At 71.2% G+C, this 53,093-nt stretch carries 60 protein-coding genes and 1 pseudogene (2 of these 61 only partly in view); 27 read left to right on the top strand and 34 right to left on the bottom strand.

Translation table 11 applies throughout. The features are described 5' to 3' along the window. Nucleotides 1–177: the beginning of a GNAT family N-acetyltransferase gene (locus AB9M23_RS15885; RefSeq protein WP_372425542.1), read on the bottom strand. 972 nt of this gene lie to the left of the window's left edge; only the first 177 of its 1,149 coding nucleotides appear in the window; its start codon is at nt 175–177; its stop codon lies beyond the left edge, outside the window. A gap of 184 nt (nt 178–361) precedes the next feature. On the opposite strand from AB9M23_RS15885, the gene hisI reads away from it, so the two are divergent. Both hisI and AB9M23_RS15875 read left to right on the top strand, forming a co-directional pair. Next, nucleotides 362–778: a phosphoribosyl-AMP cyclohydrolase gene (gene hisI, locus AB9M23_RS15880; RefSeq protein WP_372425541.1), complete on the top strand. Its 417-nt coding sequence runs from the start codon at nt 362–364 to the stop codon at nt 776–778. Nucleotides 779–903: 125 nt separating this feature from the next. Next, entirely contained in the window at nt 904–2,034 is a 1,131-nt protein-coding gene (locus AB9M23_RS15875) for a patatin-like phospholipase family protein (RefSeq protein ID WP_372425540.1), read from the top strand. Nucleotides 2,035–2,040: 6 nt separating this feature from the next. Here the strand turns inward: AB9M23_RS15875 and AB9M23_RS15870 are convergent, their stop codons facing one another. Both AB9M23_RS15870 and AB9M23_RS15865 read right to left on the bottom strand, forming a co-directional pair. After that, nucleotides 2,041–2,340 (bottom strand): hypothetical protein, encoded by a 300-nt coding sequence (locus tag AB9M23_RS15870; protein ID WP_372425539.1) that lies wholly within the window; start codon nt 2,338–2,340, stop codon nt 2,041–2,043. A gap of 57 nt (nt 2,341–2,397) precedes the next feature. Then, the gene (locus tag AB9M23_RS15865; protein ID WP_372425538.1) at nt 2,398–2,913 is read right to left on the bottom strand and encodes a methyltransferase family protein; all 516 of its coding nucleotides are present in this window, start codon (nt 2,911–2,913) and stop codon (nt 2,398–2,400) included. A gap of 157 nt (nt 2,914–3,070) precedes the next feature. Between AB9M23_RS15865 and AB9M23_RS15860 the strand changes: the two genes are divergently transcribed. Beyond that, on the top strand, nt 3,071–4,255 hold the full coding sequence (locus AB9M23_RS15860) for a pyridoxal phosphate-dependent aminotransferase (RefSeq protein WP_372425537.1): 1,185 nt from the start codon (nt 3,071–3,073) through the stop codon (nt 4,253–4,255). On the opposite strand, the gene AB9M23_RS15855 is transcribed toward AB9M23_RS15860, so the two are convergent. Next, nucleotides 4,252–5,043, bottom strand: a complete 792-nt coding sequence (locus AB9M23_RS15855; RefSeq protein ID WP_372425536.1) for a hypothetical protein — start codon at nt 5,041–5,043, stop codon at nt 4,252–4,254. The genes AB9M23_RS15860 and AB9M23_RS15855 overlap by 4 nt on opposite strands. Nucleotides 5,044–5,204: 161 nt before the next feature. Here AB9M23_RS15855 and AB9M23_RS15850 point away from each other — a divergent pair, with 161 nt between their 5' ends. Continuing rightward, nucleotides 5,205–5,969 carry a nucleotidyltransferase family protein gene (locus tag AB9M23_RS15850; protein ID WP_372425535.1) on the top strand — a complete coding sequence of 255 codons (765 nt, stop codon included), beginning with the start codon at nt 5,205–5,207 and terminating at the stop codon, nt 5,967–5,969. A gap of 9 nt (nt 5,970–5,978) precedes the next feature. On the opposite strand, the gene AB9M23_RS15845 is transcribed toward AB9M23_RS15850, so the two are convergent. Next, nucleotides 5,979–6,320, bottom strand: a complete 342-nt coding sequence (locus AB9M23_RS15845; protein ID WP_372425534.1) for a hypothetical protein — start codon at nt 6,318–6,320, stop codon at nt 5,979–5,981. Between the two features lie 174 nt (nt 6,321–6,494). Here AB9M23_RS15845 and xth point away from each other — a divergent pair, with 174 nt between their 5' ends. Then, on the top strand, nt 6,495–7,277 hold the full coding sequence (gene xth, locus AB9M23_RS15840; RefSeq protein WP_372425533.1) for an exodeoxyribonuclease III: 783 nt from the start codon (nt 6,495–6,497) through the stop codon (nt 7,275–7,277). Nucleotides 7,278–7,320: 43 nt separating this feature from the next. On the opposite strand, the gene AB9M23_RS15835 is transcribed toward xth, so the two are convergent. Beyond that, the gene (locus AB9M23_RS15835; protein ID WP_372425532.1) at nt 7,321–8,538 is read right to left on the bottom strand and encodes a hypothetical protein; all 1,218 of its coding nucleotides are present in this window, start codon (nt 8,536–8,538) and stop codon (nt 7,321–7,323) included. A 113-nt stretch (nt 8,539–8,651) separates the two neighbouring features. On the opposite strand from AB9M23_RS15835, the pseudogene AB9M23_RS15830 reads away from it, so the two are divergent. Further along, a pseudogene (locus tag AB9M23_RS15830) lies at nt 8,652–8,741 on the top strand (GTP-binding protein); the annotation flags it as partial. Between the two features lie 123 nt (nt 8,742–8,864). On the opposite strand, the gene AB9M23_RS15825 reads toward AB9M23_RS15830, so the two are convergent. From AB9M23_RS15825 to AB9M23_RS15780, 10 genes are all read right to left on the bottom strand, one after another. Then, nucleotides 8,865–9,233 (bottom strand): TfoX/Sxy family protein, encoded by a 369-nt coding sequence (locus AB9M23_RS15825; RefSeq protein ID WP_372425531.1) that lies wholly within the window; start codon nt 9,231–9,233, stop codon nt 8,865–8,867. A gap of 16 nt (nt 9,234–9,249) precedes the next feature. Then, nucleotides 9,250–9,639, bottom strand: a complete 390-nt coding sequence (gene sufA, locus AB9M23_RS15820) for a Fe-S cluster assembly scaffold SufA (RefSeq protein ID WP_372425530.1) — start codon at nt 9,637–9,639, stop codon at nt 9,250–9,252. A 109-nt stretch (nt 9,640–9,748) separates the two neighbouring features. Continuing rightward, the gene (locus AB9M23_RS15815; protein ID WP_372425529.1) at nt 9,749–9,901 is read right to left on the bottom strand and encodes a hypothetical protein; all 153 of its coding nucleotides are present in this window, start codon (nt 9,899–9,901) and stop codon (nt 9,749–9,751) included. 192 nt (nt 9,902–10,093) lie between these two features. Next, nucleotides 10,094–10,423, bottom strand: a complete 330-nt coding sequence (locus tag AB9M23_RS15810; protein WP_372425528.1) for a hypothetical protein — start codon at nt 10,421–10,423, stop codon at nt 10,094–10,096. Nucleotides 10,424–10,527: 104 nt separating this feature from the next. Further along, a complete protein-coding gene (locus AB9M23_RS15805; RefSeq protein ID WP_372425527.1) occupies nt 10,528–10,929 on the bottom strand; it encodes an SUF system Fe-S cluster assembly protein in 402 nt (133 codons plus the stop codon). 17 nt (nt 10,930–10,946) lie between these two features. Next, entirely contained in the window at nt 10,947–12,200 is a 1,254-nt protein-coding gene (locus AB9M23_RS15800; protein ID WP_372425526.1) for an aminotransferase class V-fold PLP-dependent enzyme, read from the bottom strand. A gap of 53 nt (nt 12,201–12,253) precedes the next feature. Then, a complete protein-coding gene (gene sufD / locus AB9M23_RS15795; protein ID WP_372425525.1) occupies nt 12,254–13,558 on the bottom strand; it encodes a Fe-S cluster assembly protein SufD in 1,305 nt (434 codons plus the stop codon). Continuing rightward, nucleotides 13,558–14,310: a Fe-S cluster assembly ATPase SufC gene (sufC, locus tag AB9M23_RS15790; RefSeq protein ID WP_372425524.1), complete on the bottom strand. Its 753-nt coding sequence runs from the start codon at nt 14,308–14,310 to the stop codon at nt 13,558–13,560. The genes sufD and sufC overlap by 1 nt, the downstream gene beginning before the upstream one ends. Before the next feature lie 112 nt (nt 14,311–14,422). Next, nucleotides 14,423–15,895 (bottom strand): Fe-S cluster assembly protein SufB, encoded by a 1,473-nt coding sequence (gene sufB / locus AB9M23_RS15785; RefSeq protein WP_372425523.1) that lies wholly within the window; start codon nt 15,893–15,895, stop codon nt 14,423–14,425. A gap of 62 nt (nt 15,896–15,957) precedes the next feature. After that, the gene (locus tag AB9M23_RS15780; RefSeq protein ID WP_372425522.1) at nt 15,958–17,124 is read right to left on the bottom strand and encodes a cysteine desulfurase family protein; all 1,167 of its coding nucleotides are present in this window, start codon (nt 17,122–17,124) and stop codon (nt 15,958–15,960) included. 327 nt (nt 17,125–17,451) lie between these two features. Between AB9M23_RS15780 and AB9M23_RS15775 the strand changes: the two genes are divergently transcribed. Further along, on the top strand, nt 17,452–18,210 hold the full coding sequence (locus AB9M23_RS15775) for an alpha/beta hydrolase (protein ID WP_372425521.1): 759 nt from the start codon (nt 17,452–17,454) through the stop codon (nt 18,208–18,210). A gap of 13 nt (nt 18,211–18,223) precedes the next feature. Here AB9M23_RS15775 and AB9M23_RS15770 read toward each other — a convergent pair whose 3' ends face one another. Then, a complete protein-coding gene (locus tag AB9M23_RS15770; protein WP_372425520.1) occupies nt 18,224–18,754 on the bottom strand; it encodes a VOC family protein in 531 nt (176 codons plus the stop codon). Between the two features lie 150 nt (nt 18,755–18,904). On the opposite strand from AB9M23_RS15770, the gene AB9M23_RS15765 reads away from it, so the two are divergent. From AB9M23_RS15765 to AB9M23_RS15750, 4 genes are all read left to right on the top strand, one after another. Beyond that, nucleotides 18,905–19,639: an HAD hydrolase-like protein gene (locus AB9M23_RS15765; RefSeq protein WP_372425519.1), complete on the top strand. Its 735-nt coding sequence runs from the start codon at nt 18,905–18,907 to the stop codon at nt 19,637–19,639. Nucleotides 19,640–19,706: 67 nt separating this feature from the next. After that, nucleotides 19,707–20,024: a calcium-binding protein gene (locus AB9M23_RS15760; protein WP_372425518.1), complete on the top strand. Its 318-nt coding sequence runs from the start codon at nt 19,707–19,709 to the stop codon at nt 20,022–20,024. Nucleotides 20,025–20,176: 152 nt separating this feature from the next. Beyond that, a complete protein-coding gene (guaA, locus tag AB9M23_RS15755) occupies nt 20,177–21,778 on the top strand; it encodes a glutamine-hydrolyzing GMP synthase (protein ID WP_372425517.1) in 1,602 nt (533 codons plus the stop codon). 124 nt (nt 21,779–21,902) lie between these two features. Further along, on the top strand, nt 21,903–24,194 hold the full coding sequence (locus AB9M23_RS15750) for an AAA family ATPase (protein ID WP_372425516.1): 2,292 nt from the start codon (nt 21,903–21,905) through the stop codon (nt 24,192–24,194). Nucleotides 24,195–24,242: 48 nt separating this feature from the next. Here the strand turns inward: AB9M23_RS15750 and AB9M23_RS15745 are convergent, their stop codons facing one another. The 4 genes from AB9M23_RS15745 to AB9M23_RS15730 all read right to left on the bottom strand — a co-directional run bounded on the left by AB9M23_RS15745 (nt 24,243) and on the right by AB9M23_RS15730 (nt 25,343). Then, entirely contained in the window at nt 24,243–24,413 is a 171-nt protein-coding gene (locus AB9M23_RS15745; protein ID WP_372425515.1) for a ribbon-helix-helix protein, CopG family, read from the bottom strand. Continuing rightward, nucleotides 24,410–24,826 (bottom strand): type II toxin-antitoxin system VapC family toxin, encoded by a 417-nt coding sequence (locus tag AB9M23_RS15740; protein ID WP_372425514.1) that lies wholly within the window; start codon nt 24,824–24,826, stop codon nt 24,410–24,412. Before AB9M23_RS15740 ends, AB9M23_RS15745 begins: the two co-directional genes overlap by 4 nt. Then, entirely contained in the window at nt 24,823–25,077 is a 255-nt protein-coding gene (locus AB9M23_RS15735; RefSeq protein ID WP_372425513.1) for a FitA-like ribbon-helix-helix domain-containing protein, read from the bottom strand. The genes AB9M23_RS15740 and AB9M23_RS15735 overlap by 4 nt, the downstream gene beginning before the upstream one ends. Nucleotides 25,078–25,187: 110 nt before the next feature. Further along, nucleotides 25,188–25,343 carry a ribbon-helix-helix protein, CopG family gene (locus AB9M23_RS15730; RefSeq protein ID WP_372425512.1) on the bottom strand — a complete coding sequence of 52 codons (156 nt, stop codon included), beginning with the start codon at nt 25,341–25,343 and terminating at the stop codon, nt 25,188–25,190. A 352-nt stretch (nt 25,344–25,695) separates the two neighbouring features. Between AB9M23_RS15730 and AB9M23_RS15725 the strand changes: the two genes are divergently transcribed. Then, complete coding sequence (locus tag AB9M23_RS15725; RefSeq protein WP_372425511.1) at nt 25,696–27,327, top strand: SWIM zinc finger family protein; 1,632 nt, start codon at nt 25,696–25,698, stop codon at nt 27,325–27,327. Between the two features lie 43 nt (nt 27,328–27,370). Here the strand turns inward: AB9M23_RS15725 and AB9M23_RS15720 are convergent, their stop codons facing one another. After that, complete coding sequence (locus AB9M23_RS15720; protein ID WP_372425510.1) at nt 27,371–28,369, bottom strand: P1 family peptidase; 999 nt, start codon at nt 28,367–28,369, stop codon at nt 27,371–27,373. A gap of 144 nt (nt 28,370–28,513) precedes the next feature. Here AB9M23_RS15720 and AB9M23_RS15715 point away from each other — a divergent pair, with 144 nt between their 5' ends. After that, entirely contained in the window at nt 28,514–29,242 is a 729-nt protein-coding gene (locus AB9M23_RS15715; RefSeq protein WP_372425509.1) for a cytochrome c biogenesis CcdA family protein, read from the top strand. A 33-nt stretch (nt 29,243–29,275) separates the two neighbouring features. On the opposite strand, the gene AB9M23_RS15710 is transcribed toward AB9M23_RS15715, so the two are convergent. From AB9M23_RS15710 to yidD, 4 genes are all read right to left on the bottom strand, one after another. After that, complete coding sequence (locus tag AB9M23_RS15710; RefSeq protein WP_372425508.1) at nt 29,276–29,902, bottom strand: PilZ domain-containing protein; 627 nt, start codon at nt 29,900–29,902, stop codon at nt 29,276–29,278. A gap of 119 nt (nt 29,903–30,021) precedes the next feature. Beyond that, nucleotides 30,022–30,615: a PAS domain-containing protein gene (locus AB9M23_RS15705; protein WP_372425507.1), complete on the bottom strand. Its 594-nt coding sequence runs from the start codon at nt 30,613–30,615 to the stop codon at nt 30,022–30,024. Nucleotides 30,616–31,012: 397 nt separating this feature from the next. After that, on the bottom strand, nt 31,013–33,037 hold the full coding sequence (gene thrS, locus AB9M23_RS15700) for a threonine--tRNA ligase (protein ID WP_372425506.1): 2,025 nt from the start codon (nt 33,035–33,037) through the stop codon (nt 31,013–31,015). A 67-nt stretch (nt 33,038–33,104) separates the two neighbouring features. Next, nucleotides 33,105–33,491, bottom strand: coding sequence for a membrane protein insertion efficiency factor YidD (gene yidD / locus AB9M23_RS15695; protein ID WP_372425505.1), 387 nt, complete (start codon nt 33,489–33,491; stop codon nt 33,105–33,107). A 227-nt stretch (nt 33,492–33,718) separates the two neighbouring features. Here yidD and AB9M23_RS15690 point away from each other — a divergent pair, with 227 nt between their 5' ends. The 3 genes from AB9M23_RS15690 to AB9M23_RS15680 all read left to right on the top strand — a co-directional run bounded on the left by AB9M23_RS15690 (nt 33,719) and on the right by AB9M23_RS15680 (nt 36,619). Further along, a complete protein-coding gene (locus tag AB9M23_RS15690) occupies nt 33,719–34,285 on the top strand; it encodes an SH3 domain-containing protein (RefSeq protein WP_372425504.1) in 567 nt (188 codons plus the stop codon). 96 nt (nt 34,286–34,381) lie between these two features. Next, a complete protein-coding gene (locus tag AB9M23_RS15685) occupies nt 34,382–35,071 on the top strand; it encodes a TIGR02281 family clan AA aspartic protease (RefSeq protein ID WP_372425503.1) in 690 nt (229 codons plus the stop codon). A 225-nt stretch (nt 35,072–35,296) separates the two neighbouring features. Further along, nucleotides 35,297–36,619, top strand: a complete 1,323-nt coding sequence (locus tag AB9M23_RS15680; RefSeq protein ID WP_372425502.1) for a replication-associated recombination protein A — start codon at nt 35,297–35,299, stop codon at nt 36,617–36,619. On the opposite strand, the gene ruvX is transcribed toward AB9M23_RS15680, so the two are convergent. Beyond that, complete coding sequence (gene ruvX / locus AB9M23_RS15675) at nt 36,616–37,131, bottom strand: Holliday junction resolvase RuvX (protein ID WP_372425501.1); 516 nt, start codon at nt 37,129–37,131, stop codon at nt 36,616–36,618. The two genes, AB9M23_RS15680 and ruvX, sit on opposite strands and share 4 nt — an antisense overlap. Nucleotides 37,132–37,236: 105 nt before the next feature. On the opposite strand from ruvX, the gene AB9M23_RS15670 reads away from it, so the two are divergent. The 3 genes from AB9M23_RS15670 to AB9M23_RS15660 all read left to right on the top strand — a co-directional run bounded on the left by AB9M23_RS15670 (nt 37,237) and on the right by AB9M23_RS15660 (nt 38,941). Further along, nucleotides 37,237–37,944: a metal-dependent hydrolase gene (locus tag AB9M23_RS15670; protein WP_372425500.1), complete on the top strand. Its 708-nt coding sequence runs from the start codon at nt 37,237–37,239 to the stop codon at nt 37,942–37,944. Between the two features lie 99 nt (nt 37,945–38,043). Further along, complete coding sequence (locus AB9M23_RS15665) at nt 38,044–38,469, top strand: hypothetical protein (RefSeq protein WP_372425499.1); 426 nt, start codon at nt 38,044–38,046, stop codon at nt 38,467–38,469. 88 nt (nt 38,470–38,557) lie between these two features. After that, nucleotides 38,558–38,941 carry a VOC family protein gene (locus tag AB9M23_RS15660; RefSeq protein WP_372425498.1) on the top strand — a complete coding sequence of 128 codons (384 nt, stop codon included), beginning with the start codon at nt 38,558–38,560 and terminating at the stop codon, nt 38,939–38,941. Nucleotides 38,942–38,947: 6 nt separating this feature from the next. Here AB9M23_RS15660 and AB9M23_RS15655 read toward each other — a convergent pair whose 3' ends face one another. Next, nucleotides 38,948–39,574, bottom strand: coding sequence for a helix-turn-helix domain-containing protein (locus tag AB9M23_RS15655; protein ID WP_372425497.1), 627 nt, complete (start codon nt 39,572–39,574; stop codon nt 38,948–38,950). 87 nt (nt 39,575–39,661) lie between these two features. On the opposite strand from AB9M23_RS15655, the gene gatC reads away from it, so the two are divergent. The 4 genes from gatC to AB9M23_RS15635 all read left to right on the top strand — a co-directional run bounded on the left by gatC (nt 39,662) and on the right by AB9M23_RS15635 (nt 42,310). Continuing rightward, nucleotides 39,662–39,949 (top strand): Asp-tRNA(Asn)/Glu-tRNA(Gln) amidotransferase subunit GatC, encoded by a 288-nt coding sequence (gene gatC, locus AB9M23_RS15650; RefSeq protein WP_372425496.1) that lies wholly within the window; start codon nt 39,662–39,664, stop codon nt 39,947–39,949. Nucleotides 39,950–39,993: 44 nt separating this feature from the next. Beyond that, a complete protein-coding gene (gatA, locus tag AB9M23_RS15645; protein WP_372425495.1) occupies nt 39,994–41,475 on the top strand; it encodes an Asp-tRNA(Asn)/Glu-tRNA(Gln) amidotransferase subunit GatA in 1,482 nt (493 codons plus the stop codon). Continuing rightward, nucleotides 41,472–41,948, top strand: a complete 477-nt coding sequence (locus tag AB9M23_RS15640; protein ID WP_372425494.1) for a phosphatidylglycerophosphatase A — start codon at nt 41,472–41,474, stop codon at nt 41,946–41,948. The genes gatA and AB9M23_RS15640 overlap by 4 nt, the downstream gene beginning before the upstream one ends. Nucleotides 41,949–42,016: 68 nt before the next feature. After that, complete coding sequence (locus AB9M23_RS15635; RefSeq protein ID WP_372425493.1) at nt 42,017–42,310, top strand: hypothetical protein; 294 nt, start codon at nt 42,017–42,019, stop codon at nt 42,308–42,310. 69 nt (nt 42,311–42,379) lie between these two features. Here the strand turns inward: AB9M23_RS15635 and AB9M23_RS15630 are convergent, their stop codons facing one another. After that, nucleotides 42,380–43,678, bottom strand: a complete 1,299-nt coding sequence (locus AB9M23_RS15630) for a PQQ-dependent sugar dehydrogenase (RefSeq protein ID WP_372425492.1) — start codon at nt 43,676–43,678, stop codon at nt 42,380–42,382. A 525-nt stretch (nt 43,679–44,203) separates the two neighbouring features. Further along, complete coding sequence (locus AB9M23_RS15625; protein WP_372425491.1) at nt 44,204–44,518, bottom strand: hypothetical protein; 315 nt, start codon at nt 44,516–44,518, stop codon at nt 44,204–44,206. A gap of 313 nt (nt 44,519–44,831) precedes the next feature. On the opposite strand from AB9M23_RS15625, the gene AB9M23_RS15620 reads away from it, so the two are divergent. The 3 genes from AB9M23_RS15620 to AB9M23_RS15610 all read left to right on the top strand — a co-directional run bounded on the left by AB9M23_RS15620 (nt 44,832) and on the right by AB9M23_RS15610 (nt 47,744). Further along, complete coding sequence (locus AB9M23_RS15620) at nt 44,832–46,655, top strand: sensor histidine kinase (RefSeq protein WP_372425490.1); 1,824 nt, start codon at nt 44,832–44,834, stop codon at nt 46,653–46,655. Between the two features lie 49 nt (nt 46,656–46,704). Continuing rightward, nucleotides 46,705–47,334, top strand: a complete 630-nt coding sequence (locus AB9M23_RS15615; protein WP_372425489.1) for a peptidoglycan-binding domain-containing protein — start codon at nt 46,705–46,707, stop codon at nt 47,332–47,334. 62 nt (nt 47,335–47,396) lie between these two features. Beyond that, nucleotides 47,397–47,744 (top strand): DUF1491 family protein, encoded by a 348-nt coding sequence (locus AB9M23_RS15610; protein ID WP_372425488.1) that lies wholly within the window; start codon nt 47,397–47,399, stop codon nt 47,742–47,744. Nucleotides 47,745–47,809: 65 nt separating this feature from the next. Here the strand turns inward: AB9M23_RS15610 and AB9M23_RS15605 are convergent, their stop codons facing one another. The 4 genes from AB9M23_RS15605 to AB9M23_RS15590 all read right to left on the bottom strand — a co-directional run bounded on the left by AB9M23_RS15605 (nt 47,810) and on the right by AB9M23_RS15590 (nt 52,477). Beyond that, nucleotides 47,810–49,225 (bottom strand): PRC-barrel domain-containing protein, encoded by a 1,416-nt coding sequence (locus AB9M23_RS15605; protein WP_372425487.1) that lies wholly within the window; start codon nt 49,223–49,225, stop codon nt 47,810–47,812. Between the two features lie 185 nt (nt 49,226–49,410). Beyond that, nucleotides 49,411–50,553: a DUF2336 domain-containing protein gene (locus AB9M23_RS15600; RefSeq protein WP_372425486.1), complete on the bottom strand. Its 1,143-nt coding sequence runs from the start codon at nt 50,551–50,553 to the stop codon at nt 49,411–49,413. Nucleotides 50,554–50,612: 59 nt separating this feature from the next. Further along, nucleotides 50,613–51,773 carry a tRNA epoxyqueuosine(34) reductase QueG gene (queG, locus tag AB9M23_RS15595; RefSeq protein WP_372425567.1) on the bottom strand — a complete coding sequence of 387 codons (1,161 nt, stop codon included), beginning with the start codon at nt 51,771–51,773 and terminating at the stop codon, nt 50,613–50,615. 11 nt (nt 51,774–51,784) lie between these two features. After that, nucleotides 51,785–52,477: a glutathione S-transferase family protein gene (locus tag AB9M23_RS15590; RefSeq protein ID WP_372425485.1), complete on the bottom strand. Its 693-nt coding sequence runs from the start codon at nt 52,475–52,477 to the stop codon at nt 51,785–51,787. A 184-nt stretch (nt 52,478–52,661) separates the two neighbouring features. Between AB9M23_RS15590 and AB9M23_RS15585 the strand changes: the two genes are divergently transcribed. Beyond that, a protein-coding gene (locus AB9M23_RS15585) for an undecaprenyl-diphosphate phosphatase (protein ID WP_372425484.1) crosses the window boundary here: on the top strand, nt 52,662–53,093 show its 5' portion. 375 nt of this gene lie beyond the right edge of the window; 432 of the gene's 807 nt are visible here — the first part of the coding sequence; the start codon lies at nt 52,662–52,664; its stop codon lies off the right edge, out of view.

The raw sequence follows: 53,093 nt of genomic DNA, 5'->3' as shown, positions 1-53,093 counted from the left end.
GGCGATGCGGCCCTCGACGAGGGCTACGACGCCACCCTCTCGGCTCGGCACCGCGAACGACGCCTGCATGGCCGGGAACGCGCGCGCGGCGAGCGCGGCGACGTCCGCTCGATCGTCCGGGTGAAGCGCCCGCAGGACGATGGCGTCGCCGGATGCCTCGGTTCCAGTCGCCGCCACGGTCGCCTCCCGTTCCGCGCCTTCGCCTCCGTGCATCCTCGCAAGCGAGCCGCCCGGTTTCAACCTTCGGGCACCTTCGATGCGCCCGAGCGCCCGCGCGCGGCCTTGACGCGAGCGTCCGAACACCGCCACCTGTGCGCCCGGTCCTCGTCGAGGCCGGCCGCCTCACCCTCGGACGACCCCCATGCCGCACGCGACCTTCCCCACCGCCCCCGACGAGCACGCCCTCGAGGAGGGCGACATCCTCGCCCCGCGCTTCGGGCCGGACGGGCTCGTCAGCGCGATCGCGGTCGACGCGGACACGGGGGAGATCCTGATGCTCGCGCACATGAACGCCGAGGCGCTGGCGCGCACGCTCGAGACCGGCGAGGCCTGGTACTGGTCGCGCTCGCGCCGGGCGCTCTGGCACAAGGGGGCGACCTCGGGGCAGGTGCAGACGCTCGTCGAGATGCGGGTCGACTGTGACCAGGACGCGCTGCTCCTGCGCGTGCGCGTGGGGGGCGATGGCGGCTGCTGCCACACCGGCCGGCGGGCGTGCTTCTATCGCCGGGTCGTCCCGGGCGAGGGCGGGCCGCGGCTCGTTCCCGTTCCGGAGCCGTGAAGGCGCAGCCCTTCGAGCGACGCTTTTCGGGCGATCCGCCGCATCGATCCGCATTGCAGACGCGTTGTTCAAGTCTCCTTCATCGATCGAGGGAGACGATGCGGGACGGGCTCGAGGAGTGCGGCATGCTTTTGGGAGATTTGGCGCGGAGAGCCTTCGGGGCCGGAAGCATCGGCGAGACGGCGCTCGGCGTCGCTTCCTCGGCCGCGGCACCCGCCGCGCCCGCCGCCGGGGCGGTCTCCACGTCGTCGACCGGCACGCCCGCGCCCGTTCCCGAGGCGAAGCCGCAGCGCGGCTTGCGCAACCGCCTGAAGATCGGCATCGCGCTCGGCGGCGGCGCCGCGCGGGGCTGGTCGCACATCGGCGTGCTGCGGGTGCTCTCGGAGGCCGGCATCGAGCCCGACGTGATCGCCGGCTCCTCGATCGGCGCCGTCGTGGGCGGCTGCTACGCCGCCGGCAAGCTCGACGACGTCGAGGCCTTCGCGCGCGGCCTCACCAAGCGCCGGGTGCTCGGCCTCCTCGACTTCCACATCGGCGCCTCGGGGCTCATCGCCGGCCACCGGCTCAAGCGGCTGCTCGAGGTCGATCTCGGGGCCCTGCGCATCGAGGATCTGCCGCGCACCTTCGCGGCGATCGCAACCGAGCTCGGTACCGGCCACGAGGTCTGGCTGACCAAGGGTCCGCTGGTCCAGGCGGTGAACGCCTCCTACGCCCTGCCGGGCATCATCGACCCGGTCCGCATCGGCGGACGCCTGCTGATGGACGGCGCGTTGATCAACCCGGTGCCGGTGACGACGGCCCGCGCGCTCGGCGCGGATCTCGTCGTGTGCGTGAACCTCAACGGCGATTTGAAGTTGCGCGGCACGACGATCCAGTCGCTGGAGCCGCACCCGGAGGACGAGGAGGACGACGAGTTGGTCGAGGCGGTGATCGGGGAGCCGCGGCGCTGGGGCCTGTTCGGCCCGGTGCGGGGCGTTGCCGACCGGGTGCGCAACCGCCCGGCTCGCCCGCGCATCGGGCCGGGCGTGGCGAGCGTGATGATCGATGCCTTCAACATCACCCAGGACCGCATCTCGCGCTCGCGCCTCGCGGGGGACCCGCCGGACCTGATGGTGTCGCCGAAGCTCGGCGCCGTCGGCTTGTTCGAGTTCCACCGCGCCGCCGAGGCCATCGACCTCGGGGCGCAGGCGGCGCGGCGCGTGCTGCCCGACCTCCAAGAGCTCCTGGCCGAGGCCGAGCGCCAGCTTCCGCGCTGAGCGGGGTCAGGTCTGCGGGCAGGCCTCCCCGGTGTGCCGCCAATTCATCACGTTGATCGCGATCGTGCATTCCGCGAGCCGCCCGGAGAGGCAGACGCGCTCGCCGGGCTCGAAGGCCTGCCCGTAGGCGCGGCACATGCAGGCGTGCGGGCCGAGAAGCGGCTGCGCGAGCCGTGTCCCGTTGGGGGCGGAGGTGCGCACCGCCGGGGGCTCCTGCGCGTCCGCCGGGCCGGCGAGCGCCCCGAGGGCGAGGCCCGCGGCGCAGAGGAGCGGCAGCTTTCGGACGGGGCGGGCGAGGCCGGTCATCGACGCGTCTCCCTCGGCGAGGCGACGCGCCATGCTCCCGCCGCGGGTCGGCGCGTGTCAAGCGCCTGCGACGTCGCGACCGATTTCTCGTTTCGGGCGACCAGGCACGCCGATCCAGCGCGGCGTGCGCCGGGCCCACGCCTCGAACTCGTCCCCGAAGGCCTCGGCCAGCGCACGCTCCTCGGGTCGCACCACGAGGAGCGTCATGGCTGCGAGGTAGAGCCCGATACCGGCGCCGGCCGCCAGGGGCGACCAGAGCGCGAAGCTCGCGAGCGGGATCAGGAAGGCGAGATAGATCGGGTTGCGGCTCACCGCGAAGCTCCCGCTCGTCACGAGCCGGCGCGGATCGCCGAAGCTGGACGCGCGCAGGGCGAGCCCCATCTCGCGCTGGAGGAGAGCGACGAGGCCGATGAACAGCGCGCCCGCGCCGGCGAGCGCGAGGAGCCGCGGCGAAGGTCCCGCGAGATCGGCCGCGAGCCGCGGCGCCAGCGCGAGCGCGAGCCCGAAGGTCGCCGCCCAGGCCGCGCCGGCGACGAGCGCGCTGCGATGGGGCAGGGCGGAGGTGAGGGCCATGGGATCGGTCCTTGCGGCGACACGGGTCGGTACGCGCCATCCTGGCGCCCGAGCCCTGAAGGAAGGGTGGACGTGCGATCGGATCGCACCCGCGCTTGACCCCGGCGCGCGCCCGCGCACAATCCGCGCCCCGATCATCCGCCGCCGGAGCGCAACGATGCCGACCCCGATCTCCGCCTTCTCCCGTCTGGGCGAGGAGAACGCCTTCGCCGTCCTGGCGCGGGCGACCGCGCTCGCGCAGGCAGGCGCGGACGTGGTCAACCTCGGCATCGGCCAGCCGGACTTCGCCACGCCCGACCACGTCGTCGAGGCGGGTGTGAAGGCGCTGCGCGACGGGCACCACGGCTACACGCCGGCGACCGGTATTCTTCCCCTGCGCGAGGCGATCTGCGCCGACCTCGCCCGGCGCACGGGCGCCACGGTCGATCCCGATCGCGTGCTGGTCGTGCCCGGCGGCAAGGTCACCATGTTCATGGCGATCCTGATGCTGGGCGAGCCCGGCGCCGAGATCCTCTACCCGGACCCGGGCTTTCCGATCTACCGCTCGATGATCTCCTTCACCGGTGCGCGCCCGGTGCCGATCCCGGTCCGCGAGGAGAACGGCTTCGCGTTCTCCGCGGCGGAGACGCTGGCGCTGATCGGCCCGCGCACGCGCCTCGTCATCCTCAACTCGCCGGCGAACCCGACCGGCGGCGTCACGCCACGCGCCGAGATCGAGGCCCTCGTGGCGGGGCTCGCGGCGCACCCCCACGTCGTGATCCTCTCCGACGAGATCTACGGCTCGATGACCTACGACGGCGCCGAGCACGTCTCGCTGCTCTCGTTCCCGGAGATCCGCGACCGGCTGATCCATCTCGACGGGGCCTCGAAGACCTACGCGATGACCGGCTGGCGGCTCGGCTGGTCGGTGTGGCCCGACGGGCTCTACGAGGCGGCGCGCAAGCTCGCCGTGAACTCGTTCTCCTGTGTCAACGCCGCGACCCAGCACGCCGGCATCGCCGCGCTGACCGGCCCGCAGGACGCGGTCGACGCCATGATGGCCGCCTTCGACCGGCGCCGGCGGCTCGTGGTGGAGGGCCTGAACGCGCTGCCGGGCGTCTCCTGCGTGACGCCGCAGGGCGCCTTCTACGCCTTCCCGAACATCCGCGACACGGGGTGGGGCGCGAAGGCGCTGGCCTCCGCCCTGCTCGAGCGCGCGCACGTGGCGACGATCGGCGGGCCGGACTTCGGGGAGTACGGCGAGGGCTACCTTCGCTTGTCTTACGCCGCCTCCGAGAGCGCCATCGAGACGGCGCTCGGGCGGATCGGGCGGTTCCTGCGCGAGGAGCGGCCGTCGGCTTAGGCCGCCGTCGCGAGCCCGGCCCGCACTCGGATCGCGGCGCGCACGCACAGGAACAGCACGACCGCGTTGAGCACGTGCCAGAGGAAGTGCGTGCCGAGCGGCAGCCAGCCGCAGACGGCGACGTCGACCGAGCGGAAGACCAGCGAGAGCGCGAAGGTCGCCGCCGCCAGCAGGAGCGCCGTTCCGGCCGCGTGGGGTGTGACGACCTTTTCGAGGAAGGCGCGGGCGCGCGCGTCCTCGTCCTCCTCGCCGGCCCAGGCGCGGTTCTTGCGGTTGGCGAGCACGGTCTCGGCGCGGCGCGCCCGCAGCACGAGGAGCCCGCCGACGCCGATCAGCGCCAGCGCCGCCGGGAAGTAGGACACCGAGCCGTTGGCGTCCGCCTCCGGCCCGAAGAGCGCGCCCCAGGCGGCCGGGAATGCGGCGCTCGCGAGGAGGAAGAGGCCCGTCGCGATGCCCGCACCGAGCGCGCCGAGCCGCACGAAGCGCCGCATGGCGAGGAAGAAGAAGCCGTAGATGAACAGCGTGATCGGGACGACGTCGGCGAGGAGCGACCAGCGGTTCGCGAAGGTGTGGAACAGGAACGAGCCGATCCCCGTGGCCGCGACGATGGCGATCAGCACGAGCGCGTAGACGTCCCGGCCGGCCGCGCGGCGCCACAGTGCCAGCGCGACGACGGCGGCGACGAGGAAGGCCGCGTTCGAGACGGCGTTGACCGGCTCCGCCCAGAACCCCACGCCGGCGCGCTCGCAATAGAGGTCGATCGGGGCGCACCAGCCGGTCTCGTCCATGCGCGAGTCGCTCCCCCGGGAGATCGTGATTGCGACGAAAGTAGCAAGGTTCCGCCCGGCGAGGAAGTCGATGCCCGCGCCCTCCACAGGGACGCCCCGGCAGCCTTGACGTGCTCGCGCAGCCGGTTAGCAAGTTGGTTGAACGGGGCGGGGGAGACGCGATGCGGACGGAGGACGACGAGAGGCCGCTGGCCGACATCGTCAACGATCTCGATCCGGAGATCGTCCGGCAACGTGGCGCGCTCGCGGCGATGCTCGCGCTGCGGGAGCAGGCGCACCCTCTGCTCGAAGACCTCTGCGCCCGCCTGCGCGCGCAGACCGGCCTCGCCTGCGAGATCAGCCTGAAGTCGCCGGAATCTGCGAAGCAGAAGGCGTCGCGTCCGACGCTCCTGCGCGAGCGCCCGTGGTTCGCGCTGGCGCATCTGCGCGATTTCGTGCGCTTCCGCACGAGGCTGCGCTCGGTCGAGGACGCATTCCGTGTCCTGGATTTCTTCCGCGACGAGTTCGAGCGGGGGGACGTCGCAACGCCGGTGAAGATCGACTTCGGCAAATTCATCGCCGGTACGCGTTACGGCTGGCGCGTCATCGCCTGCGACATGCGGATCGCGCCCGGCATGCTGGTCGAGCACTACATGACCTACGAGGACCAGATCCGGCTGAGCGACATTGCGCTCCATGGTGTCTACCGGCGCTGGCGCAACGCGGGAGCCGAACTCACCCTGGCGCAGACCCGAGCGCGCGCACGCGATCTCGATCTGTGCCTCGCGAGCAACGACGCCGTCTTCAGGAAGACCGCCGCTGCGGACCCGGCGTTCCCGGAGAGTGAAGCGCTCGGTGCGAGGATGATGGAGCTGCAAGACAGCGTCGATGGGTCGAGCGTTCTCCTCGGCACGAGCCTCTCAGGCCATATATGGAGCTGGGCATGAGCGAAGTCGTCAAACCGCGAGCCGATTCGTGCGAAGCCTCTCGTGCGCTCGATGATGCAGCGTTAGATTTCCCCGCTGAGCGAGCAGATCTCGGATCTGCGACATCGTCATCTCGTCCACGCCGTCGGAGGGGAGCAGCGAGATGAAGTGCTCGCAGACGCTTCGAGCCTCGGCCAGGATGTCGGTGTCGTTAGCCCACACGGCGGGCAAGTAGTCGGACAGAAGAGCTTCCGTCCCGACGTCGGCGGGCTCCCACGTCCCATCCGGGTGCCGAAAAAGCGGCAGCGGAACCCCCTCGTCGAATGCCTCGACGAGCAGATCTCCCGTTTCGACGTGGACGAAGATCGCCATGCGGTGAGCAAGCCTCCCCTGTGGGCACACAGTCTAGCAACTCATGACCCGGCACGCCAGTTCGCATCCGTCGATGGGCGCCCGCACGCGCCCCTTGCCAATGGCGCACCCGTGACGGAATAAGTCGAGCGTCCCGCCCGATCCGTCAACCGCCCGACCCGACCCGAGGCCCCGATGCGCATCACGACCTGGAACGTCAACTCCATCCGGCAGCGCCAGGGGCATCTCCTCGACTTCCTGCGCGTCGAGGCGCCGGACGTCGTCTGCCTGCAGGAGCTCAAGACGACGCTCGACAACCTGCCGCGCGCGGAGATCGAGGATGCCGGCTACAACGTCGCGGCGGTGGGGCAGAAGGGCTTCAACGGCGTGGCGCTGCTCTCCAAGCACCCGATCGAGGACGTGCGCGAGGCGCTGCCCGGCGACGCCGAGGACCAGCAGGCGCGCTGGGTCGAGGGCGTGATCTCGATCGCGTCCGGTGTCGTGCGCGTCGCCTCGATCTACCTGCCGAACGGCAACCCGGTCGACAGCGAGAAGTATCCCTACAAGCTCGCCTTCATGGATCGGCTGATCGCGCATGCGCGCGAGCTGATGCGGCTCGAGGAGCCGCTCGTCCTCGCGGGCGACTACAACGTCATCCCGGAGCTGCGCGACGCCGCCGATCCGGCGGCCTGGGAGGGCGACGCGCTCTACCTGCCGCAGACCCGCGCCAGGTTCCGCGCACTGATGGCGCTGGGCCTCACCGACGCTCTTCGCGCCTGCGACGAGGCGCCGGGGCGCTACACGTTCTGGGACTATCAGGCCGGCGCCTGGCAGCGCGACAAGGGCATCCGCATCGACCACCTGCTGCTCTCGCCCCAGGCGGCGGACCGGCTGGAGGGCGTGACGATCCACAAGCAGGAGCGGGCGAAGGAGAAGCCGTCCGACCACGTGCCGGTTACGGTGCGGCTGAGGGCGTGAGAAGCCGGCGCGGCGGGCCTCCCCGCCGCGCCGGCGTTCGCCGTCAGTGCGCGGCGCCGCTCGCGGAAACGAGCACGACGTCGCCCGGCTCGCCGCCGACGGCGATGCGCCGCTCGACCGCCATCGTCGCCCCGTCGACGACGACGATCTCGCCGGCGGCCGGGTCCGTGACGACGACGTGCCCACCGGCGACCGAGATCCGCGGACGGACGACGCCCTGCTCCATGGTGTATCGATCGGTCACGGCGACCTCGCCCAGGATCGCACCCGTGAGCGCGTTGAGCTTCAGGAGCCGGCCGTCCTCGACGACGACCCACCCGGTGTCACCGGGATCGGCGTCGAGCGCGAAATGCATGCGCCGCGCCGGCAGCTGGACGAAGGCGAAACCGTCTTCCGCGCTCGGGTCGACGACGACCATGCCGTCGGGCCCGAAGTCGGCGAGGAAGCTGCGGAAGGCGACGGCGCCCTGGATGTTGCGCACCATGCGCTCGCCGCCGGGCTCGGCCGCATAGGCGTGGCGCCAGGCGCGCGGTGGGCTCGCCGCCGTGTCGACGAAGGCGACCGCGTCCGCGCAGCCGAAGGCGAGCACCGAGCCGCTCTGCCCCTCCCCGTGAAGGCGTGCGCACTCCGCCCGTACCAGCGGCGCGCCCTCGGCCCCGAGGAGCGACACGGCGACCGGCAGGCGCTCGCCTTCGGCGGGCACCGAGATCGCGAGCAAGCCACCGACGGGCTTCGCCAGGCCATGATGCGGGACGCCGGCCGAGATCGTTTCCACCGCCACGTCGGCTTCGGTCAGCTCGGCCTCGCCGATGAGCTGCGCCGCGCCGTCGTCGTCGAAGAAGACCGCGATCCGGCTCCCGTCTCGGTTGACGTGCGCCGGGCGGCCTCCCGTCAGTCTGGCCGGCAGGAGCGTCGGCGCTTCGAGCACGAGATCGGCATGATCGCCGTGATCCTCGAGCGACACGCCCGTGCCGATGAAGGCGACCGCGTCGCCGGTCGGCATCGACGCGACGATCGTCCCCGTCGTGGCCCCGCGATGCAGCCGCGCCGGCGCATCCATCGTGAATGTGCCGATCTGCTCGGCGCTCTCGATGTCGAAGGCCCGCACGGTCCCGTCGATCGCGTCGGCCACGAAGGCGCGCACCGCCGTCGGGGTGTCGTGGTCGTGCCCGTGATCGTGGTCGCCGTGCGCGAAGGCGGCCGGTGAGCAGGCGAGGGACAGCGCGAGCGCGAGGGGCGCCGTCCGAGCGCTGACTATCATGACGAGTCTCCTTGTGTTCGTCGCCCGCACGGTCGGCCGACGCCCGGCCTCGACCGTCGAGCGGACGCGAAGTACAGGTACGTTATAACATTACATTTGCCAAGGGATGATCCGTGCAAACGACCGCACCAGCCGACGCCCGCTTGCCCGTCACCGTGCTCTCCGGCTTCCTCGGAGCCGGCAAGACGACGCTCCTCAACCACGCACCGCGCTCGATTCGTGCCTTCTCGGCTCGGTGGTCGACGCGGGTTTCGACCCGGCCGCCTATCGCGATCTCGAGGATCCGTTCCCGGCCTGGGGGATGCGGGCGCCGTGAACGATGCTCGTCACGCGGTGGCGCGCCTGCGCGGCCTGCGGCGCGTCTCGCGAGCCGCCAGCGCCCGGCGCGCGGCGGCGAGCGCGAGGCGTCCATAGCGGGCGGCCTCGTCCGGGTCGTCCTGCGCGGCGTCGGGGAGCGACCGATAGCTCATCGTCGCGCGCGTCCCCTTCGACTCGTAGACGAAGGGGCGGGCGCCGGCTGCCTCGAAGGCGGGCTTCGTCTCGGCGTCCACCTTCAGGTAAAGCTCGCCACGGGCGACGAGCGCGACCATCGCCGCGCCCGCGTAGACGCCGAGCCCGCCGAACATGCGGCGCGTGCGGATGGGGGCGAACTCCGGCGCGGCGGCGAAGAGGTCCTGGATCGCCGCCTCGTCCATGGCGCGGAATGGCCACTCAGCGCGCGTCGGCGCGGTCGAGCTTCGCCGGCGAGAGGGCGACCGATTCGCCGCAGCCGCAGGCAGACGTCTGGTTGGGATTGTTGAAGACGAACTGGGCGGAGAGCTTGTCGACCTTGAAGTCCATCTCGGTGCCGAGCAGGAACAGCACCGCCTTGGGGTCGACGAAGACCTTGGCGCCCTTGTCCTCCACGACCTCGTCCCCCGGCTGGGGGCTGTCGACGAGGTCCATGACGTAGGCCATGCCGGCGCAGCCGCCGTTCTTCACGCCGACGCGCAGGCCCTCCACGGGCTTGCCGGACCCGGCCTTGCCGGACTTGCCGACGATCGTCTTGATTCGCTCCGCCGCCGCATCGGTCAGCGTCACGACCTTGAGATTCCCGAACATCCGCACGCTCTCCCACCGGGTTCAAGGCCCGGGCTTCGCGAGGTCTCGTCCGCCCAACATAATCACGACAGCGGCGCAGGTCGAGGGGCGGGAAAACGCCGAGGCGTGGTCAGGCGGCGCTGCCGCTGCGCCCGCGGCCCTCGCCGGGGCCGACGACGCTCAGGACGTCGATCACGAGCTCTCCCGGGGAGACCTCGGGATGATCCTCGAGCACGCGATAGAGCACGACGTACCCGTCGCGAACGGACCGGCGACGCAGCACCACAGAGCCTCGATGGAGCGGCCAACGGTAGGGTGTGTTCGGGAGGTCGTGGAGCGCGCTGGTGAGGGCAGAGAGCCGGGCCGCGGCCCCGGACCCCGCTCCCGGCTGTGTGAGCCAGAGGAACGCCCGCCCCAAGTCCGCCGTGGCGGGAGCGGTGAGCAGGAGGCGGCCGATCTTCACGAACGGGAGCGCTCAGGGGCCGTACGTCTCGATGACCCAGTCGGGGATCGGAGGTGCGCGCCCCTCGGCGAGGGCTTCCAGCACGGCCGCGGATTCCTCCGCACCGAGCACGTCGCCGGCCTCGCTCGCCCGCAGCCCCTCCTCGATCAGTGCGTTCAAGTACGCGAGCTGCGCCCGCCGCCCCTCCGGCGAATCCGGCGGATGCCCGCCCGAGGAGCCGGGCTCCTGGGCGACGCAGTCGAGCGCCTCCAGCAGGTCCGGATCGCTCAGGTCGAACGCATCCACATCGAACGGCGTCTGCGGCCTCTCCCCGAAGCCTCCGCCCGGCGTGCGCTTGGTCATCTACCGTCCCTCCGTGGCAATGGAGAGATCATGCACCAGAACGAACGCGAACGCAATCCAGATCGCGTCTCCTCGACTGATACACGTGGCGCGCGAAGATCGGCTCACCACATGTCGAGCGCGACGCGGGCCTCGTCGGACATGCGGCTCTGGTCCCACGGCGGGTCGAAGACGATCTGCACGTCGACCTCCTGGACGCCCTGAACGGCCGAGACCGCGTTCTCCACCCAGCCCGGCATCTCGCCCGCGACCGGGCAGCCGGGCGAGGTGAGCGTCATGTCGATGGCGACCTTGCGCTCGTCGGATATCTCGACGCGGTAGATCAGGCCGAGTTCGTAGATGTCGGCGGGGATCTCCGGATCGTAGACCGTCTTGAGCGCCGCGACGATGTCGTCGGTGAGGCGATCGATCTCCTCCGGCGGCAGGCCGGAGCCGCCCGCCTCGCCGGTGGTGGCGACCTGCGGCTCGTTGGGGTGGGGCGTGTCCGTCACGGGGGTCTCGCTCATCGGGGGAATTCCTCGCGTCAGGCGAACAGGGTCTCGGCCTTGCGCAACGCGTCGACGAGCATATCGACTTCCTCGCGCGTGTTGTAGAGGCCGAACGACGCCCGGCAGGTGGAGGTGACGCCGAAGCGCTGCAGGAGCGGCATGGCGCAATGCGTGCCCGCGCGCACCGCGACGCCCTGCCGGTCGATGACCGTGGCGACGTCGTGGGCGTGCGCGCCCTTCATCTCGAAGGAGAAGATCGCGCCCTTGTCCCGCGCCTGGCCGATCAGGCGGATGGAGTTCATCTCGCCGAGCCGCGCCTTGGCGTAATCGCGCAGCATCGTCTCGTGCGCGACGATGTTCCCGCGCCCGAGCGCCGTCATGTAGCGCAACGCCGCGCCGAGCCCGATCGCCTCCAGGATCGCGGGCGTGCCGGCCTCGAAGCGGTGGGGCGGCTCGTTGTAGGTGACGCCGTCGGTCGTCACGGTCTCGATCATCTCGCCGCCGCCCTCGAAGGGCGGCATGCGGTCGAGCCATGCCTTCTTGCCGTAGAGCACGCCGATGCCGGTGGGGCCGTAGAGCTTGTGGCCGGTCATGACGAAGAAGTCGGCGTCGAGCGCCCGGACGTCGACCTCCATGTGCACCGCCGACTGCGCGCCGTCGACGAGCACCGGGATGCCGCGGGCGTGCGCCGCCTCGATGATCGCACCCATCGGTGTGATGGTGCCGAGCGCGTTCGACATCTGCGTGACCGCGACCATCTTCGTGCGCGGGCCGAGCAGTTTCTCGTACTCCTCGAACAGGAACTCGCCCTCGTCGGAGACCGGCACCCACTTGATCACGGCGCCCTTGCGCTCGCGAAGGTAGTGCCAGGGCACGATGTTGGAGTGGTGCTCCATGATCGAGAGCACGATCTCGTCGCCCTCGCCGATGCCGTGCTCCCCGCCCATCCGCCCGAAGCAGTCGGCGACGAGGTTGTAGGCGGCGGTGGCGTTGCGGGTGAAGACGATCTCGTCGGTGGAGCCGGCGTTGAGGAAGTCCCGCACGGTCGCGCGCGCGGCCTCGAACCCCTCGGTGGCGACGTTCGCCATGTAGTGCAGGCCGCGGTGGACGTTGGCGTAGCCCGTCTCCATGGCGTGCGACATGGCCTCGATCACCGCCTTCGGCTTCTGGGCCGAGGCGGCGTTGTCGAGGTAGACGAGCGGCCGGCCGTAGACCTGCTGCGCGAGGATCGGGAAGTCCCGCCGCACGGCCTCGACATCGTAGGGGAGGGCGGTCGTCTTCGTGTCCATGGTTCGCCTCCGAAACCCCTCTCCCGGGCGGGAGAGGGGCAGGGGTGAGGGGGTCAGCCGCGCGCCTTCAGCCAGGCCTCGACGATGCCCATCAGGGCCTCGCCGACGAGCTCGTCGTCGAGGCCCTCCTCGACGGCCTCGCCGAGGAAGGACTCGATGAGCAGCGCCTCCGCCTCCGGCCGCGGCAGGCCGCGGGCCATGAGGTAGAACAGGAGGTCGTCGTCGAGCTGCCCGCAGGTGGCGCCGTGGGCACACTGCACGTCGTCGGCGAAGATCTCGAGCTCGGGCTTGTTCATCATCGTGCCCTCCTCCGAGAGGAGGACGGCGGCCGACATCATCTTGCCGTCGGTCTTCTGCGCGGCCGGCGCGACGTTGATGCGCCCCTGGAACACGCCGGTGCCACGCCCGTCGATGGCGTGCTTGAACAGCTCGCGGCTCTCGCAGCCCGTGGCCAGATGATCGACCACGAGCGTCGTGTCGGCGTGCTGGTCGCCAGACAGCATCGTCGCGCCGCGCACCGCTCCGTGCGAGTCCGCGCCCGCGAAGGTCATCCAGACCTGGTGGCGCGAGACCGCGGAGCCGGCGACCACGTTGCGGGTGCCGAACGCGACCTCCGCGCCGAGATGCGCCGTGATGGTCGAGAGTGCCAGCGCCTTGTCGCCGTTGGCGTCGAGCCGTACGTGCGCGACCTTCGCCCGGTCGCCGACGACGAACTCGACGACGGAATTGGGCTGATGCGCGACGCCGTGCGCGCTCTCGTGCGTCTCGAGCAGCGAGATCGCCGCGTCCGGCTCCACCACGACGAGGACGCGCGTGGCGGTCGCCGCCGGACGCGCGCACGCCGTGACGAAGCGCAGCGCGACCCGCCCCTCGACGGCGCCGGTGACGTGCAGCACGACGCCGTCCGTCATGAAGGCGGCGTTGAGCGCGTAGGCGGCGTTGCCCTCGGCGTCCGTCACGGCGCCGAGCTTCGCCAGCAGCGGATGTCCCTCGGCCAGCGCCTCGGCCAGCGGCACGGCCGTCACGCCGGCGGGCATCGCGTCCGCCGTGGCGAGGTGTCCGTCGACGAAGGCGATCGTCGCGGGCGCGGCGGCGGCGAAGACGCTCTCGACCGAGAGCGCCCGCGCGACGTCGGCCTCCGACGGCTTCTCGGCGAGCGGCGCGACCTCGCGCATCAGCGCGCGCAGATCGGTGTACTTCCACTCCTCGACGCGGCGATGAGGCAGGCCCTTCTCCGCGAAGCGGTGGAAGGCGTCCTCGCGCGAGCGCGCGTCGCCGGGGAGCAGGCTCTTCGAGCGCGCGAAGAGATCGGCGAGCGCCGTCTCCGCGGGCGTCTTCAGGGTGGCGACCTCGGCCATCACGCGGCCTCCTGGGCCTTGTAGTCGGCGTAGCCGCTCGCCTCGAGCTCGAGGGCGAGCTCCTTGCCGCCCGAGCGCATGATCCTGCCGTTGGCCATCACGTGCACCGTGTCGGGCACGATGTAGTTGAGGAGCCGCTGGTAGTGGGTGATGACGAGAAAGGCGCGCTTGTCCGACTTCAGCGCGTTGACGCCCTCCGAGACGACGCGCAGCGCGTCGATGTCGAGCCCGGAATCCGTCTCGTCGAGGATGCACATGCGCGGCTGGAGCAGCGCCATCTGGAGGATCTCCATGCGCTTCTTCTCGCCGCCGGAGAAGCCGACGTTGAGCGCGCGCTTGAGCATGTCGCGCGGGATCTCGAGCCTGGCGGCGGCCTCCTGGACGGCCTTCATGAACTCGGGCGTGGTCAGCTCGGTCTCCTCGCGGGCGCGGCGCTGGGCGTTGAGCGCGGCCTTGAGGAAGGTCATCGTGGCGACGCCGGGGATCTCGAGCGGATACTGGAAGGCCAGGAACACGCCGGCGGCGGCGCGCTCGAAGGCCTCCATCTCGAGGATGTTCTCGCCGTCGAGCAGGATCTCGCCGTCGAGGATCTCGTAGTCCTCCTTGCCGGCGATGATGTAGGAGAGCGTCGACTTGCCGGACCCGTTCGGGCCCATGATGGCGGCGGTCTCGCCGTCGTTCACGGTGAGGGTCAGGCCGTCGAGGATGCGCTTGCCCTCGATCTCGGCGACGAGGTTCTTGATTTCGAGCATAACGTGGGGTCCGTCCGTTCAGATTGCTTGGTAGCCGGTCGGTGGGAGCGCGGCGAGGACCGGGCCTCGCGCGCTCGGCCGCGGCCGGGCCGGCGACGATCGGCGAGGGCGATCAGCCCACCGAGCCCTCGAGCGAGATCGCGATCAGCTTCTGCGCCTCGACCGCGAATTCCATCGGCAGCTTCTGGATGACGTCCTTGACGAAGCCGTTGACGATGAGCGCGGTCGCCTCCTCCTCGTCGAGGCCGCGCTGCATGCAGTAGAACAGCTGGTCCTCGGAGATCTTGGAGGTGGTCGCCTCGTGCTCGAAGACCGCCGACGCGTTCTTCGACTCGATGTAGGGCACGGTGTGCGCGCCGCACTGATTGCCGATGAGCAGGCTGTCGCAGTTCGTGAAGTTGCGCGCGCCCGACGCCTTGCGATGCGCCGAGACGAGGCCGCGATAGGTGTTCTGCGAGCGGCCCGCCGAGATGCCCTTCGAGATGATCCGCGAGGTCGTGTTCTTGCCCAGATGGATCATCTTCGTGCCCGAATCGACCTGCTGCATGCCGTTCGACACCGCGATCGAGTAGAACTCGCCGCGCGAGCCGTCGCCGCGCAGGATGCAGGACGGGTACTTCCAGGTGATGGCCGAGCCGGTCTCGACCTGGGTCCAGGTGATGACCGAGTTCTTGCCGCGGCAGTCGCCGCGCTTGGTGACGAAGTTGTAGATGCCGCCCTTGCCGTTGGCGTCGCCCGGGTACCAGTTCTGCACGGTCGAGTATTTGATCTCCGCGTCGTCGAGCGCGATCAGCTCGACCACGGCGGCGTGCAGCTGGTTCTCGTCGCGCTGGGGTGCCGTGCAGCCCTCGAGGTAGCTCACGTAGGACCCCTCGTCGGCGATGATCAGCGTGCGCTCGAACTGGCCGGTGTTCTTCTCGTTGATGCGGAAGTAGGTTGACAGCTCCATCGGGCAGCGCACGCCCTTGGGCACATAGACGAACGTTCCGTCCGTGAACACGGCGCAGTTGAGCGTCGCGAAGAAGTTGTCCGTAACCGGCACGACCGTACCGAGATACTTCTTCACCAATTCGGGATATTCGCGGATCGCTTCCGAGATCGAACAGAAGATCACGCCCGCCGCCGACAGCTCCTTGCGGAACGTCGTGGCGACCGAGACCGAATCGAACACCGCGTCCACCGCCACCCGGTTCTGCGGCTCGACGCCGGCGAGCATTTCCTGCTCGCGCAGCGGGATGCCGAGCTTCTCGTAGGCCTTGAGGATCTCGGGATCGACCTCGTCGAGCGACTTCGGCGCCGCGTTCATCTTCGGCGCAGCGTAGTAGTAGATGTCGTTGTAATCGATCTTTTCGTAGGACACCCGCGCCCAGTTCGGCTCCTGCATGGTGAGCCAGCGCTTGTAGGCGTCGAGACGCCAGTCGAGCATCCACTGCGGCTCGTCCTTCTTGGCCGAGATGAAGCGGATGATGTCCTCGTTGAGCCCCTTGGGAGCCTTGTCGACCTCGAGGATCGTCTCGAACCCGTACTTGTACTGATCGACGTCGATGGCCTTGACGCGATCGATCGTCTCCTGAACTGCCGGCATCGTCACCCTCCTCTCACGGTTTCAAGGACCGCGGAACGGTTACCCTCACGAACCAAACGCCTTCACGCCGCCTTCGATCGGCGTGCGCGCCTTTCCTCTACGTCTTCGAGAACGGACGCGAAACGGATCACGGCCTCGTCACGCGTCGCGTAGCCGCACGACAGGCGCAGAGCGCCCCCGGCGAGGGCCGGATCCACGCCCATGGCGTCGAGCACGTGCGAGCGCCTGACCTTGCCCGACGAGCAGGCCGAGCCCGAGGAGAGCGCGACGCCGCCGAGATCGAAGGCGATGAGCGCCGTCTCGGCCCGAAGGCCGGGGACGGCGAAGAGAATCGTGTTGGGCAGGCGCGGCGCGCCCTCCCCGAAGATCACGGCGCCCGGCGCCGTCCGGCGGATCGCGGCCTCGAAGGCCGGGCCCAGCGCCGCGAGCCGCGCGCTCTCGGCGGCGAGCCCCTCGCGGGTGGCCCGCGCCGCCGCGCCGAAGGCGACGAGGGCGGGCACGTTCTCGGTCCCCGCGCGATGGCCGCGCTCCTGCCCGCCGCCGCGCAGGAGCGGGTCGACGGCGATCGCGCCGGATGCGAGCACCAGCGCGCCCGCGCCCTGCGGGCCGCCGATCTTGTGGGCCGACAGCGTCAGCGCGTCGACCCCGAGCGCGCGGATCGACACCAGGACGCGCCCGGGCGCCTGGACGGCGTCCGTATGGATCGCCGCGCCGTGGGCGTGGGCGATCCGCGCAGCCTCGGCGACCGGTTGGATCACGCCTGTCTCGCCATTGGCGAGCTGGAGCGACACCAGCGCCCTGCGCGGCGCGAGCGCCGCGAGCCGCGCCTCCAGCCAGGCGAGATCGACGAGGCCGTCCGCGGACAGCGGGATGCGCTCGACCGCGTCCGGCGCGAAGCGATGGCCGTCGAGCACGCAGGGGTGCTCGCCGGCACCGACGAGCAGCACCTCCGCCCGCGGCGCACCCACCGGGCCCAGCCCGGGGGAGAGCGCGAGGGCGTTCGCCTCCGTGCCGCCGCTCGTGAAGACGACGGTGTCCGGCGCGGCGTCGACGAGCCCGGCCACCTCGGCGCGGGCCGCCTCGACCGCGGCGCGGGCGGCGCGCCCCTCGCCGTGGACGGAGGAGGCGTTGCCGGTGCGCGCGAGCGCCTCGACGAGCGCGCGCGCCGCCTCCTCCCGCAGGGGGGCGGTCGCGTTCCAGTCGAGATAGAGGCGCGCCTCTCGGTCCATTCCCGTGTCGATCTCCGTCGGCTCCGCCACCCCCCGCCGCGAGCGCCGCGAGCGCGCGTTTCGGACGAAAGCCTTGCTCTTCACCCCGCCTGCCGTGCTACAGCCTGCGGACCACATCACGATGGTCCCCAGCGGACCGCCGGCGACGCCCTCTTTAGAACGGTTCTAAGCGGTTAGAATTATTCTAAGAGTGATTTAGGGAAGCATCCCGCGGCAAGTCAAGGCTCGCCGACGCGTTTTCCGGCGCGGCGGCGGGCGCGCCCGCCGGGGGAGCGCGTTCCGGGCCGGCGGCCGCGGCCGTGGCGACCCGTGTCGAGAGGACGAGGCATGCCAGAGGTAATTTTCGCCGGCCCCGCCGGTCGGCTCGAGGGCCGCTACCAGCCCTCCAAGAAGAAGGGCGCGCCGATCGCGATCGTGCTGCACCCGCACCCGCAGTTCGGCGGGACGATGAACAATCAGATCGTATACAACCTCTACTATGATTTCGTGCAGCGCGGCTTCTCGGTCCTGCGCTTCAACTTCCGCGGCGTCGGGCGCTCGCAGGGCGCCTTCGACCACGGCGCGGGCGAACTCTCGGACGCCGCCGCGGCGCTCGACTGGGCCCAGTCGGTCAACCCGGACGCCCGCTCCTGCTGGATCGCGGGCGTGTCCTTCGGCGCCTGGATCGGCATGCAGCTCCTGATGCGCCGGCCGGAGATCGAGGGCTTCGTCTCGATCGGCGCCATGGCCAACCGCTACGACTTCACGTTCCTCGCGCCGTGCCCCTCCTCGGGCCTGTTCGTGCACGGCTCGGAGGATCGCGTCGCGCCGGTCAAGGAGGTCATGAGCGTCATCGAGAAGGTGAAGACGCAGAAGGGCATCCAGATCGAGCACGCGGTGATCGAGGGCGCGAACCACTTCTTCGACGGCCGCATCGAGGAGCTGATGGAGGCGGTCGGCGGCTATCTCGACGGGCGCGTCGGCCCCAAGACCGAGGAGGCCGCACGGCAGCCGGCTCCCGCCGTGCCGAGCGAGGAGGCGGACGCCGCGGCCGCTCAGAGCGCGCTGCCCGCGGCCGAGACGCCGCGCGAGGACGGCGAAGGCTGAGCCGCGCCGCGCCTCACGCGCGGAGCAGGTCGTCGAGGTCGAGCCGGCGCGTCGTCATCGCGAGGCCGCCATCCGCGTCGCGCGGCCATTCGTCCTCGGGCCGGTCCCGGTAGAGCTCGATGCCGTTGCCGTCCGGGTCCTCCAGGTAGAGCGCCTCGCTGACGCCGTGGTCCGACGCGCCGACGAGGGGCACGCCCGCCGCCAGGACCCGCCGCAGCGCGGCCGCGAGGTCCGCGCGGGTCGGGTAGACGATGGCGAGGTGGAACAGGCCGGTCGTCCCCGGCGCGGGGCGCGCGCCGCCGCGGCTCTGCCAGGTGTTGAGCCCGATGTGATGATGGTAGCCGCCCGCGGAGAGGAAGGCGGCGTCGCGGCCGCGGCGCTGCGTGACGGAAAAGCCGAGCACGTCGCGGTAGAAGCCGATGGCGCGCTCCAGGTCGGCGACCTTCAGGTGGACATGCCCGATTCGCGCACCGGGTGCGATCGTGCCGTCGGCCGAGGTGGCGGCGAGGGCGCCGCGGGCAGGGGAGGCGGGTTCGTTGCTCATGTGCGGATCATGCTCCTGGTTTACCGCTGACGCAATTGCACGGATGCAAGAACGTCCCGCACATCCGGGCTGGCCCGGGTTGCGGTCCGCCCTTGTGCGGCGCACAATCGCCGCGAAGGCTCCGCCAGGACGTCCGGAAGAGGGATCGTCATGACGCCGCGTACCGCAGAAGCCGCGCGAGGGCTCCGCTCCGGGACGATGCCCCGAGCGCCCGAGCCGCCCTTCGCGCTCGCCGTGTTCGACTTCGACGGGACGCTGGCGGACACGCTGCCGTGGTTCCTCGAAGAACTCGACGATCTCGCCGCGCGCTTCTCCATCGCCCTTCCGCGCCCGCTCGACCTCGACGCCGTGCGCGGGCTCTCGGCGCGGGAGATCGTGGCGCTCCTGCGCATCCCCTCCTGGAAGCTGCCGGCGATCGCCCGGCACGTCCACGCCCGCGCCGCGGCGACCGAGATCGCGCTGTTTCCGGGCGTGCGCGAAATGCTCGCGGCGCTGCACCAGGCGGGCGTCGCGATCGCCGTGGTCAGCTCGAACGGGGAGGCGGCGGTGCGCCGCGCGCTGGGGGCGGAGGAGGCGGCGCGGGTCTCCCAGTTCGCGTGCGGCGCGAAGCTCTTCGGCAAGGCGCGGGTGTTCCGCACGGTAACGCGGCGCGCCGGCGTGGCGCCCGCACGGGTGATCTGCATCGGCGACGAGATCCGCGACGGCGAGGCCGCCCGCGAGGCCGGGCTCGCCTTCGGCGCCGTCGCCTGGGGCTACAACACGCCCGAGGCGCTGGCCCGCGCGCTGCCGGGCGCGCATCGGTTCGCGGAGGTCGCGGACATCGCGGCCGCGCTGATCCCCGGCGTGGGCGCGGATGCGCGCATGGCGCGTGCCGCGGGTATGTAGATTCCAGGGTCGTGGTAATCGCGCGCAATTGCGAAGCTCCAGGTAGTAGTCATCCTGGAGGCGCCCCGTGCTCGTTCCCATCGTTCGCCGGCTCGTCGTCGCCGGCCTCCTCGCCGCCGCCGCCCTCGTCGCTCCCGCCGCCGCGGACCCGCTCCAACCGCCGGCGCCCTACTCGTCGGCCCCGTTCCTCGAGGCGCAGGGCGCGCCGCCGATCGTCCTCGCGCAGCGCTGGACCTGCCGCTCGGCCCGGTCCTGCCGCGAAGCGGTCGAGCGGTGGTGCGGCGGCTACCGGCGGGCCGATGGGGACGGCGACGGCATCCCCTGTGAGAACGTCTGCCGCTCCCGCGCCCAGGTCGACGAGATCCGCCGCGCCATCGGCTGCTGAGGCCGGCCCCGCCCCGGCGGTCGCGAGCGCGGCCGAGGCGTGCCTGCGTCGGCGCGCGGCGTTGCGCCTCCCGGCGTCCTGGCGTAATCCCGGACGGATCAGCGGACGGGCGCGCCGGCGCGCGCCCCGCGCCAGACGAGAGCGCCCCTCCCATGACCGTCGCCCCGACCTCCGCCGCCCCCATCACCGAGACCGCCGCCGCGTCGAGCCACGACAAGATCCTGATCGTCGATTTCGGCTCGCAGGTGACGCAGCTCATCGCGCGGCGGGTGCGCGAGGAGGGGGTCTATTCCGAGATCGTGCCGTTCCAGTCCGCGGCCGAGGCCTTCCGCGCCATGAGGCCCAAGGGCGTCATCCTCTCGGGGGGGCCGGCCTCGGTCACCGAGGACGTCTCGCCCCGCGCGCCGCAGGAGATCTTCGAGGCCGGCGTGCCGGTGCTCGGCATCTGCTACGGCGAGCACACGATGGCCGCCCAGCTCGGCGGCACGGTGGAGAGCGGCCACCACCGCGAGTTCGGCCGCGCCGAGGTCGAGGTGGTCGAGCCGAGCCCGCTGTTCGAGGGCGTCTGGGAGGTCGGGCAGCGCTATCCGGTGTGGATGAGCCACGGCGACCGCGTCACGAAGCTCCCCGACGGCTTCTCCATCATCGGCGTCTCCGACAACGCGCCCTTCGCCGCGGTGGCCGACGAGGCGCGCAAGTTCTACGCGGTGCAGTTCCACCCCGAGGTGGTGCACACCCCGCATGGCGGGCGCCTGCTGCGCAACTTCGTGCGCACCATCGCAGGCTGCACGGGCGATTGGACGATGGCCGCCTTCAAGGAGGAGGCGATCGCCCGCATCCGCGCCCAGGTCGGCACCGAGCGCGTGATTTGCGGCCTCTCCGGCGGCGTCGATTCGGCGGTGGCGGCGGTGCTCATCCACGAGGCGATCGGCGACCAGCTCACCTGCGTCTTCGTCGACCACGGGCTGATGCGCGCCGGCGAGGCGCAGGAGGTGGTGAGCCTGTTCCGGTTCGCCTACAACATCCCGCTGGTGCACGTGGAGGCGCAGGACACGTTCCTCGGCGCGCTGGCCGGGGTGGACGACCCGGAGGTGAAGCGCAAGACCATCGGGCGGTTGTTCATCGACGTGTTCGAGGCCGAGGCGAAAAAGGTCGGCGGCGCCGCGTTCCTGGCGCAGGGCACGCTCTACCCGGACGTGATCGAGAGCGTCAGCTTCACCGGCGGGCCGTCGGTGACGATCAAGTCCCACCACAATGTGGGCGGGCTGCCCGAGCGCATGAACATGAAGCTGGTCGAGCCCCTGCGCGAGCTCTTCAAGGACGAGGTGCGCAAGCTCGGCCGCGAGCTCGGCCTGCCGGAAGGCTTCGTCGGCCGCCACCCCTTCCCCGGCCCCGGCCTCGCCATCCGCTGCCCCGGCGAGATCACGGGAGAGAAGCTCGACATCCTGCGCAAGGCCGACACCATCTACCTCGAGGAAATCCGCCGCGCCGGCCTCTACGACGACATCTGGCAGGCTTTTGCCGTTTTGCTGCCCGTGCGGACGGTGGGCGTGATGGGCGACTACCGCACCTACGAATACGTGTGCGCCCTGCGGGCGGTGAACTCCGTGGACGGCATGACGGCGGATTTCTACCCGTTCGAGATGAGCTTCATCGGGAAGGTGGCGACGCGGATCATCAACGAGGTGAAGGGGATCAACCGGGTGGTGTATGATGTGACGAGCAAGCCGCCTGGGACGATTGAGTGGGAGTAACTTTAAGATACACAATAAAAAGCATGCGCACGTCTGGGTAGCCACCCGTGCGCGACCGTCGTATAGTTAATGGGTTTACGTTCTGAACGGCGGTTGTGGGGAACATCGGGTGGAGGCCGGCCGAATGATCGAACACATTCAGCTGCTGCGAAATGTTGGGCTTTTTGACAATCATAGCCCACCGCCGCATACCGCTCTCAGCCCGTTCACAGTAATCTACGGTGAGAACGCACGCGGTAAGACGACCATGGCCGCGGTCCTGCGGTCGCTGGCGACGGGCAAGGCAGACCTCGTCACCGATAGGCACCGGCTCGGGGCTCAACATCCTCCCCATATCGTTATCCGCCATAGCGGAGGGACAGCCGTCTTTCAGAACGGGGCTTGGTCACAGCCGTTGCCGGACGTCGCAGTCTTCGACGACGCCTTTGTCTCGGCCAACGTCTGTTCGGGGATCGAAGTCCAGACGGCGCACCGCCAAAGCCTGCATGAACTTATCCTTGGTGCTCAAGGCGTTGCACTCAGCCGTGCGCTGCAGGGGCATGTCGCCCGGATCGAGGAGCACAATGCGGCGCTGCGGCAGCTCGCCGACGCTGTGCCGGCTGGAGCTATGGGGCCATTCAAGGTAGACGCGTTCTGCGACCTAGATGCGGACCTGGACATCGACGACAAAATCCAGGAGGCCGAGCGCCGACTGGCTGCGGCAAAGTCGGCTGATGCAATCCGGCAACGCCCCGGATTCCGATCAATTGCCCTACCGGATTTCGACATCGCTGGAATCGATGATGTTCTCGGGCGGACCCTTGCTGATCTTGAAGCCGCTGCTGCCGATCGGGTTCGCGCGCACATCGTCAAGCTTCGGCGGGGCGGCGAAGCTTGGGTATCCGAGGGTATGGCGTATATCGCACCTGCCTCCGAGGGATACGACGGGGATGTCTGCCCGTTCTGCGCTCAAGAACTCGCTGGCTCCGAGCTTATAGTCCATTACCGGGCATACTTCAGCCAGACCTATCAGGAGCTGAAGCTCGCGATACGCGAGACCGGGATAGGGGTCCGTGACAATCATGGTGGAGACATCCCCGCCGCCTTCGAGCGCGACGTTCGTACAGCCGCGCAGACTCATGAATTTTGGAAGGACTTCGCGGAGCTGCCGAATGTCGATATCGACACAGCAGCGGTCGCGCGGCTATGGAATGCCGCACGCGAGGCGGTGCTCGACCAGCTTCGTGCAAAGGCTGCCGCTCCGCTGGAGCCAATGGCGCTTACGCGGGCAACCCGGGACGCGATTGAGAACTATCGCGCTTGTATCGCCGAAGTCGCAGCGCTTTCCGGGCGCCTTCTCGGCGCAAATTCCCGCCTGGCAATCGTCCAAGAACAAGCCGCCGCAGATGATCTCTCAGCTTTGAATAACGACCTTGCCAAGCTTAAGGCGCAGAAAGCACGTTACGAACCTCAAGTCGCGCCGCATTGCGATCGTTATCTCCAGGAAAAGTCGGCAAAACGAGCGACAGAGGCGCTGCGGACGCAGGCCCGTGCCGACCTCGACAACTACCGCCAGCAGATATTTCCTGCGTTCGAGGCTGCGATCAACGCATATCTGCGCCGCTTCGGTGCTTCTTTCCGCATCGACCAAGTACAGTCTGTCAACACCAGATCGGGGTCATCTGCCTCGTATGTGATGGTCATCAACAATCATAACGTCAATATCACAGCTGATGTTGGTCCATCATTTCGAAGTACCCTTAGCGCTGGCGACAGGAACACTCTTGCCCTCGCTTTCTTTTTTGCATCGCTTGAGCAGGACCCAAATCGTGCTAATATGGTTGTCGTCATCGACGATCCGATGACCAGCCTCGACGATCATCGGACATTACGGACGCGCGAAGAAATCATTTCTCTCGCTGCGCGGGTCCGTCAGGTCATTGTCTTGTCCCATTCCAAATCGTTCCTATGCCATCTTTGGGAGCAGGCTGACAAGAACACTGCGATCGCTCTCAGGATCAATAGAGCAGCAGCTGGTTCTGAAATCACAATCTGGAATGTGCGGAATGACAGTATTTCCGAACATGACAAGCGGCACGAACTCGTTCGGTCTTACTTGCAGGTCGCAAATCCCGAAAGAGAGCGGGAAGTCGCAGAGGCGCTGAGGCCCATCTTGGAGGCGTTCATGCGCGTTGCCTACCCTGAGCATTTTCCACCGGGCACGCCGCTTGGCCAGTTCTTGAATCATTGTGAGCAACGTGTTGGTACACAAAACGAGATTTTGTCGACAGCCGACATTGTGGAGCTTAAGCTACTTGTTCACTTCGGAAATCGCTTCAAGCATGACTCCAATCCCGCTTGGCAAACGGCCACTATCAACGATGCCGAGCTTTCCGACTTCGCAGAGCGCACGCTTCTGTTTGCTTCGCGTCGCTAAATGCGGCGCGTCCAAACTTGTCAAGATTTGAGCTGGCGTGCGGCATATTCACCGCCCCTCCAAAAACCCATTCTCCCGCAGCCACGCCGTCACGATCCGCCGGATCATCTCCGAGCGGTTCAGCTCGTCGTCCTGGGCGCGGGCGGCGGCGTCGACGGCGGCGGTGACCGCGTCGGGGAAGCGGACCCCGACGCGCGGCGTCACGCTTCTGGCGTTCACGCCGTCCAGGGATCGATAACCGTCAAGCCAGCCGCATCGAACGCGCTCGCGTCGCGCGAGGCCACGGCGAATCCATGCGCGGCGGCGATCGCGGCGATGTAGCCGTCCGGCGTCGGAAAACCCCTCCCCGCCGCGCGGGCTCCGACGGCCAGATCCGCGTACCGCTGAGCCGCATGCGTGTCGAACGGGAGAATGCGTGAGCCGACGACATCCAGCACGTCGCTCAGCGCGGCCGCGAGAGTGTTCTTGCGCTTGCTCTCCGGCAAGGCGCCGATGCCGAAGAGAAGCTCGGCGACCGTAATGCTCGACAGGAACAGCGTCTCCGGCGCACGAGCATCGAGCCACGCGCGCACGCGCGGATGCGGCTCTCGCGTCATTGCTTCCGAAACGACATTCGTGTCGTGCAGGATCATTCGAACCGCATCGGTTCGGCCGGTCGGCGGTCGCGAGCCTGCTCGATGGCCTCGATGTCGGCATTCGTGATGCCGTACTTCCGCCCGATCTCGGATAGGGCCGTACCTAGCCCGACGCCGCCTTTCGGACGCACCGCGGACTCCAGGATGGCGCGGATCTCGGCTTCGGTGCTGCGCTTGTTCTCAGCTGCCAGCCGCGTCAACGCGCGGTGCGTCTCCTCGGGCAGGTCGTGGATGGTGACGGCGGCCATGGCGGCGTCCTCCATTCGGGGCTCGCTTGCTGCCGAGAGGATAGGTCGGTCGGCAGCCCTTTTCCAGCGTCATCGCGCGCTAGAGACACGTCCCGGCGAGCGCCCCCCACTCACCGCCCCTCCAAAAACCCATTCTCCCGCAACCACGCCGTCACGATCCGCCGGATCATCTCCGAGCGGTTCGGCTCGTCCTCCTGCGCCCGTGCCGCGGCGTCGACGGCGGCGGTGACCTCGTCGGGGAAGCGGACCCCGACGCGGGGCGTCACGCCCGTCGCGGGGCGGCCGCGCTTTTTCTGTGGGACAGGATTTGACATCAGCCTTTATTGTGTGCCACAAAACGAGAAGCCGAGCTGGACCGGCTGACCTGCACCCCGAGAGGACGCGCACCGATGTCCGACACCACCCATACCGCGCCGCCCGCCGGCGCGCACGATGATTCGCGCGCCGAGCCGGCCCTCGGCCCGCTCGACGCCATCGACGAGCCGAGCCATCTTCCCCTACAGGGAACGAAAAGGCGCCCCGGGCCGCTCGCGCAGATCTCCCCGCGAGGGTCTGGCCAGCCGCCCCGGCTCCGCGCTACCCTTGCGCGTCACCAGCCTCATAGGAGATTCGCGCGCCATGACCGGCGATCCGCTCTTTTCCGAGTCCGTCCTGCTGCGGCAATCGGGGAAGGCCGTCTTCGAGCGCGGTGCCGCCTATGCCGCGAAGGACGCCGTCGAGTTCGTGTCGGTGCGGCCCGACGAGGTGCGGGGGCGGGTCTACGGGTCCGAGGTCTACCTCGTCCGGGTGCGGCCGCCGGGCGACTGGGCCGCGTGCACCTGCCCGGCCTTCGAGCGGGAGGGCTATTGCAAGCACGTCGTCGCCGTCGCGCTGCGGGCGAACCGGGCCCCCGCGGCCGAGATCGAGGCCGTCGGGGCGGGCGCGGCCGAGTTGCGGGCGCACCTCGTGGGGCTCGGCGCCGAGGCGCTCGCGGATCGGCTGATGCGTCTCGCCGAGGACGACGACGACCTGCGCCGCGACCTGCACATGGAGGCCGGCCTCGCGCGCGGCAGCGACGCGGAGATCCTGGCGACGCTGCGGCGCGCGCTGGAGGACGCGATCCGCGTCGATGGCCGCGTCGACTACCGGGGCGCGAAGACGTATCGCGCCGGGGTCGAGCCCGTACTCGACCGCCTCGCCGCCCTCGCCGACGGGCCGCGCGCGGCCCTGGCGTTGACGCTCGCCGCGGAGGCGCTCGATCTGCTCGAGGCCGAGCGCGACATGGTCGACGGGCACGACGGCACCGTCGAGGGCCTGCATCAGCGGGCCGCGGATATACACCTCGCAGCGGCGCGGCACGTCCGGCCGGACCCGGTCGATCTCGCCGCCTGGCTCTTCCGCGAGGAGACCGAGAGCGAGCTCGAGACCTTCGCCGCCGCGAGCGAGACCTATGCCGAGGTTCTGGGCGAGGCCGGTCTCGCCATCTACCGTCGCCTCGCGGAGGCGGCCCGCGCCCGCGGCGAGACCGGCTATGCGCTCGATGCGATTCTGGACCGCTTCCTCGCCCGCGACGGGGATGTCGACGGGCGCATCGCACTGCGCCGCGCCAAGCTCGAAACCGCGTGGGACTATCACCGTCTCGTCGACTTCTGCATCGGGGCGAAGCGCCCCGAGCAGGCGCTGGAGTACGCGGAGGAGGGGATCTGGCGCTTCGAGGGCAAGCAGCAGGACGAGGGGCTGGTGCTGCTGTGCGCCCGGCTGCTGCGCGAGGCCGGCCGGCTCGACGAGGCGCTGGCGCGGCTCGAGGCGGCCTTCGCGCAGACGCCGCGCCTCGTGCTCTACCGCGAGATCCGCAGCCATGGCGGCGACGCCGCGCGGGACCGGGCGCTCGCCGTGCTCGAGCGCCGGGCCGCGGAGGGCGCCCGCGGACGCTGGCTGGAATCCCCCGTCGACGCGCTGGTCCAGGCGCTTCTCGAGGAGGGCCTCGTCGACCGTGCCTGGGCGGCCTTCGATCGTGCCCGGTGCTCGCGCTGGACCACCGACGCGCTCGCCTGCGCCCTGGAGGGGGTTCGTCCGGATCGTGCCCTGGCGCTGCACGCCGAGCGGGTCGAGGCGCTGGCGGATCAGGGCGGCAACAACGCCTACGACGAGGTGGCGGCGCTCGTCGCACGCATGGCGACGCTGCGCGCGCCGGCCGAGCAGGCGGCCTACCTCGCGGACCTGAAGCGCCGCTGGAAGGCGAAGCGAAACCTCATGACCCGCCTGCCCTGAGCCGAGGGGCGGCGGCGCCGGTCCCGGCGCTCGAGCGGCCGCTTCACCCGAACCGATCCCGCCACGCCGGCAGCGCCCCCGCGAACGGCAGCGCCGTCGCCTCGAAGACGCCCCGCGCCACCGCCCGCGCCAGCACGTCCGCCGCGACCGAGCCGATTTCGGTGAGGGCGACCGCCGGCGCGTCGCCGAGTGGCCGGCGGCCGGTGGCGGCGCAGAACACGGTGTCGCCGTCGTAGAGCGCGTGGGTGATGCGCAGCGCCCGGGCCAGGCCGTCGTTGGCCTGGACCGCGACGCGCTTGGCCTGCGGCTTGGTCAGCGCCGCGTCGGTGGCGACGAGGGCGATCGTCGTGGCGGGCTGCGGCCCGCCCTTCCACGCGAGGCGCCGGCCGCGGGCGGCGACGTCCGCCGGCAGGCCGAGGCCGCCGAACTCGCCGTCGACTTCCCAGGGCGCCGCCCAGAAATGCGGCCCCTCGCCGACGATCGCCGAGCCGATGGCGTTGACGACGACGAGGGCGCCCACCGTGTGGCCCGACGGCGTGACGGCGGAGGCGGAGCCGAGCCCGCCCTTGAGGTCGACGGTCGTCGCGCCGAAGCCGCCACCGGCCGTGCCGAGCGCGAAGTGCGCGCCCGCCGCCTCGCAGGCGTCGTGGCCGAGCTCGCGATAGGGCGGGTAGAGCCCCCAGTCCTTGTCGCCGCCGTTGAGGAGATCGAACACGATCGCCTGAGGCACGATCGGGATCAGCGCGGGGCCGATGGCGAAGCCGCGCCCGCGCGCGCGCAGCCGGGCCTGCACGCCGCTCGCGGCGTCGAGCCCGAAACCCGAGCCGCCGGAGAGCACGATCGCATCGACCGCCTCGACGGTGGCGTCCGGCTCGAGGCAGGCGGTGTCGCGGTTGCCCGGCGCGCCGCCGAGGATCGAGACGGAGGCGACCGCGGGGGCGTCGAACAGCGCCACCGTCACGCCCGAGGCGAGACGCGGGTCGTGCGCGTTCCCCACCGCGATGCCGGCGACGTCCGTGATCAGGTTGCGCGCCTGCGCCATGCGATTCCTCCGCGTGATCTCGCGCAATGCGCGCGACGCCCCCATCCTCCAGGCTCACACCCTGTATCACGCGGCATCACGACGCCGCGAGAGCACGTGCGGCGCGCTTTCCCGCAGGCCGCTTTTCGGACTACACGAAGAGCCATGATGGACGTCACGCTCTACGCCGCCCTGCTCGGGGGCCTCATCAGTTTCCTCTCGCCCTGCGTGCTGCCGCTGGTGCCGCCCTACATGTCGTATCTCGCGGGCGTCTCCGTCGAGGAGATGCAGAAGGAGGACGACTGGGCGGTGCGCCGTCGGGCGCTGCTCACCGCGCTCGTCTTTGTGGCGGGTTTCGCCACGGTGTTCACGGCGCTCGGCGCCACCGCCTCGCTCTTCGGGCAGCTCGTGCGCCAGTACATGGACGTGTTCGCGACGCTGGCGGGCGTGGTCATCATCGTCATGGGGCTGCATTTCCTCGGCGTCTTCCGCATCGCATTCCTCTATCGCGAGGCGCGCTTCCAGGGCGGCTCGTCGGCGGGGCTCGGCGGCGCCTACGTGATGGGGCTCGCCTTCGCCTTCGGCTGGACGCCCTGCATCGGCCCGATCCTCGCGGCGATCCTCGCGGTCGCCGGATCGGAGGCGAGCGTGGGGCGCGGCGCCCTGCTGCTCGCGGTCTATTCCGCCGGGCTCGGCATCCCCTTCATCCTCGCGGCCTTCGCGATGAAGCCGTTCGTGGCCTTCCTCAAGCGGATGAAGTCGCGCTTCGCCTACGTCGAGAAGGCCATGGGCGCGCTCCTGGTGCTGACCGGCGTCGCCTTCCTCACCGGCGGTATCCAGACGGCCTCGTTCTGGCTGCTGGAGACCTTCCCGGCGCTCGCGACGCTGGGGTGAGGCGGCGATTGCGTAACGTTGACTAGCGCGCCTTCACAGCACGATGTTCTCGTCGAAATTGTCCGGCGAGATCGCCAGCAGGAATTCCACCGCGATCCCGTTCTGGAAATGGCGTACCACCCGCGCCGGGGTCGACCCGACGAGGAGCCCCGCGCCGATGGCGGGGCGCTTGTCCATCGCGATGCCCGCGCCCGAGATCGAGACGTCGATGAGGCTCGCTTCCAGCGTGATGCCCTCGTCGAGCTTGAGCACCACGCGCTTCTGGATCGGCGTGATGCGCTCGTGACGGCGATCCTCGGGCAGCCCGAGCTCGTGGCGGTTGGCGAGCCAGGTGAGCTGGGAGGCGAGCTTGTCGCGCTTGCGTGCGGTCGCGGTGATGGCGATCGCGAAGCCCTTGTCGGTGTGGCGCGCGATCGTGCCCTCGACGCGGCCGATGTGCTCGAAATAGCAGACGACGCGCTCGCCGATCAGCCCGCGCACCGGCGCGATCAGCGCCACGCCGCCCGGCGAGAAATCGACGCTCTGGCAGGGATATTCCTGCCGGTTGGGGAGCATGTAACGGCCGAGCAGGACGACCTTGACGCGTGCGTGGAGGCGCCGGTCCGAACGGCGCAGCGGCGTGGCCGCTTCCTTCAGCAGCGTCGATGGCGAAGCGGTCATCGCAGCGGGGGTCCTCGGCGGTCGATCGTGCGCGAGGACCGTAGCGCTGCTTGGTTAAGACCCGCTTTCCAGGGGAGACCCTCCGGACGGTCGGTGCCGCCGGTCGCCCATCCGGGGTTTCAGGGGCAGGGCACTCGGGCCCGCCCGCCTTCATGCACGACGAAGCGACGCCGGCGCTCCACCGCATCGAGGGGAGGGCGCACCTCCTCCAGCGGCCGGCCGGACGGCCAGACGACCCGCATCGAGACGGTGGTCAGCGCGGTCACGGGGTGGAAGCCGATCCAGGTCGGGACGATGCGCGCCGACAGGCAGCCGAGCGCGCGCGCGTTGGTGCGCCCGCGGTGGCGCAGGGGCAGGATCACGAGCTCGAGGTCGACGGTCTCGCCCTCGTTCGTCGCGCCGACGAGGCCGCTGACGATCCCCGCCGTCTCGTCGACGACGATGTCGAGGTTGCGCCGCACGTCGTGGCGGGCGCGCTCCGGCCACAGCTCGACGAGGCGCGTGTCGCGCAGCTCGCGGCCGAAGAGGGCGCACATGCGGGTGCCGGCCAGGCGGAAATGCGCCTCGCGGCCCTCGTCGAGCTCCAGGATGAAGGCGTCGGCGAGGACGTGGCGGATCTCGCCGGGCTCGATCTCTCCGCGCTCCGGCGCCGCGCGCTCGCCGCGCAGGGCGTCCCAGTAGGAAAACAGCATCCGTGTCGCCGGGTGCTTCATGCAGGGTCTCCAAGCCTCTCGCGCGGGTCTCGCAAAGGTCTCGCAAAGGATTCGCTCGTGCCGCGGCGGCGCGTCGGCGCCTCGTTTCGCGACGCACCGATGCGGTCCGACCGTTGTCGACGAGTCGCGACGCGAAGGCCATGCCCCGCAGGGCAGGGAGCGGCTGAAAGGTTCGGTTAACCTTAACGGAAGCTTACACCGCGCGGGAGCTTGCCCGCGAGGTGGGCATCGTGCACGCTCGCAGTGCTTCTGGACTTTCGCTTCGACGGGGAGGCCGGGACGAGACAGGCGCCGGGAAGAGCGCTGGACAGACCGACGTTTCGAGCCTCGAGACGAAAACGGGGGAGGGCGCAGAGCCCTCCCCCGATTTCGTTCGTCCACCGGCGCGCGCCGCGGCTCACCGCATCTCGTGGTCGTGCCGCCCGTCGAGCTGGACCTCCGCGCTCGGCTGCCACTCCGACGGCACCGCGCGGGTGCGCGCGACGTCCGGCGACACCGCCTCCGCGACGAGGGCCGCGAGCGCCTCGTCGAGGCCCATGCTGGTCTGCGCCTGCGAGCCGAGCCGGCGCACGTTGACGGTGCGCTCGGCGGACTCCCGCCTGCCCACGACGAGGATCACCGGGATCTTTGCGTGCGAATGCTCGCGCACCTTGTAGGTGATCTTCTCGTTGCGCGTGTCGGCCACGACGCGCAGGCCCGCGCGCTTGGCCGCGGCCGCGACCTGCAGCGCGTACTCGTCCGCCTCGGAGGTGATCGTGCACACGACGACCTGCTGCGGCGCGAGCCAGAGCGGGAAGTGCCCGGCATAATGCTCGATCAGGATGCCGAGGAAGCGCTCCATCGAGCCGCAGATGGCGCGGTGCACCATGACGGGCATCTTCTTCGTGCCGTCGGCATCGACGTAGAAGGCGCCGAAGCGCTCCGGCAGGTTGAAGTCCACCTGCGTCGTGCCGCACTGCCAGTCGCGCCCGATGGCGTCGCGCAGGACGTACTCGAACTTCGGCCCGTAGAACGCGCCTTCGCCCGGGTTGATCTCCGTCCTGATGCGGTTGCTCGAGGCCTGGATCGTCTCGAGCACGCGCGACATGACCGCTTCGGCGTGATCCCACACCGCATCCGAGCCCACGCGCTTCTCCGGGCGCGTGGAGAGCTTCACGACGATCTCCTCGAAGCCGAAGTCGGCGTAGGTCGAGAGGATCAGGTCGTTGATCTTCAGGCACTCGTCGGCGAGCTGCTCCTCCGTGCAGAACACGTGCGCGTCGTCCTGCGTGAAGCCGCGCACCCGCATCAGCCCGTGCATGGCGCCGGACGGCTCGTAGCGGTGCACGACGCCGAATTCCGCAAGACGCAGAGGAAGATCGCGGTAGGACTTCAGACCGTGCTTGAAGATCTGCACGTGTCCCGGGCAGTTCATCGGCTTCAGGGCGAACCAACGCTTGTCCTCGGCCTCGTCGCCCGCGGACTGCGCCGCGAACATGTTCTCGCGGTACCAGCCCCAGTGCCCGGAGGTCTCCCACAGCGACTTGTCGAGGATCTGCGGCGCGTTCACCTCGTCGTAGTCGCCCTCGAGCCGCCGGCGCATGTAGGACACGAGGCTCTGGAACAGGCTCCAGCCCTTCGGATGCCAGAACACGACGCCGGGGCCCTCCTCCTGGAAGTGGAACAGGTCCATCTCGCGTCCCAGCCGGCGATGATCGCGCTTCTCCGCCTCCTCGAGCTGGTGGAGGTAGAGGTCGAGGTCTTCCTTGGTGGCCCAGGCGGTGCCGTAGATGCGCGTCAGCATCGGGTTGTTGGAATCACCCCGCCAATAGGCGCCGGCCACCTTCATCAGCTTGAAGGCGTCGCCGACCCGGCCCGTCGAGGGCATGTGCGGGCCGCGGCAGAGGTCGAACCAGTCCCCCTGATGGTAGATCTTCAGGTCCTGGTCGGCGGGGATCGCCTCGACGAGCTCGACCTTGAAGCTCTCGCCCTTGCCCGCGAACACCTCCTTCGCGCGATCGCGCGACCAGACCTCCTTGGTGAACGGCCGGTCGGCCTTGATCAGCTCGCGCATCTTCGCCTCGATCGCGGCGAAGTCGTCGGGGGTGAACGGCTCCTCGCGGGCGAAGTCGTAGTAGAATCCGTTGTCGATCACCGGCCCGATCGTCACCTGCGTGCCCGGGAAGAGCGTCTGCACGGCCTCGGCGAGCACGTGCGCGCAATCGTGGCGGATGAGCTCCAGCGCGCGCGGGTCCTCGCGCGTGACGAACTCGATCCGGGCATCGGCACGGATCTCGTCGGAGAGATCGCGCAGCTCGCCGTCGATCGTCATCGCGACCGCCTTCTTGGCGAGCGACTTGGCGATCGACTCGGCCACCGCGCGGCCGGACGTCGCGTCCGGGTACTCGCGCTGCGCGCCGTCGGGGAAGGTGAGGGTGATCATGGTGCGGGGCTCCTTGCTCACTCCTGCGAACGAGGCAGGTAAGCGGGATGGACGGCTCGCGGGATGCTCAGCTGCGGGCCGCGCCGCCGTCGTCTGGCGCGCCCTCGCTCGCGGGGGGCCCGTTCACGCCCCGCCAGCGGCCGAAGGCCCAGGGTCTATACCACCGACCCTGCGCGGGCAATGCATCGGGAACGTTGTCGATGCCGTGGGTGCCGAACGGGCCGCAGCGGCAGATCCGGGCGACGCCCATCCAGCCGCCGGCCCACAGCCCGTACCGGCCGATCGCCTCGGACGTGTAGTCCGAGCACGACGGCAGATGCCGGCACTGCCGCCCCATCAGCCCCGACAGCGTGAGCTGATAGCCGCGGATCGCGCCGCGCGCCGCGACGCGCGGCGCGCGCTTCGCGGCGTCGAACAGGGTGTCGAGATCCGGCCGGGCGGAGGGGCGTTTCATGGCGCTGAGATGGGGGGCATCGCGCGCCCGCGCAATCGCTCGCGAGGGTGAACGAAGCATTCAGGCCGCGTTCAGCGCGCGGCTCCTATGAAACCCTTCACGACGACACCGGTTCGGACATCATCGACCGGAACAGAGCACCGTGAACCCGTGCCGGCCGCACCCCGTCTTCCCGCGCCCCCCGTCGCAGCGCGATGACGCCGCCCCGGTACCGAGAGGAGCAAGCCATGCCTGCCAACACGTTCCTGAAGCGCCTCGGCCTGACCGCCGCCGCCGTCCTGGTCAGCGGCGCCGCCTTCGCCTATCCCGCCGAGGTCTCCCGCGACCTGAACCTGCGCGCCGGCCCCGGCACCAACTTCCAGGTCATCGCCACCATGCCCGGCGGCGTCGTGGTCGACGTCGAGGGCTGCCGCGGCAGCTGGTGCCGCGTCGACTATCGCGGTCGCTCCGGCTGGGCGAGCGCGCGCTATCTCGGCCAGCCGAGCGTCCGGCGCGCCCCGCCGGCGCACGCGCCGGCCTACGGCCATCGCGAGCGGGTGCGGCCCGCCCCGGGCATCACCTTCGAGTTCGGCTTCGGACCCGGCCGCGAGCGCTACGACGAGCGTTTCGATCGCCGCCGCGGACACGTGCGTGGCGACCGATACGGCGGCGGCGGGCGCGTCATCTCCCGTGAGGACCGGAACGGGGACGGCTACTTCGAGACGATCCGCATCCGCCGCCCGGACGGCTCGGTCGTCATCCGTCGCGACCTGAACGGCGACGGTCTCTTCGACGACGTCGTGCGTCGTTACTGACCGAGCCGGCAACGGCGCGTTCACCCGCACGCGCTAGGCAGGGACGGCCCGGATCGCCCGATCCGGGCCGTTCTCGCACGTGGGAGGGCGAGAGAGATGCCAGAGAGCCTCGCCGCTCTTCTCGGCCCGCATACGGATCCCGGCACCGCCGCGCTCGCGACGCTCGCCGTGCTCGGCGGGGTCTTGGCGCTGCTCGCCCTCGCCGGCGGGAGCATCCTCGCGGCCGTCGTGAAGCGGATCGTGCTCGTCGTCGTCGCGGCCGGCGTGTCGCTCGGCGGGTTCCTGATGCTGCGCGACGGCGAGAGCGCGGCGCTGCTCGGCGATCTCGCCGGGCGGGTCGCCCCGACGTTCTCCGAGATCGGCGTCGCGACCCGCGCCGCACCCGCCCCGGAGCCGCCGCGAGTGGGGCTCGGCCCGCGCGAGGTGGCGGCCTACATGGAGCGCGGCGCCTTCGCGTTGGCGGGCCGCGCCAACGGCACGCCGATGGACTTCGTCTTCGACACCGGCGCCACGGCGGTCGTGCTCACCGCCGAGAACGCCGCGCGCATCGGCTGGCCGGCGAACCGGCTCGCCTACACGGTGCGCGTCTCCACCGCCAACGGCAGCACCACGGCGGCGCCGATCACGCTGGACCGCCTCGCCATCGGGGGCATCGAGGTCCGCGACGTGCGCGCCTTCGTGGCGCAGCCGGGCGACCTGCACGAGAACCTGCTCGGCATGACCTTCCTCTCGCGGCTCGCGTCCTACGAGGTGCGGGGGGACAGGCTGCTGCTGCGGGGGTGGTGATCGTCCGCGCCGCCCGCGACTCGGATCCTCCCCGGAGGCGAGGAATCCGTGCGGAGCACGGGCGGTGGGGCCGTTCGACCGTGCTGGTGAGGCGGCCCGCCGCCCGCCCCACCCTCCGGCCTCCGTCCCCCCCGGGGGGAGGAAGCGGGCCGCGCGTCGATGCCTTCCGCCCCGCACGCACACGGACGGTAGCGCCATCCGCCCGCCCCGCGGTAGATTGACCCCATGCCCGACCTCTTCTCCCCCGCCGGCCCCGCGCCGGACGCCGATCTCGCCCGCCCGCTCGCCGACCGGCTGCGGCCCAAGGCCCTCGCCGAGGTGGTGGGTCAGGACCACCTCGTCGGGCCCGACGGGGCGCTCACCCGGCTGATCGCCTCGGGCTCGCTCGGCTCGCTCGTGTTCTGGGGGCCGCCGGGGACGGGCAAGACCACGGTGGCGCGGCTGCTCGCCGGGGAGACCGCGCTCGACTTCGTGCAGATCTCGGCGATCTTCTCGGGCGTCGCCGACCTGAAGAAGGTCTTCGAGGCCGCGCGGCAGCGGCGCGCCATGGGGCGGGGCATGCTGCTCTTCGTCGACGAGATCCACCGCTTCAACCGCGCGCAGCTCGACGCCTTCCTGCCGGTGATGGAGGACGGCACGATCACCCTCGTCGGCGCGACGACGGAGAACCCCTCCTTCGAGCTGAACGCCGCGCTCCTCTCCCGCGCCCGCGTGCTGACCTTCCGCTCCCTCGACGAGACCGCGATCGAGCGGCTCCTCGCCCGCGCGGAGGAGGCGCAGGGGAGGGCTTTGCCCCTCGACGCCGATGCCCGCGCGGCCCTCGCGCGCATGGCCGACGGCGACGGGCGCGCCGCGCTCACGCTCGCCGAGGAGGTCTGGCGCTCGGCGCGCGAGGGGGAGGTGTTCGATACGAAGACGCTCGTCGAGATCGTCCAGCGCCGCGCGCCGCTCTACGACAAGGGGCAGGAGGGCCACTACAACCTGATCAGCGCGCTCCACAAGACCGTGCGCGGCTCGGACCCCGACGCGGCGCTCTACTACCTCGCCCGCATGCTCGACGCCGGGGAGGACCGGCTGTTCATCGCGCGCCGCCTCGTGCGCATGGCGGTGGAGGACATCGGGCTCGCCGACCCGCAGGCACTCGCGGTCGCCAACGCCGCCAAGGACGCGTTCGACTTCCTCGGCTCGCCGGAGGGCGAGCTCGCGCTGGCGCAGGCCACCGTCTATCTCGCCACGGCGCCGAAATCGAACGCGGTCTACGGGGCCTGGAAGGCGGCGATGCGGGCGGCGAAGGAGCACGGCTCGCTCATGCCGCCGAAGACCATCCTCAACGCGCCGACGAAGCTCATGAAGAGCGAGGGATACGGCGCTGGCTACGCCTACGACCACGACGCGCCCGACGCCTTCTCCGGCCAGGACTACTGGCCCGAGACGCTCGGCCGCCAGCGCTTCTACGAGCCGGTGGACCGCGGCTTCGAGCGCGAGGTGAGGAAGCGGCTCGACTGGTGGGAGAAGCTCAGGCGGGAGCGGCGGGGCGGGTCCGGCTAGCGCTCCGCATCCGCCTCGCCGCCGTCGCCCTCCTCGTCGTCCCGCCTCTCAGCCAGCGCCGCCAGCCGCTCCAGCGCGCCCTGCAGGATGTAGGCGGCGGCCACCTTGTCGACGACCTCGCCGCGGCGGGCGCGGGACGCGTCGGCCTCGATCAGCATCCGGGTGACGGCCACCGTCGAGAGCCGCTCGTCCCAGGGCACGATGGGGCAGGGGACCAGGGGAGCGAGGTTGCGCATGAAGGCGCGCGTCGCCTGCACCCGCGGCCCGGCGCTGCCGTCCATGTTGAGCGGCAGGCCGACCACGATCGCGGCGACCTCGTGGGTGGCGACGAGGGCCGCGAGGCGCGCGGCGTCGGGCCCGAACTTCGAGCGGCGGATGGTCTCGAGCGGGCTCGCGATGCGCCGATCCGGATCGGAGAGCGCGAGCCCGATGGTCTTCGTGCCGAGGTCGACCCCGATCAGCCGCCCGCGCGGCGGCAGGGTCGCGGCGAGCGTCTCCAACTCCGCGCTCATGCGCTATCGTCTCGATCGCGAATCATGTCCGTGGTCCGGGTCGGCGGGACGGAGCCTCCGCCGCGCGGGCGCGTTCATAGGGCAAACGACGAGGGAGCGCGACCCATGAAGATCACCTGGTTCGGACATTCCGCCTTCCGGCTCGAGTTCGGCGACGCCGTCGTGCTGATCGACCCGTTCCTCTCGGGCAATCCCGCCTTCGAGGGCGACCTCGGCGAGGCGACCAAGGGCACGACCCACGTGCTCCTCACCCATGCCCACGGCGACCACGTCGGCGACACCGTCGCCATCGCGAAGGAGACCGGCGCCAAGGTCGTCACCAACTACGATCTATGCATGTACCTCGCGGGACAGGGCGTCGAGCGCTTCGACCCGATGAACACCGGCGGCACGGTGGACGAGGGCGGCTTCACCGTCACGATGGTGCGGGCGGACCACTCCGCCGGCCTCGTCGAGCAGGGCGTCGGCTTCCCGCTGGGCAACGCAAACGGGCTGATCGTGAAGGCGCCGGGCCAGCCGACGGTCTACCACATGGGCGACACCGACATCTTCTCCGACATGGCGCTGATCGCCGAGCTGCACCGGCCCGACGTGGTCCTGGTGCCGATCGGCGATCGCTTCACCATGGGCGCCGAGGTCGCGGCGCTGGCGATGAAGCGCTTCCTCCCGGATGCGAAGACGGCGATTCCCTGCCACTACGGGACGTTTCCGTTGATCGCGCCCACCGCCGACGGCTTCGTCGCCGCGATGCAGGGCGCGGCGACGCAGGTCGTGGTGCCGCACAAGGGCATGCCGGTTCGCATCGAGGGATGAACCCGCGTTAACCATGTTCCCGTGCCGGGCTGGCACGGGACGCGGCGGTCTGGCAGGGTCCCGCGTTAAGGATCGCTTAACCACGCCGCCGAGGCCGCCTTGCCCGAGACGATCGTCCTCACGCCGAAGGTCGCGCGCCGCGCCGTGCCGGCGACGGACACGATCCTGCCGGTGCTCGAGCTCGATGCGAGCCGACGGGTCCCGCGCCGCGCTGTGCCGGCCGCGGTGATCTCCGCCGCCGACCTGGCGGGCCCGCGCCGGCGCGCGCTGCGGCGCCCCGTGCCGATCGCGCCGACGGTGCCGATGGGCCGGGAGCCGGACGGGCGCGCGGACCTCGCACGACGCCTGCGCGCCGCCGTCTCAGACAGCCGCATCCGGATCGCGGTGCTCACCGCGATCCTCGTCGTCCTCGCGCTGCACGTGCTCGGCCCCCCGGCGCTGCCGCGGGTGACCCGCGACGCGATCGAGGCGCCGTTCCCGCCGCCGGGGCACGCCATCGCCTTCGTCGTCCCGGCGGCAGGCTGAGCGCGTCCCGAGGACCTGTCGCGATTCTTCAAGACGGGGGCGGCGCGCCGGGGGCAGGGTGGCGGCGCCTTACCGGATGGAGATCACGATGAAGCTCAGGTACACGATCCTCTACGTCGAGGACGTCCCCGCCACGCTCGCCTTCTACGAGCGCGCCTTCGGCCTCGCGCGGGGCATGCTGCACCCGTCGAACGACTACGGCGAGCTCGCCACCGGCGAGACCACGCTGTCCTTCTCGTCCCGGCGCCTGATGCGCAGCCTCGGCAAGGACCCGGCCGCCCCCGACCCCGCGCGCCCGACCTTCGAGATCGCCTTCGAGACCGACGACGTGGAGGGCGCCTATGCCCGCGCGGTCGCGGCGGGCGCGACGCCGAAGCAGGACCCGCGGCTGGAGGAATGGGGGCAGACGACGTCCTACGTGGCGGATCCGGACGGGTATCTGGTGGAGATCTGCTCGGCGGTCCCGGCCTGACCCCTCTCACCCATACCCCGTCGCCAGCACCATCCCCGCCACCCACTCGTCGCGCACGAGCCGGCCCGGCGTCGTGCCGAGCCAGCGGGCGAGCTCGCGGGTGAGGTGGGGCTGGTCGGCGTAGCCGGCGGCGAAGGCGGCCTCGGCCGGCGGGGTGCCCGCGAGAAGCGCGCGGGCGGCGCGGCGGGCGCGGGCGAGGCGGCGCCAGAAGTCGGGGGAGCGTCCGGTCTCGTCTCGGACGAGCCGCTGGAGCGTGCGCGGCGCGACCCCCGCCCGCGCGGCGGCGGCGGCGACGTCGCGGGCCTCGGCGAGGCAGGCCAGCGCCTCCTCCAGCCGCGGCGCGCGCGGCGCGATCTCCGGCAGGCGGGCGAGGATGGCGGCGGTGTCCTCGATCTCGGCGGCGGGGACGGCCGCGAGCGCGGCGGCGTCGATCCGCCGTCCCGGCGCGAGCCGGAAGCCGGCGAGCCGCTCGCCGGGCGCGAGGCGCACCCGCGTCGGCGTGTCCATCAGCGCCGAGACGCGCAGTTCCGGCGCCGCGCCCGGGCGTCGGGCGAGGATCAGGTCGACGCAGCCGTCCGGCAGCACGAGCGCCTCGCGCCGGGCCCCGGCGCCCGCCACCCAGCTCCCGATCACCCCGCCGCTCCCGCCCATGGTTGCCCCCCGCGTCGCGCCGATGATATAGCCGGCGCGACCCGCCCTCCAGCCCGGCTTGGAACAGACATGTCCGTCGACACCGACACCGTGAGGCGCATCGCGCGCCTGGCCCGCATCCGCGTGACCGACGAAGACGTGCCGCATCTCCAGGGCGAGCTCAACGCCATCCTCGCCTTCGTCGAGCAGCTCTCGGAGGTGAACGTCGAGGGCGTCGAGCCGATGACCTCGGTCACGCCGATGCGCATCAAGACCCGCGAGGACGGCGTCGCCGACGGCGACAAGGCCGACGACATCGTCGCCAACGCCCCTGAGACCGAGGACCATTTCTTCATGGTTCCCAAGGTCGTCGAGTAATCCGCTCCGCCGCCGTCGCAGCCAGTCGCACCAGGGGCACGCCCGTGACCGATCTCACCGACCTCACCCTCGCCGAGGCCCGCGAGGGACTCGCGAAGAAGTCCTTCTCCGCGCGCGAACTGACGCAGGCGCATCTCGACGCCGTGGCGAAGGCGCGCGCGCTCAACGCCTACGTGCTCGAGACGCCCGAGACGGCGCTCGCCATGGCCGACGCCTCCGACGCGCGCCTGGCGAAGGGCGAGGGCGGGCCGCTCGAGGGCCTGCCGATCGGGGTGAAGGACCTGTTCTGCACCGAAGGCGTGCGCGCGACCGCCTGCTCCAGGATCCTCGACGACTTCACGCCTCGCTACGAATCGACCGTGACCGCCAACCTCTGGCGGGCGGGCGCGGTGATGCTGGGCAAGATCAATTGCGACGAGTTCGCCATGGGCTCGTCGAACGAGACGAGCGCCTTCGGTCCCGTCGTGTCGCCCTGGCGCCGCGCCGGCTCGGACGCGAAGCTCGTCCCCGGCGGCTCGTCGGGCGGCTCGGCGGCGGCGGTGTCGGCGCGCCTCGCCCTCGCGGCGACGGCGACGGACACCGGCGGCTCGATCCGCCAGCCCGCCGCCTTCACGGGAACGGTGGGCATCAAGCCGACCTACGGGCGCTGCTCGCGCTGGGGCATCGTCGCGTTCGCCTCCTCGCTCGACCAGGCGGGGCCGATCGCGAAGAGCGTCGAGGACGCGGCGATGATGCTCCAGGCCATGGCCGGCCCGGACGCCAGGGACACGACCTGCGCCGACCTCCCGGTCCCGGACTACCGCGCCGCCGTCTCGCGGGGGGTGAAGGGGCTCAAGATCGGCATCCCGAAGGAATACCGCGTCGACGGCATGCCCGCCGAGATCGAGGCGCTCTGGCGGCAGGGGCAGGACTGGCTGCGCGCGGCGGGCGCCGAGGTCGTGGAGATCTCGCTGCCGCACACCAAGTACGCTCTCCCGGCCTACTACATCGTCGCGCCGGCGGAAGCCTCCTCCAACCTCGCGCGCTACGACGGCGTGCGCTACGGCCTGCGCGTTCCCGGTCGCGACATCACCGACATGTACGAGCAGACCCGCGCCGAGGGCTTCGGCCGCGAGGTGAAGCGGCGCATCATGATCGGCACCTACGTGCTCTCGGCGGGCTACTACGACGCCTACTACCTGCGCGCCCAGAAGATCCGCACGCTGATCAAGCGCGACTTCGAGGAGGCCTACGCGGCGGGCGTCGACGCCATCCTCACCCCCGCGACGCCGTCGGCCGCCTTCGGCATCGGCGAGAAGGGCTCGGGCGACCCCGTCGAGATGTACTTGAACGACATCTTCACGGTCACCGTGAACATGGCGGGCCTGCCGGGTATCTCCGTTCCGGCCGGCTTCGACGCGCAGGGCCTGCCGCTCGGCCTCCAGCTGATCGGCCGCGCCTTCGACGAGGAGACCCTCTTCGCCACGGGTCGGGTGATCGAGGATGCGGCCGGACGCGTGACCTATCCGCAGCCCTGGTGGGGGTGAGCGCCGGGCTCGAGGTCGCGCTCGCCGAGGCGGTGGCGACCGTCTTCTGGATCGGGCACGCCGGGCCGGCGCGCGTCGCCCTCGCGGTGCTGGCGACGGCACCGCTGCTGTGGTGGGCACAGCGCCTCTCCGTCGCCGCGCGCGCGACGATCGGCGTCGTTCTGCTCGCCCTCGGCCTGTGGGCGAGCGCGACCTGGGGGGAGGCGACGGGGCTTTCCGACGACGGGCGGATCGTGATCGACGAGGTCGTGGGCGCGGCCCTCGTCCTGTTCGCGCTGCGGCCGAAGCGTCTTTCCGTGGCCGCGTTCCTGCTCGTGGCCTACGTGACGATCGATCGGATCAAGCCCTGGCCGGTGGACCGCATCGAGGCGATCCCCGGCGCGATCGGCGTCATGGCCGACGACCTCGCGGCGGCGGCGATCCTGATCGTCGCGGCCATGCTCGTGCGCGCGCTTCTGCGGCGCCTCGCATGATGGCGCGAGGGCGCTCAGCCTGCTAGGACGCGGGCGCGTTCGCGTCCCCCTTCGAGGAGCCTCCCGCCGTGGAAACCCCGTCCGTCGCCGCCGCCGTCTGGCTCATGGCCGCCTTCGACCCGATCCTGATCGTGGTCGCGGCGTATTTCGGCTGGAAGGCGGATCAGGCGGGCAAGCTCGTCGTCGCGGTGATCGCCGCACTGACGGCGGCGGTCCTCGCCGCCTGGGCGATCACGAGCCTCGGCCTCCCCTGGATCGCCCCCGTCGGCGGCGACCACCCCTCGCTGCTGCCGGTGCGCACGGTGGCGGCGCTGGTCTGGTCGAGCGCGGCCTACGGGATCCGGCGGATGCGGGCGGGCTGAGGCCGAGGATGATCGCCGGCACCTCCCCCGGGTGGGGGCGGTGTACCTGCGGGCCGGGTGGGCGCCGGCTCAAGGGGCGCGGGGAGTGAGCCTGTGGATCATGCCCTCGTCCACGGCGGCGTAGAGGCTGCCGTCGGGGCCGAGCACCACGGAACGGAACCGGCCCGCCTCCATCGGCAGCGTCATCTCGGTGACGTCCACGACGGAGGTGCCCGCCTCGTCGAGCGTGATCACGTCGATGCGCTGGCCGATCGGCGTGCCGCCGAAGCCGATGCCCATGATGCCGACGACCAGGGCGTTCTCCCAGTCGCCCCACGCCTCGCCCTCGAGGAAGGCGGCGGCCGCGGTGCCCTGGGACCAGCCGTTGTTGTCCCAGATCGGCGGCATGGCGTCCGGGTAGGTCGCGAAGTCCGTCATCGGCATGAAGGCGGCGCGCTCGAAGCGGTTCATGCCCTCCATCTGGTCGGGCATGTAGCCGCAATAGTCGTCCGGGCAGTCGCCACGGCCGGCCATGTTCGGGCGCGGATCCCAGCCGCCGTTGCCGCCGTTCTCGAGCACGGTGATCTCGTCTGAATGCCAGGGGCCGTGCTCGGCGATGATCGCGACGCCGGTCACCGGGTGGAAGGCGATGCCCTGCACGTTGCGGTGCCCGTAGGTGTAGGTGCGCGGGTCGAAGCCCTCGGGCGGGGCGTTGCCGGGGGCGGCGTTCCCGTCGGTGTCGATGCGCAGGACCTTGGAGCCCATGATGGTGGGGCTCTGCGGAATCGTGCCGTCGTGGTTGTCACCGGTCGTGACGTAGAGATGGCCGTCCTGCGGGCCGAAGCGGATGCGCCCTCCGTTGTGGGTGCCCGTCCCGCCGAAGGGATGGTCGGTCGGTTGCGTCTTGAAGGGGATGTCGTCGACGATGTCGGTGCGGTCCGATACGCCGGCGAGGTCCGCGTCGACGGTGAGCCGCAGCACGCGGTTCGTCGGCGGGTCGGAGCGACGCGAGGCCGCGAAGACGTAAATGCGGCGGTTCTCCGCGAAGTCAGGATCGAGGGCGACGCCGTTCATGCCGGCCTGACCCTCGCAGAAGAGGTCGTCGGCCGTGGCCGCGTAGCCCTCGCCCTCCGGCATGCCGAGGAGCGCGTTCACCTCCCCGGAGGGCAGGCGCACGGACAGCCCCTCGCAGAACTCGGTGAAGAACATCGTGCCGTCCTCCAGGAACGCCATGTCCCAGGGGATGGCGAGCCCGTCGAGCACGACCTCGTGCCGGAGGCTCGTCGTGTTCATGCCGCTCTGCGCGAGGGCGGGGGAGCCGCAGGCGACGGCGCCTGCGATCAGGGCCGCGAGCGACGTCGCGGGGGCGGTGCGTGGCCGATGGCGCATGGTGTCCTCCCGATTGTCTCGTCGACTGACGCGCCCGGGTCGGCTCGGCGGTGACGTATCCTGCGTGGCGACGCCGATCCCGCGCACGCCCGGCGCGAAGGGGAGGAGGTAGGGCGGCCGTCGGCGGGGGAAATACCGGCCTCGACGTGGCGTGCTCGCTCACGGTGGAGGCGATGAGGGGGCCGAGGATCGCGACGGCGGCCCGGCGCGCCCATCGGGTGTTGCCCCAAAACCACAGCTTGAATCGGTTTTGCCAAAGCACTGCGGCCCGCCGTCGAAAACGACAGCGAGGATCTTGCCGCCAGAATGGGCATGCGGTACTATTCAGAACGTGGAGTTGCCGGCATGCAGCTCCACGTAGCCCGGATGCGGGCTCCCTTCTTGGGCGTTTCCTCCCTAGACTCAGGGCCGCTCCCGCGGCCCTTTTTTTGGCCACGGCGTGCGCCTTCGTCTCGGCGCAGGGAAGCTAGCCTAGCGTTTTTCCGGAATCAAGAGGCGCACGCGCGCTCGACGCCCCGAATCGCCTCAATTCGGCGCCGGCCCGGCGATCTCGTCTGCGATTCGCCGGGCGAGGGCGGCTCGCGCCTCCTCCGGCAGCGCCCGCCAGAGCGCCTGCGCCCGCGCGGCGTCGTCTCCGGCCTCCGCGATCAGGCCGGCGAGGGAGTTCCGGTCGAGCCCGCTCGCGGCGGGCGCGGCGGGGGCCGGCGCATGCTGCGAGGCGATCGGCGCGGCGCGCGGGACCGAAGGCGCGCCGGGCGCGTCGGCGCCGTCCTCGCGCACGGGCGAGAACCAGAAGATCGTCGCGATGACGGCGAGCGTGCGCACGAGCGGCATGACCATTCCCCGGCAGTCGCTCCCTCGATCGCCCCGCGCGGGTGAAGAGAGCGTTGCCGCGCGCCCCGCCGGTCGCGGACATGGTGAACGCCGCCGTGCGGGCGTGCGGGCATGGGACGCCGCGCCGGGCCGGCGTTAACCACGCGTTCGGCATACCGCCGACCCGTCCGGCGTCCGACCCGTTCGCCTTAGGTTTCGTTTAAGCGGGGGCTGCGACAGTCCCCGCCAACGAGGACAGGGAGCGGCGCAAGCGCCGTCGTGGGCGGACGTGTTCGGGTCCATCAGCGTTCGAGCGATAGAGGCGCGCCTGGGCGAGCTCGTGCACGAGCGGGTCCGCGGCGACTCGGCCGAGCGCGATCGGCACGCGCGGTTCATCGTCTCGCGCATCCTCATGGGCGCCGCCGCGCTCGTCTTCGCGCCGATCTACCTCGCCCTGCGCGGTCCCGCCTCGGTGCAGGAATACGTGGCCTTCCTCTTCCTCGCCTCGCCGCTCCTCGCCGGCGTGACGCTCGCCTGGACGGGGCGCCTCACGCTGGCGCACACCATCTCCGCCTCCGGCTTCGCCGGGCTGATCGTCTGCTTCGCCAACGCCTCGGGCGGCCTCGCCTCGGCGGCGACGATCTGGCTCGTCGCGGTGCCGCTGGAGGCGCTCGTCACCGGCTCGCGCAGGGCGGCGGTGAGCGCGACCATCGTCGCGACGCTCGCGGTCATCGCGCTCGCGGTGCTCGACGCCATGGGCGCGCCGCTGCACACGATTTCCTGGCCCGCCACGCTGTCGGCACCCATCTTCGCCCTCTTCGCCATCGCCCACGCCGGCTCGCTCGTGCTCGCGGTCTCCCGGGCGCGCGACGCCAGCTTCGACGCGATGCGCCGGCGCGACGCGCGCGACCGCTCGCTGCTGCAGGTCATCGACGATCTCGTCGTCTGGCACGACGCGCACGGCCACGTGCTCTCCGCCAGCGCGGCGGCGATGAAGCTCGTCGGCGCGCCCTCGGCCGCGCTCGAGGACCGCGGGCTGTTCTCGCGCGTCCACGTGCAGGACCGGCCGGCCTACCTCAAGGCGCTGAGCGACGCCGCCGCCGGCTCGGCCCCGGTCACCGCGCAATTCCGGCTGCACTACGGCGACGCGCTGGCCGGCGAGGCCGGGCGGGTGGTCTGGGCGGAGATGCGGGCCTACCGGGTCGAGACGGCGGACGACCGCGCCAAGGTCGTCTCGATCCTGCGCGACGTCACCGCCCAGAAGAGCCACGAGTGCGACCTCGAGCGCGCCCGCGCCGAGGCCGAGCGGGCGGGCGCGGTGAAGGCGCGCTTCCTCGCCACCGTCAGCCACGAGCTGCGCACGCCGCTCAACGCCATCATCGGCTTCTCGGAGATCCTCTCCACGGACACGATGGCCGGTGTCGGGCCCGAGCAGCGCCGCGGCTACGCGAAGATCATCCACGACTCGGGCCATCACCTGCTCGAGGTCGTCAACTCCCTCCTCGACATGTCGCAGATCGAGACCGGGAACTTCGAGTTCGCCCCCGCCCCCTTCGACGTGGCGCCCCTGGTCGAGGGCTGCATCGACCTGATGCGGCTCAAGGCGGAGGCCGCCGGCGTGCGCCTCGGGTTCGCCGTCGAGCCGGGCATGCCCGAACTCGTGGCGGATCGGCGCGCCTGCCGGCAGATCCTGATCAACCTCGTCTCGAACGCGGTGAAGTTCACGCCGGCGGGCGGTCGGGTCCAGGTGGCGGTCAGGCGCCGTGCCGGCATGATGGCGATCGTCGTTTCCGACACGGGCATCGGCGTGCCCGAGGCAGCGCTCGCCAAGCTCGGCGACCCGTTCTTCCAGGTTCACGCCGCCTACGACCGTCCCCACGAGGGCACCGGGCTCGGCCTGTCGGTCGTGCGCGGCCTCGTCGGCCTCCACGGTGGCACGCTCGCCATCGAGAGCGCGCCGGGCGAGGGCATGACTGTGACGGTCGAGCTGCCCCTGTTCGGGCGCTGCGCCAAGTCCGGCGACGAGGGCGGGCGTGCCGCCGCGCCGATCCCGATCACCGTCCGCTCCCGCGGGCGCAAGCCGATCGCCTCCGACGAGGCCGCGCCGGGGATCGCGAGACCCGACGACAACACCGACGACGAGGAGCTGAAGCGCAGTGCCTGAGGTCATGGCGGCCCGTTCCGGACGCGACATCACGACGAGGAGCGCGCCCGTGCGGCGGCGCGCGAGCGGCTTCGAGACGCGGGCGCGGCGCTCGCCGCTGGCGGAGGCGGCGCGGCGGATCCTCGCGCGGCCGGGCCGGCTGGTGGCCGGCGCGCTGTTCGCATCCGTCGCCGGGTACATCACGCTGAACGCGCTCGCGTTCCAGACGGCGCGCCACCCCGCGCCACTCTTCGCCGAGCCGTCCCGCATCGTCGCGGCCCCCGCGCCGCGCGCCGTCGCCGTTCCGCCGCCCGCGGCCGCGCCGGCACCGAGCCTCACCGTGGAGCTCGGCCCCGCGCCGCTGCCCCCGGCGCGTGCGCCGATCGCCGCTGCGCCCGCGCCGCCGCCCGCGCCGGCGTTCTCGCGCGACGACGACCCGATCGGGGCGCTCATCCGCGGCGGCGACACGACGACCACCGCCTCGCTGGGCGTACCCGCGCCGGACCTCCGCGTCGCGGCCGTGCAGGAAGCGCTCGTGGCGCTCGGCCACGGCCCGATGACGGTCGACGGCCTGTTCGGCCCCGCGACCCGCGCCGCGCTCGAGAGCTTCGAGCGTGCCGAGGGCCTGCCGGTGACGGGCGCGCTCGACGGCGCTACGCTGCGGGTCCTGGCGATGCGCTCGGGCGTGGAGATCGACTGATCGATCCGCGCCGCGGCTGGCGCCCACACTCGGCGGAAGGCCGGGAGAGCCCGGGGGATCGTATGCGCCTCACGTCGGACTTCGTCGTCTCCGCCCTGATCCGGCAGGCCGGGATCGAGGCCGTGCCCGCGGTGCTGCGCCGGCGCGGCGCCGCGGAGGCGGGGGCGATCTTCGTCAAGGTCGACCGGCTCGACGGCACCGCCGACCTCTACGGACCCGCGCCCCAGGCGCTCCTCGAGACGGAGGACGAGGGCGAGCGTCGGTTCGCCCCGGTGCTCGCGGGTGCGACGCCGCTCGACGTCGAGGAGCGGATGCGCAAGGAGATCCGCTTCGACCCGGATCTCTGGCTCGTCGAGATCGACGACCGTCTCGGCCGGCCCTTCGTGCCGCTCGCACGCGACACGCGCTGATCCGCGCACGACGAGGCCGGCGGTCCCGAAGGACCGCCGGCCGTATCGTCGTCGCTGCGTGCCGATCAATCGCCGAAGCGCATGTCGACCTGCTGGCCGCGCTCGATGCGGCGCGAATCGGGATAGCGGGTCTCGAGGTCGTCCATCTGCTCGATGTCGTCCTCGGTCACGCCGCGGATGAGGAGCTGGTCGCCCTGCATCGAGATGCGCTCGAGCGGGAAGGCCGCCTCGTCCTCGCCGATGCCGAGGAAGCCGCCGGTGCTGATCACCACGAGGAATTCCTCGTTGGGCGTCATCACGATGCGATCGACGTCGCCGATCTCCTCGCCACGGAAGTTGTACACCGTCTCGCCCTCCAGCTCGTCGATGGCGACCGGGCGGGTCTCGGCGGAGATGGCACCCGTGGCCTCGACCCGCTCGTTCGGATCGACGAGCCTCTCGCGGCTGAGCGCGGTGCGCTCCTGGTCGGCCTGCATGCCGGCCTGATCACGCTGGCGCTCCTCGCCGGCGCGCATCTGCGCCTGCTCGTCGCCCTGCATGCGCTCGTAGCGGACCGTCGGCTGCCCCTGCGCCTGCAGGAACTCGACCTGCGGCTCGCCGGTGCGCTCGAATGTCACCTCGGGACGGCCCTGGCTCGTCGCGACCTGTGCCTCGCCCTGGTCCTCGATGGTGACCTGGGCTTCCGACTGCTCGACCGCGACGGCGGCCTGCTGATCCGGCTGCTGAACGTTCACGGTCGGCTCGCCCTGGCGCACCATGACCTCGGGCTGGCCCTGGGCCACGTCGACCTGCGGATCGGGCATGCGCACGATGATCTCGGGCTGCGGCTGCTCGATCGTCACCCGCGGCGGCGCCTGGCGGACCAGGATCTGCGGGTTCTGCTGACGCACGGTGACTTCCGGCTCGGCCGGGTTCACCATCACCTGCGGCGTGGGCTGCTCGATGCGCAGGCGCGGCGCGGTACGCTCGACGGTGATCTCGGCACCCTCGGCCTGCGCCATCCGCTCGCGATCCTGGCTCATGCGACCCTCGGTCTCGCCTTCCATGGCGAGGACGAGCACCTGCTCGAGCTCGGCGGCCTGGAACGCGCCGCCCTCGGCCTCCGTCGCGGAGCGCAGCTGGGCGACCTCGTCGCGGGTGATGTCCTGGACATGGAGACCGCCGTCTCGCAGGACGATGGCCTGCGTCGGCAGCAGGCGGTTCTGCCCGCCCTGGACGGCGACGACGGCGTAGCTCTGGCCGGAGCGACCGATCACGATCTGCTCGACGGTTCCGATCCGCTCGCCATTGGCGCCGACGAGCGGCTGGCCGCGCATCTGCTGGGCGGTGACGCGGCCCTGCTGGCCCTGCGTCTGGCCCGTCTGGGCCTGTGTCGTCTGCTGCTGCTGGCCGGGCTGCTGGTTCTGCTGCGTCTGGGCCATGAGAGCTGCGGGCGCGAGGGCGGTAGACCCCACGAGCGCAGCGAGGAACATGCGTTTCATCGCTGGCATCCTTTCGTGTCTGCCGGGTTTGGCTGCCCCGGAAACACGTCACGACCGGATCGGTTCCTCGTTCCGATATGAATAGAGATGATTCCTAGAAGATTAGCTTCTTGTTTGCACAGGGTTCCGCTTAAGCTCAGTAAGATCAAAGCGAGGAAATCAATCTCAAAACGAAGCGTGACAACTCAGGAAGCGCGACTGTTATCGCGCTCTCGCTTGTCCGCTCGTGGTGCGAAAACTCGGCTGAAGCGGGACCGGTGGCGTGCGTCGGCACCGAGCACGGGAACATGCGCGCCGGCGCTCCCCTGCGCCCCGATCCGCACGCCGTGTACCGCCTCGACGATCCGTGCCGCGACCGAGCGCGGCACGCCGCGCACGAGACCGACCAGCCGATGGACGATCGCCACGGAGCGGGCGATTGCGGGGTCGAGCGTGAGGAAGACGCGGATCGTCTCCTCCTCGCCGAGCCCGGCCGCGCGCAGCGCAAGCGCGAGGAGATCGTGTCGCGCCGGCTCGTGGAAGCGCCAGTCCGGCGCGGTCTCGAGCGCGAGCGCGGCGGCGAGGGCGGAGCCGAAGCCCGGGCGATCGCCCCGGTCGGCCGCGGCGACGAGCGCGGCGACGGCCTCCGCCGACGGACGCGGGCGCATCGCCGGGTGCGCGTGCGGACGCGGCGCGGCGGCGAGGCGCACGAGGAGGCGCGTGCGCATCGGCTCGTCGGCTCGCGCGTAGAGGCTCGCGGCATCGTCCGCCGGGAGGTCGTCGCGCGCGAGTAGCGCGCGGGCGAGGCGGGTGCGGTCGTCGTGGTCGCGTGCCCGGTCGACGAGCGTCGCGAGCGCGTGGCCGCCGAGCGGTGCGTGCGGGTTCTCGGCCAGCGCCAGGTCGACGGCGGGGCCGTCGCGCGCGACGAGGCGGGCGACCGCGTCGGGGGAGAGGTCGTCGCCGCGCGCGCGGGCGAGCGCCGGGAGGGGTGCGATCGGGTCGGCCTGCGCGCCGCCGTCGGATTCTGGATCGGGCGCGTCCGGCGCCAGCGCCGCGACGAGCCGCGCCGCCTCGCCTCCGCACGCGGCGAGCGCCCGGAGCACCGCGTCGGGCGTCTCGGGGAGCGCGACGACACGGCGCGCCACGTGCGCGGCGGTGTCGTGGTCCGCCCTCGGCAGGAGCCGGGTCGCCAGCTCCGCGAACGCCGCCGCCTCGTCGGCCCGCCGCCGCGACGTCGCGAACAGGTCCGCCTGGACCCGCAGGAGCACCGGCGCGATCGCGCCGCCGTCGCGCGCGAGCGCGGAGAGCCGGGCGAGATCCTCGTCGAGGGGCGGGGGCGGCGGGGTCATGCGGGCGATCGGCGCGAGGGCGAGATCCGTCGGATACGCGAGATCGCGTAAAGGGCGCGTTAACCGTGGCGCCCCTCCGCAGCGGCGCGTCGGGAGCGCCATTCGGCGCGCACCTGCGCGTCGCTCTCGGCGTCGATGCGGGCGGCGCGCAGGGCGGCGAAGTCCTCCGGGGGCAGGAGACGACCGAGCGCCCACACCGCCATCCCGCGGACCAGCGGCGCGGCGTCGTCGAGCCGCTCGCGGGCGACGGCGGCCAGCGCCGGCTCCCCGCTGTTGCCGACGGCGATCATGACGTTGCGCACGAAGCGGTCGCGCCCCGTCCGCTTGATCGGCGTGCCGGCGAAGAGCGCGCGGAAGGCGGCGTCGTCGAGGCGGGCGAGATCGGCGAGCGGCAGCGCCGCGAGGTCGCGGCGGGCGGCGAGCTTGCGCTCGCGCGCCGCGTGGGCGAACTTGTTCCAGGGGCACACCGCGAGGCAATCGTCGCAGCCGTAGACGCGGTTGCCGATGCCCTCCCGCAGGTCCGCCGGGATCGGCCCCGCGTGCTCGATCGTCAGGTAGGAGATGCAGCGGCGCGAATCGAGCACCCAGGGCGCGGGGAAGGCGTTCGTCGGGCAGGCGTCGAGGCAGCGGCGACAGGAGCCGCAATGGTCGCCCTCCGGCGCGTCGACCGGAAGCTCGACGGTGGTGAAGATCGCCCCCAGGAAGAGCCAATTGCCGAGCACGCGCGAGATCAGCACCGTGTGCTTGCCCTGCCAGCCGAGCCCCGCGGCCTGCGCGAGCGGCTTCTCCATGACGGGTGCCGTGTCGACGAAGACCTTGACCTCCGCGCCGCCCCGCGAGGCCAGCACTCCGGCGAGCTCCTTGAGCCGCCCCTTGATCACGTCGTGGTAGTCGCGCCCCTGCGCGTAGACCGAGATCGCCGCGCTCGTGCGCCGGCGAACCGCCTCCAGCGGGTCCTCGTCGGGCCCGTAGTTCATGCCGAGCATGACGATGGACCGCACCTGCGGCCACAGCGCCCGCGGGTCGGCGCGACGCTCGGCCGTCTCGGCCATCCAGCCCATCGTGCCCTGATGCCCCGCCTCGAGCCAGGCCGCGAGGCGCGGGCCGAGATCCGGCACGGCGTCGGGGCGCGTCACCGCGAGCGCGTCGAACCCCAGCGCGCGGGCGCGCTCGGTCAGGTCCCGCTTGAGGCGTTCGGGGCTCGGGCGTTCGGGTCTCAGAAGTCCAGGCCTCAGAAATCCAGGTCCGCGTAGCTGTCGGCGGGCGCCATGCCGGGGACCTTGTCGGCGAGGAGCGCGCGGAAGCTCGGGCGGCTCTTCACCCGGGCGTACCACGTCCGAGCCGCCTCGTCCTCGCCCCAGGGCGCGTCGCCGAGATAATCGACGCAGGAGATGTGGGCGGCCGCGGCGAGATCGGCGTAGGTCAGCGTGTCGCCGGCGAGGAAGTTCCGGCGCTGGACCAGGAACCCGACGTAGCGCAGATGGTAGCGCACGTTCGCCCGCGCCGCCCGGATCGAGGCCATGTCCGGCGGTCCGCCGCCGTTCGCACGCGGGACGAAGCGCTTGTAGATCTTCTCGTTGACGAGATAGCCCGTCACCTCGTCCCAGAACTTGCCGAGGAACCAGCCCGTCAGCCGGCGCACCTCGACCCGCGCCGCCGGGTCGGACGGCATCAGCCGCCGCTCCGCCGCCGCGGCGCCGAGGGTCTCGTCGAGCCATTCCGCGATGACGCCCGCGCCGGGCACGACGAGGCCGTCGTCGGTGACGAGGACCGGCGTCTGTCCGGCGGGATCGAGCGCGAGGAAGGCGTCGCGGCGCTCCCAGGGGCGCTCCTCGACGAGCTCGACCTCCTGCCCGAGTTCGCCCAGCGCGAGGCGGGCGAAGCGCGAATGGGGGCAGAGCGGGTAGTGGTGGAGTTTGACCATGAGCCCTGAGAGCGCTGGAGACGGGCGACATTAAGGCCGGGGACGGTTAAGGCGCGGTAACGATCTTTCGCGGTGCGGCACGCCGACGGGGTGGCGCTCGCGCGGCCGTCGGTCTAGACCGCGCTCGACACGATGGGAGCGAATCGCCGCCGCGGCGGCAGGACGAAGGACGAGCGAAAAGACCATGACACTCCTCGACGCCGTGAAGGCCCTGTTCCTCGGCCTGCTCGAGGGCGCGACCGAGTTCATCCCGGTCTCCTCGACCGGCCACCTGATCCTGCTCCAAAGCGTGTTCGGCCTCGACAGCCACGCCGACAAGACCTTCGCGATCCTGATCCAGTTCGGCGCGATCCTGGCGATCCTCTCGGTCTACTTCGCCCGCCTCTGGAAGATCGCCACGGCGCTGCCGAGCGATCCCCAGGCGCGGCGCTTCGTCCTGGGCGTGCTGATCGCCTTCCTCCCGGCGGCCGTCATCGGGGTGCTCGCGCGCGACTTCATCCTCGGCGTCCTGTTCGATCCGCGGGTCGTGTGCACCACGCTCGTGCTCGGCGGCATCGTGCTCCTCGTGGTGGACCGCATGGCGCTCTCCCTGCGCCACGACGAGGCGACGCGCTTC

Origin of the sequence: Salinarimonas chemoclinalis (assembly GCF_041514305.1) — a bacterium.
Taxonomy (GTDB): Bacteria; Pseudomonadota; Alphaproteobacteria; order Rhizobiales; family Beijerinckiaceae; genus Salinarimonas; species Salinarimonas chemoclinalis.
The sequence above is the reverse complement of the archived record's forward strand: the minus strand, read 5'-3'. Positions and strand labels throughout refer to the sequence as shown.

What these genes read in the sequence shown, in the direction of transcription:
- hisI (WP_372425541.1), top strand. Translation starts at nt 362, where the DNA reads ATGCCGCACGCGACCTTCCCCACCGCCCCCGACGAGCACGCCCTCGAG.
- AB9M23_RS15875 (WP_372425540.1), top strand. Translation starts at nt 904, where the DNA reads ATGCTTTTGGGAGATTTGGCGCGGAGAGCCTTCGGGGCCGGAAGCATC.
- AB9M23_RS15870 (WP_372425539.1), bottom strand. Translation starts at nt 2,340, where the DNA reads ATGACCGGCCTCGCCCGCCCCGTCCGAAAGCTGCCGCTCCTCTGCGCC.
- AB9M23_RS15865 (WP_372425538.1), bottom strand. Translation starts at nt 2,913, where the DNA reads ATGGCCCTCACCTCCGCCCTGCCCCATCGCAGCGCGCTCGTCGCCGGC.
- AB9M23_RS15860 (WP_372425537.1), top strand. Translation starts at nt 3,071, where the DNA reads ATGCCGACCCCGATCTCCGCCTTCTCCCGTCTGGGCGAGGAGAACGCC.
- AB9M23_RS15855 (WP_372425536.1), bottom strand. Translation starts at nt 5,043, where the DNA reads ATGGACGAGACCGGCTGGTGCGCCCCGATCGACCTCTATTGCGAGCGC.
- AB9M23_RS15850 (WP_372425535.1), top strand. Translation starts at nt 5,205, where the DNA reads ATGCGGACGGAGGACGACGAGAGGCCGCTGGCCGACATCGTCAACGAT.
- AB9M23_RS15845 (WP_372425534.1), bottom strand. Translation starts at nt 6,320, where the DNA reads ATGGCGATCTTCGTCCACGTCGAAACGGGAGATCTGCTCGTCGAGGCA.
- xth (WP_372425533.1), top strand. Translation starts at nt 6,495, where the DNA reads ATGCGCATCACGACCTGGAACGTCAACTCCATCCGGCAGCGCCAGGGG.
- AB9M23_RS15835 (WP_372425532.1), bottom strand. Translation starts at nt 8,538, where the DNA reads ATGATAGTCAGCGCTCGGACGGCGCCCCTCGCGCTCGCGCTGTCCCTC.
- AB9M23_RS15825 (WP_372425531.1), bottom strand. Translation starts at nt 9,233, where the DNA reads ATGGACGAGGCGGCGATCCAGGACCTCTTCGCCGCCGCGCCGGAGTTC.
- sufA (WP_372425530.1), bottom strand. Translation starts at nt 9,639, where the DNA reads ATGTTCGGGAATCTCAAGGTCGTGACGCTGACCGATGCGGCGGCGGAG.
- AB9M23_RS15810 (WP_372425528.1), bottom strand. Translation starts at nt 10,423, where the DNA reads ATGACCAAGCGCACGCCGGGCGGAGGCTTCGGGGAGAGGCCGCAGACG.
- AB9M23_RS15805 (WP_372425527.1), bottom strand. Translation starts at nt 10,929, where the DNA reads ATGAGCGAGACCCCCGTGACGGACACGCCCCACCCCAACGAGCCGCAG.
- AB9M23_RS15800 (WP_372425526.1), bottom strand. Translation starts at nt 12,200, where the DNA reads ATGGACACGAAGACGACCGCCCTCCCCTACGATGTCGAGGCCGTGCGG.
- sufD (WP_372425525.1), bottom strand. Translation starts at nt 13,558, where the DNA reads ATGGCCGAGGTCGCCACCCTGAAGACGCCCGCGGAGACGGCGCTCGCC.
- sufC (WP_372425524.1), bottom strand. Translation starts at nt 14,310, where the DNA reads ATGCTCGAAATCAAGAACCTCGTCGCCGAGATCGAGGGCAAGCGCATC.
- sufB (WP_372425523.1), bottom strand. Translation starts at nt 15,895, where the DNA reads ATGCCGGCAGTTCAGGAGACGATCGATCGCGTCAAGGCCATCGACGTC.
- AB9M23_RS15780 (WP_372425522.1), bottom strand. Translation starts at nt 17,124, where the DNA reads ATGGACCGAGAGGCGCGCCTCTATCTCGACTGGAACGCGACCGCCCCC.
- AB9M23_RS15775 (WP_372425521.1), top strand. Translation starts at nt 17,452, where the DNA reads ATGCCAGAGGTAATTTTCGCCGGCCCCGCCGGTCGGCTCGAGGGCCGC.
- AB9M23_RS15770 (WP_372425520.1), bottom strand. Translation starts at nt 18,754, where the DNA reads ATGAGCAACGAACCCGCCTCCCCTGCCCGCGGCGCCCTCGCCGCCACC.
- AB9M23_RS15765 (WP_372425519.1), top strand. Translation starts at nt 18,905, where the DNA reads ATGACGCCGCGTACCGCAGAAGCCGCGCGAGGGCTCCGCTCCGGGACG.
- guaA (WP_372425517.1), top strand. Translation starts at nt 20,177, where the DNA reads ATGACCGTCGCCCCGACCTCCGCCGCCCCCATCACCGAGACCGCCGCC.
- AB9M23_RS15750 (WP_372425516.1), top strand. Translation starts at nt 21,903, where the DNA reads ATGATCGAACACATTCAGCTGCTGCGAAATGTTGGGCTTTTTGACAAT.
- AB9M23_RS15740 (WP_372425514.1), bottom strand. Translation starts at nt 24,826, where the DNA reads ATGATCCTGCACGACACGAATGTCGTTTCGGAAGCAATGACGCGAGAG.
- AB9M23_RS15735 (WP_372425513.1), bottom strand. Translation starts at nt 25,077, where the DNA reads ATGGCCGCCGTCACCATCCACGACCTGCCCGAGGAGACGCACCGCGCG.
- AB9M23_RS15725 (WP_372425511.1), top strand. Translation starts at nt 25,696, where the DNA reads ATGACCGGCGATCCGCTCTTTTCCGAGTCCGTCCTGCTGCGGCAATCG.
- AB9M23_RS15720 (WP_372425510.1), bottom strand. Translation starts at nt 28,369, where the DNA reads ATGGCGCAGGCGCGCAACCTGATCACGGACGTCGCCGGCATCGCGGTG.
- AB9M23_RS15715 (WP_372425509.1), top strand. Translation starts at nt 28,514, where the DNA reads ATGATGGACGTCACGCTCTACGCCGCCCTGCTCGGGGGCCTCATCAGT.
- AB9M23_RS15710 (WP_372425508.1), bottom strand. Translation starts at nt 29,902, where the DNA reads ATGACCGCTTCGCCATCGACGCTGCTGAAGGAAGCGGCCACGCCGCTG.
- AB9M23_RS15705 (WP_372425507.1), bottom strand. Translation starts at nt 30,615, where the DNA reads ATGAAGCACCCGGCGACACGGATGCTGTTTTCCTACTGGGACGCCCTG.
- thrS (WP_372425506.1), bottom strand. Translation starts at nt 33,037, where the DNA reads ATGATCACCCTCACCTTCCCCGACGGCGCGCAGCGCGAGTACCCGGAC.
- yidD (WP_372425505.1), bottom strand. Translation starts at nt 33,491, where the DNA reads ATGAAACGCCCCTCCGCCCGGCCGGATCTCGACACCCTGTTCGACGCC.
- AB9M23_RS15690 (WP_372425504.1), top strand. Translation starts at nt 33,719, where the DNA reads ATGCCTGCCAACACGTTCCTGAAGCGCCTCGGCCTGACCGCCGCCGCC.
- AB9M23_RS15685 (WP_372425503.1), top strand. Translation starts at nt 34,382, where the DNA reads ATGCCAGAGAGCCTCGCCGCTCTTCTCGGCCCGCATACGGATCCCGGC.
- AB9M23_RS15680 (WP_372425502.1), top strand. Translation starts at nt 35,297, where the DNA reads ATGCCCGACCTCTTCTCCCCCGCCGGCCCCGCGCCGGACGCCGATCTC.
- ruvX (WP_372425501.1), bottom strand. Translation starts at nt 37,131, where the DNA reads ATGAGCGCGGAGTTGGAGACGCTCGCCGCGACCCTGCCGCCGCGCGGG.
- AB9M23_RS15670 (WP_372425500.1), top strand. Translation starts at nt 37,237, where the DNA reads ATGAAGATCACCTGGTTCGGACATTCCGCCTTCCGGCTCGAGTTCGGC.
- AB9M23_RS15660 (WP_372425498.1), top strand. Translation starts at nt 38,558, where the DNA reads ATGAAGCTCAGGTACACGATCCTCTACGTCGAGGACGTCCCCGCCACG.
- gatC (WP_372425496.1), top strand. Translation starts at nt 39,662, where the DNA reads ATGTCCGTCGACACCGACACCGTGAGGCGCATCGCGCGCCTGGCCCGC.
- AB9M23_RS15630 (WP_372425492.1), bottom strand. Translation starts at nt 43,678, where the DNA reads ATGCGCCATCGGCCACGCACCGCCCCCGCGACGTCGCTCGCGGCCCTG.
- AB9M23_RS15625 (WP_372425491.1), bottom strand. Translation starts at nt 44,518, where the DNA reads ATGGTCATGCCGCTCGTGCGCACGCTCGCCGTCATCGCGACGATCTTC.
- AB9M23_RS15610 (WP_372425488.1), top strand. Translation starts at nt 47,397, where the DNA reads ATGCGCCTCACGTCGGACTTCGTCGTCTCCGCCCTGATCCGGCAGGCC.
- AB9M23_RS15605 (WP_372425487.1), bottom strand. Translation starts at nt 49,225, where the DNA reads ATGAAACGCATGTTCCTCGCTGCGCTCGTGGGGTCTACCGCCCTCGCG.
- AB9M23_RS15600 (WP_372425486.1), bottom strand. Translation starts at nt 50,553, where the DNA reads ATGACCCCGCCGCCCCCGCCCCTCGACGAGGATCTCGCCCGGCTCTCC.
- AB9M23_RS15590 (WP_372425485.1), bottom strand. Translation starts at nt 52,477, where the DNA reads ATGGTCAAACTCCACCACTACCCGCTCTGCCCCCATTCGCGCTTCGCC.